55 protein-coding genes (1 of these 55 only partly in view) are annotated in these 56,839 nt (G+C 64.0%); 30 read left to right on the top strand and 25 right to left on the bottom strand.

Annotation, left to right across the window (positions count from 1 at the left end; genetic code table 11):
- Both C8J98_RS12575 and C8J98_RS12570 read left to right on the top strand, forming a co-directional pair.
- A protein-coding gene (locus C8J98_RS12575) for a YDG domain-containing protein (protein ID WP_158272696.1) crosses the window boundary here: on the top strand, positions 1–2,253 show its 3' end. 6,798 nt of this gene lie to the left of the window's left edge; the window shows 2,253 of its 9,051 coding nt (coding positions 6,799–9,051); its start codon lies off the left edge, out of view; the stop codon is at positions 2,251–2,253.
- Between the two features lie 54 nt (positions 2,254–2,307).
- Positions 2,308–3,987: a ShlB/FhaC/HecB family hemolysin secretion/activation protein gene (locus C8J98_RS12570; RefSeq protein ID WP_233260220.1), complete on the top strand. Its 1,680-nt coding sequence runs from the start codon at positions 2,308–2,310 to the stop codon at positions 3,985–3,987.
- Between the two features lie 143 nt (positions 3,988–4,130).
- Here C8J98_RS12570 and C8J98_RS12565 read toward each other — a convergent pair whose 3' ends face one another.
- A complete protein-coding gene (locus C8J98_RS12565; protein WP_107913540.1) occupies positions 4,131–5,681 on the bottom strand; it encodes a DHA2 family efflux MFS transporter permease subunit in 1,551 nt (516 codons plus the stop codon).
- 93 nt (positions 5,682–5,774) lie between these two features.
- On the opposite strand from C8J98_RS12565, the gene C8J98_RS22055 reads away from it, so the two are divergent.
- Together C8J98_RS22055 and C8J98_RS12560 are read left to right on the top strand one after the other, a co-directional pair.
- Positions 5,775–5,924, top strand: coding sequence for a hypothetical protein (locus C8J98_RS22055; RefSeq protein ID WP_158272695.1), 150 nt, complete (start codon positions 5,775–5,777; stop codon positions 5,922–5,924).
- Between the two features lie 28 nt (positions 5,925–5,952).
- Positions 5,953–6,429: a VOC family protein gene (locus tag C8J98_RS12560; protein ID WP_107913539.1), complete on the top strand. Its 477-nt coding sequence runs from the start codon at positions 5,953–5,955 to the stop codon at positions 6,427–6,429.
- 10 nt (positions 6,430–6,439) lie between these two features.
- Here C8J98_RS12560 and C8J98_RS12555 read toward each other — a convergent pair whose 3' ends face one another.
- Positions 6,440–7,318 carry an NmrA family NAD(P)-binding protein gene (locus C8J98_RS12555; protein ID WP_107913538.1) on the bottom strand — a complete coding sequence of 293 codons (879 nt, stop codon included), beginning with the start codon at positions 7,316–7,318 and terminating at the stop codon, positions 6,440–6,442.
- A gap of 101 nt (positions 7,319–7,419) precedes the next feature.
- On the opposite strand from C8J98_RS12555, the gene C8J98_RS12550 reads away from it, so the two are divergent.
- The 3 genes from C8J98_RS12550 to C8J98_RS12540 all read left to right on the top strand — a co-directional run bounded on the left by C8J98_RS12550 (position 7,420) and on the right by C8J98_RS12540 (position 10,642).
- A complete protein-coding gene (locus tag C8J98_RS12550) occupies positions 7,420–8,301 on the top strand; it encodes a LysR family transcriptional regulator (protein ID WP_107913537.1) in 882 nt (293 codons plus the stop codon).
- 42 nt (positions 8,302–8,343) lie between these two features.
- Positions 8,344–9,099: a DUF4339 domain-containing protein gene (locus C8J98_RS12545; RefSeq protein ID WP_107913536.1), complete on the top strand. Its 756-nt coding sequence runs from the start codon at positions 8,344–8,346 to the stop codon at positions 9,097–9,099.
- Positions 9,100–9,166: 67 nt separating this feature from the next.
- Positions 9,167–10,642, top strand: a complete 1,476-nt coding sequence (locus C8J98_RS12540) for an alpha-L-fucosidase (protein ID WP_199229904.1) — start codon at positions 9,167–9,169, stop codon at positions 10,640–10,642.
- A 208-nt stretch (positions 10,643–10,850) separates the two neighbouring features.
- Here the strand turns inward: C8J98_RS12540 and C8J98_RS12535 are convergent, their stop codons facing one another.
- The gene (locus C8J98_RS12535) at positions 10,851–11,675 is read right to left on the bottom strand and encodes an oxidoreductase (protein WP_107913535.1); all 825 of its coding nucleotides are present in this window, start codon (positions 11,673–11,675) and stop codon (positions 10,851–10,853) included.
- A 108-nt stretch (positions 11,676–11,783) separates the two neighbouring features.
- On the opposite strand from C8J98_RS12535, the gene C8J98_RS12530 reads away from it, so the two are divergent.
- The 4 genes from C8J98_RS12530 (at position 11,784) to C8J98_RS12515 (ending at position 15,430) form a co-directional block, all read left to right on the top strand.
- Positions 11,784–12,707, top strand: coding sequence for a LysR family transcriptional regulator (locus C8J98_RS12530; RefSeq protein ID WP_107913534.1), 924 nt, complete (start codon positions 11,784–11,786; stop codon positions 12,705–12,707).
- 28 nt (positions 12,708–12,735) lie between these two features.
- Positions 12,736–13,002, top strand: a complete 267-nt coding sequence (locus C8J98_RS12525) for a DksA/TraR family C4-type zinc finger protein (protein WP_107913533.1) — start codon at positions 12,736–12,738, stop codon at positions 13,000–13,002.
- Between the two features lie 48 nt (positions 13,003–13,050).
- On the top strand, positions 13,051–13,659 hold the full coding sequence (locus C8J98_RS12520) for a histidine phosphatase family protein (RefSeq protein ID WP_107913532.1): 609 nt from the start codon (positions 13,051–13,053) through the stop codon (positions 13,657–13,659).
- A gap of 199 nt (positions 13,660–13,858) precedes the next feature.
- On the top strand, positions 13,859–15,430 hold the full coding sequence (locus C8J98_RS12515; protein ID WP_107913531.1) for a methyl-accepting chemotaxis protein: 1,572 nt from the start codon (positions 13,859–13,861) through the stop codon (positions 15,428–15,430).
- 7 nt (positions 15,431–15,437) lie between these two features.
- Here C8J98_RS12515 and C8J98_RS12510 read toward each other — a convergent pair whose 3' ends face one another.
- From C8J98_RS12510 to C8J98_RS12500, 3 genes are read right to left on the bottom strand one after another with little or no spacing between them, the layout of a single operon-like run.
- Positions 15,438–16,055: a PAS domain-containing protein gene (locus C8J98_RS12510; protein ID WP_158272694.1), complete on the bottom strand. Its 618-nt coding sequence runs from the start codon at positions 16,053–16,055 to the stop codon at positions 15,438–15,440.
- A gap of 53 nt (positions 16,056–16,108) precedes the next feature.
- Positions 16,109–16,816, bottom strand: coding sequence for a DUF899 family protein (locus tag C8J98_RS12505; RefSeq protein WP_107913529.1), 708 nt, complete (start codon positions 16,814–16,816; stop codon positions 16,109–16,111).
- A 15-nt stretch (positions 16,817–16,831) separates the two neighbouring features.
- On the bottom strand, positions 16,832–17,491 hold the full coding sequence (locus C8J98_RS12500) for a glutathione S-transferase family protein (RefSeq protein WP_107913528.1): 660 nt from the start codon (positions 17,489–17,491) through the stop codon (positions 16,832–16,834).
- Positions 17,492–17,623: 132 nt separating this feature from the next.
- Between C8J98_RS12500 and C8J98_RS12495 the strand changes: the two genes are divergently transcribed.
- Both C8J98_RS12495 and C8J98_RS12490 read left to right on the top strand, forming a co-directional pair.
- Positions 17,624–18,838 (top strand): NAD(P)/FAD-dependent oxidoreductase, encoded by a 1,215-nt coding sequence (locus tag C8J98_RS12495; RefSeq protein WP_158272693.1) that lies wholly within the window; start codon positions 17,624–17,626, stop codon positions 18,836–18,838.
- A 77-nt stretch (positions 18,839–18,915) separates the two neighbouring features.
- On the top strand, positions 18,916–19,953 hold the full coding sequence (locus C8J98_RS12490) for a L,D-transpeptidase (protein WP_233260218.1): 1,038 nt from the start codon (positions 18,916–18,918) through the stop codon (positions 19,951–19,953).
- A gap of 20 nt (positions 19,954–19,973) precedes the next feature.
- On the opposite strand, the gene C8J98_RS12485 is transcribed toward C8J98_RS12490, so the two are convergent.
- The 6 genes from C8J98_RS12485 to C8J98_RS12460 form a co-directional block, all read right to left on the bottom strand.
- Complete coding sequence (locus tag C8J98_RS12485; protein ID WP_107913526.1) at positions 19,974–20,876, bottom strand: LysR family transcriptional regulator; 903 nt, start codon at positions 20,874–20,876, stop codon at positions 19,974–19,976.
- A gap of 112 nt (positions 20,877–20,988) precedes the next feature.
- Positions 20,989–21,756: a hypothetical protein gene (locus C8J98_RS12480; protein ID WP_158272692.1), complete on the bottom strand. Its 768-nt coding sequence runs from the start codon at positions 21,754–21,756 to the stop codon at positions 20,989–20,991.
- Positions 21,757–21,869: 113 nt separating this feature from the next.
- Positions 21,870–22,328: a hypothetical protein gene (locus C8J98_RS12475; RefSeq protein ID WP_107913524.1), complete on the bottom strand. Its 459-nt coding sequence runs from the start codon at positions 22,326–22,328 to the stop codon at positions 21,870–21,872.
- Between the two features lie 75 nt (positions 22,329–22,403).
- Positions 22,404–23,882, bottom strand: a complete 1,479-nt coding sequence (locus C8J98_RS12470) for an efflux transporter outer membrane subunit (RefSeq protein ID WP_107913523.1) — start codon at positions 23,880–23,882, stop codon at positions 22,404–22,406.
- Positions 23,879–27,079 (bottom strand): multidrug efflux RND transporter permease subunit, encoded by a 3,201-nt coding sequence (locus C8J98_RS12465; protein ID WP_107913522.1) that lies wholly within the window; start codon positions 27,077–27,079, stop codon positions 23,879–23,881. The genes C8J98_RS12470 and C8J98_RS12465 overlap by 4 nt, the downstream gene beginning before the upstream one ends.
- On the bottom strand, positions 27,079–28,209 hold the full coding sequence (locus tag C8J98_RS12460; RefSeq protein WP_107913521.1) for an efflux RND transporter periplasmic adaptor subunit: 1,131 nt from the start codon (positions 28,207–28,209) through the stop codon (positions 27,079–27,081). Before C8J98_RS12460 ends, C8J98_RS12465 begins: the two co-directional genes overlap by 1 nt.
- A 248-nt stretch (positions 28,210–28,457) precedes the next feature.
- Between C8J98_RS12460 and C8J98_RS12455 the strand changes: the two genes are divergently transcribed.
- From C8J98_RS12455 to C8J98_RS12450, 3 genes are all read left to right on the top strand, one after another.
- Positions 28,458–30,644 (top strand): toll/interleukin-1 receptor domain-containing protein, encoded by a 2,187-nt coding sequence (locus tag C8J98_RS12455; RefSeq protein ID WP_233260217.1) that lies wholly within the window; start codon positions 28,458–28,460, stop codon positions 30,642–30,644.
- A gap of 42 nt (positions 30,645–30,686) precedes the next feature.
- Positions 30,687–30,836 (top strand): hypothetical protein, encoded by a 150-nt coding sequence (locus tag C8J98_RS22050; RefSeq protein WP_158272691.1) that lies wholly within the window; start codon positions 30,687–30,689, stop codon positions 30,834–30,836.
- A gap of 106 nt (positions 30,837–30,942) precedes the next feature.
- Positions 30,943–32,628, top strand: a complete 1,686-nt coding sequence (locus tag C8J98_RS12450) for a DUF4231 domain-containing protein (RefSeq protein WP_107913520.1) — start codon at positions 30,943–30,945, stop codon at positions 32,626–32,628.
- Between the two features lie 6 nt (positions 32,629–32,634).
- Here C8J98_RS12450 and C8J98_RS12445 read toward each other — a convergent pair whose 3' ends face one another.
- Genes C8J98_RS12445 through C8J98_RS12430 form a run of 4 tightly spaced genes read right to left on the bottom strand, consistent with a single transcriptional unit; the run spans position 32,635 to position 35,865 of the window.
- Entirely contained in the window at positions 32,635–34,407 is a 1,773-nt protein-coding gene (locus C8J98_RS12445; RefSeq protein WP_233260235.1) for a GGDEF domain-containing protein, read from the bottom strand.
- 2 nt (positions 34,408–34,409) lie between these two features.
- Entirely contained in the window at positions 34,410–34,712 is a 303-nt protein-coding gene (locus C8J98_RS12440; RefSeq protein ID WP_199229903.1) for a hypothetical protein, read from the bottom strand.
- 46 nt (positions 34,713–34,758) lie between these two features.
- Positions 34,759–34,980: a hypothetical protein gene (locus tag C8J98_RS12435; RefSeq protein ID WP_107913519.1), complete on the bottom strand. Its 222-nt coding sequence runs from the start codon at positions 34,978–34,980 to the stop codon at positions 34,759–34,761.
- 48 nt (positions 34,981–35,028) lie between these two features.
- Positions 35,029–35,865 (bottom strand): SAM-dependent methyltransferase, encoded by an 837-nt coding sequence (locus tag C8J98_RS12430; RefSeq protein WP_107913717.1) that lies wholly within the window; start codon positions 35,863–35,865, stop codon positions 35,029–35,031.
- Between the two features lie 202 nt (positions 35,866–36,067).
- On the opposite strand from C8J98_RS12430, the gene C8J98_RS12425 reads away from it, so the two are divergent.
- A complete protein-coding gene (locus tag C8J98_RS12425) occupies positions 36,068–36,955 on the top strand; it encodes a LysR family transcriptional regulator (RefSeq protein WP_107913716.1) in 888 nt (295 codons plus the stop codon).
- Between the two features lie 22 nt (positions 36,956–36,977).
- Here the strand turns inward: C8J98_RS12425 and C8J98_RS12420 are convergent, their stop codons facing one another.
- On the bottom strand, positions 36,978–37,610 hold the full coding sequence (locus tag C8J98_RS12420; protein WP_107913518.1) for a PQQ-binding-like beta-propeller repeat protein: 633 nt from the start codon (positions 37,608–37,610) through the stop codon (positions 36,978–36,980).
- A gap of 9 nt (positions 37,611–37,619) precedes the next feature.
- A complete protein-coding gene (locus C8J98_RS12415; protein WP_107913517.1) occupies positions 37,620–38,840 on the bottom strand; it encodes a helix-turn-helix domain-containing protein in 1,221 nt (406 codons plus the stop codon).
- Between the two features lie 81 nt (positions 38,841–38,921).
- Between C8J98_RS12415 and C8J98_RS12410 the strand changes: the two genes are divergently transcribed.
- Positions 38,922–39,707, top strand: a complete 786-nt coding sequence (locus C8J98_RS12410; RefSeq protein WP_107913516.1) for a DUF899 domain-containing protein — start codon at positions 38,922–38,924, stop codon at positions 39,705–39,707.
- A gap of 5 nt (positions 39,708–39,712) precedes the next feature.
- Here the strand turns inward: C8J98_RS12410 and C8J98_RS12405 are convergent, their stop codons facing one another.
- Complete coding sequence (locus tag C8J98_RS12405) at positions 39,713–40,477, bottom strand: SDR family oxidoreductase (protein WP_107913515.1); 765 nt, start codon at positions 40,475–40,477, stop codon at positions 39,713–39,715.
- Positions 40,478–40,763: 286 nt separating this feature from the next.
- Here C8J98_RS12405 and C8J98_RS12400 point away from each other — a divergent pair, with 286 nt between their 5' ends.
- Positions 40,764–41,300, top strand: coding sequence for a hypothetical protein (locus C8J98_RS12400; protein WP_107913514.1), 537 nt, complete (start codon positions 40,764–40,766; stop codon positions 41,298–41,300).
- Positions 41,297–41,695 (top strand): hypothetical protein, encoded by a 399-nt coding sequence (locus tag C8J98_RS12395; RefSeq protein WP_107913513.1) that lies wholly within the window; start codon positions 41,297–41,299, stop codon positions 41,693–41,695. The genes C8J98_RS12400 and C8J98_RS12395 overlap by 4 nt, the downstream gene beginning before the upstream one ends.
- Positions 41,696–41,717: 22 nt before the next feature.
- Here the strand turns inward: C8J98_RS12395 and C8J98_RS12390 are convergent, their stop codons facing one another.
- Positions 41,718–42,329: an ABATE domain-containing protein gene (locus tag C8J98_RS12390; RefSeq protein WP_107913512.1), complete on the bottom strand. Its 612-nt coding sequence runs from the start codon at positions 42,327–42,329 to the stop codon at positions 41,718–41,720.
- 134 nt (positions 42,330–42,463) lie between these two features.
- Between C8J98_RS12390 and C8J98_RS12385 the strand changes: the two genes are divergently transcribed.
- The 4 genes from C8J98_RS12385 (at position 42,464) to C8J98_RS12370 (ending at position 46,206) form a co-directional block, all read left to right on the top strand.
- Entirely contained in the window at positions 42,464–43,180 is a 717-nt protein-coding gene (locus C8J98_RS12385) for an alpha/beta hydrolase (protein ID WP_107913511.1), read from the top strand.
- A complete protein-coding gene (locus tag C8J98_RS12380) occupies positions 43,165–43,935 on the top strand; it encodes an SDR family oxidoreductase (RefSeq protein WP_107913510.1) in 771 nt (256 codons plus the stop codon). The genes C8J98_RS12385 and C8J98_RS12380 overlap by 16 nt, the downstream gene beginning before the upstream one ends.
- Positions 43,936–44,028: 93 nt before the next feature.
- Entirely contained in the window at positions 44,029–44,694 is a 666-nt protein-coding gene (locus C8J98_RS12375) for a hypothetical protein (RefSeq protein WP_146171634.1), read from the top strand.
- Between the two features lie 114 nt (positions 44,695–44,808).
- Positions 44,809–46,206: a DUF1254 domain-containing protein gene (locus tag C8J98_RS12370; protein ID WP_233260216.1), complete on the top strand. Its 1,398-nt coding sequence runs from the start codon at positions 44,809–44,811 to the stop codon at positions 46,204–46,206.
- 8 nt (positions 46,207–46,214) lie between these two features.
- Here the strand turns inward: C8J98_RS12370 and C8J98_RS12365 are convergent, their stop codons facing one another.
- Positions 46,215–47,336 carry an NAD(P)/FAD-dependent oxidoreductase gene (locus C8J98_RS12365; protein WP_107913508.1) on the bottom strand — a complete coding sequence of 374 codons (1,122 nt, stop codon included), beginning with the start codon at positions 47,334–47,336 and terminating at the stop codon, positions 46,215–46,217.
- Between the two features lie 128 nt (positions 47,337–47,464).
- Here C8J98_RS12365 and C8J98_RS12360 point away from each other — a divergent pair, with 128 nt between their 5' ends.
- Both C8J98_RS12360 and C8J98_RS12355 read left to right on the top strand, forming a co-directional pair.
- Positions 47,465–48,370 (top strand): LysR family transcriptional regulator, encoded by a 906-nt coding sequence (locus C8J98_RS12360; protein WP_107913507.1) that lies wholly within the window; start codon positions 47,465–47,467, stop codon positions 48,368–48,370.
- A gap of 157 nt (positions 48,371–48,527) precedes the next feature.
- Positions 48,528–49,277, top strand: coding sequence for a glucose 1-dehydrogenase (locus tag C8J98_RS12355; protein WP_107913506.1), 750 nt, complete (start codon positions 48,528–48,530; stop codon positions 49,275–49,277).
- Here the strand turns inward: C8J98_RS12355 and arr are convergent, their stop codons facing one another.
- Both arr and C8J98_RS12345 read right to left on the bottom strand, forming a co-directional pair.
- Positions 49,278–49,676: an NAD(+)--rifampin ADP-ribosyltransferase gene (arr, locus tag C8J98_RS12350; RefSeq protein WP_107913505.1), complete on the bottom strand. Its 399-nt coding sequence runs from the start codon at positions 49,674–49,676 to the stop codon at positions 49,278–49,280. It lies immediately after the preceding gene.
- A 166-nt stretch (positions 49,677–49,842) separates the two neighbouring features.
- A complete protein-coding gene (locus tag C8J98_RS12345) occupies positions 49,843–50,343 on the bottom strand; it encodes a DoxX family protein (protein ID WP_107913504.1) in 501 nt (166 codons plus the stop codon).
- Positions 50,344–50,510: 167 nt separating this feature from the next.
- Between C8J98_RS12345 and C8J98_RS12340 the strand changes: the two genes are divergently transcribed.
- Positions 50,511–52,850, top strand: a complete 2,340-nt coding sequence (locus C8J98_RS12340; RefSeq protein ID WP_107913503.1) for an arylsulfatase — start codon at positions 50,511–50,513, stop codon at positions 52,848–52,850.
- Between the two features lie 7 nt (positions 52,851–52,857).
- On the opposite strand, the gene C8J98_RS12335 is transcribed toward C8J98_RS12340, so the two are convergent.
- Positions 52,858–54,381, bottom strand: coding sequence for an FAD-dependent monooxygenase (locus C8J98_RS12335; protein WP_107913502.1), 1,524 nt, complete (start codon positions 54,379–54,381; stop codon positions 52,858–52,860).
- A 72-nt stretch (positions 54,382–54,453) separates the two neighbouring features.
- On the opposite strand from C8J98_RS12335, the gene C8J98_RS12330 reads away from it, so the two are divergent.
- The 3 genes from C8J98_RS12330 to C8J98_RS12320 all read left to right on the top strand — a co-directional run bounded on the left by C8J98_RS12330 (position 54,454) and on the right by C8J98_RS12320 (position 56,073).
- Positions 54,454–55,092, top strand: a complete 639-nt coding sequence (locus C8J98_RS12330; protein ID WP_233260215.1) for a TetR/AcrR family transcriptional regulator — start codon at positions 54,454–54,456, stop codon at positions 55,090–55,092.
- Between the two features lie 118 nt (positions 55,093–55,210).
- The gene (locus C8J98_RS12325) at positions 55,211–55,417 is read left to right on the top strand and encodes a YciI family protein (RefSeq protein WP_107913500.1); all 207 of its coding nucleotides are present in this window, start codon (positions 55,211–55,213) and stop codon (positions 55,415–55,417) included.
- Positions 55,418–55,419: 2 nt separating this feature from the next.
- On the top strand, positions 55,420–56,073 hold the full coding sequence (locus tag C8J98_RS12320; protein ID WP_107913499.1) for a glutathione S-transferase family protein: 654 nt from the start codon (positions 55,420–55,422) through the stop codon (positions 56,071–56,073).
- Positions 56,074–56,100: 27 nt separating this feature from the next.
- Here the strand turns inward: C8J98_RS12320 and C8J98_RS12315 are convergent, their stop codons facing one another.
- Positions 56,101–56,388: a hypothetical protein gene (locus C8J98_RS12315; RefSeq protein WP_107913498.1), complete on the bottom strand. Its 288-nt coding sequence runs from the start codon at positions 56,386–56,388 to the stop codon at positions 56,101–56,103.
- Positions 56,389–56,839 lie beyond the last annotated feature (451 nt).

Raw genomic sequence — 56,839 nt, 5'->3', positions numbered from 1 at the left:
ATCAGCGGAAGCATTCTCGCGGATGACCGTGTCTACGACCAGACCACGGGGGTGGTGACTCACGGTAGCCTCATCGGCGTCCTGGCAGGCGACAACCTGGTCTACACGTCCACCACGGGCAGCTTCGGCGACAAGAACGTCGACAGCAACAAGACGGTGACGGTGTCCGGTGTCGTGGGCGGCACCGACCTGAACAACTACATCGTGACGAGCAACACGGCGACCACGGCATCCATCACGCCGGCAACCATCGTGGTGACGACGACGGCCCCCAACAAGGTTTACGACGGCAACACCTCCGCCTCCGCGACACTCTCGGCGGCGGGAATCATCACCGGCGACGACGTGACGTTCACGGGTGGACCCTCGGACTTCTCCGATGCCAATGCCGCTACCGGCAAGACGGTCACGACCGTCGGCATCGCCGGCGCGGGCCTGGATGCCCGTAACTATGTGTGGAACACGACGGCGACGACCTTCGCCAACATCACACCCTACGTCATCAGCCTCCATGGAAGCCGCGAGTACGACGGCTCCGCGACCATCGCTGCGTCCGTCTTCGCCAGTGACTCCCAGGTGGCCGGTCTCAATGGCGACACGCTCACGCTGAGCGGCGCGGGTTCGGTCAGCGACAGGAATGTCGGTACGGCGAAGACGCTCACGTCACTTGGTACGCTCGGTCTCCAGGGCAACGGCACTACGCTGAGCAGTAACTACACGCTGGTCGGTGGCACCGACGACGCGACAATCACGCCGAAGCAGATCGTCGTGGACGCCACCGGTTCGAACAAGGTCTACGACGGCACCACGGTCGCTGCGGCAGGGCTGGGTTCGACCGGTGTGGTGGGGCTCGACCAGATCGTGTTCACTGGTGCCGATGCCAATTACAGCGACAAGAACGTCGCGAATGGCAAGACGATCACGGTCGATGGCATCACCGCCTCGGGTGCGGATGCCGGCAACTATCAGTTCAACCAGACGGCCTTCACAACGGGCAACATCACGCCGCTCGGCATCGCCGGCAACATCATCGCCGGCAGCAAGACCTATGACGGCACTACCACGGCGCAGACCAGCGGCACCCTCGCCGGCGTGCTTGCCGGCGACCAGCTCGGCGTGAGCACCAGCGGCAACTTCGCCGACAAGAACGCGGGCAACGGCAAGACGGTCAACGTCGCTGGCGTGCTCACCGGGGCGGACGCAGGTAACTACACCCTGACGACCAACGCGACCACGGCGGCCGACGTCTACAAGGTCGTGCTGAATCTTGACGGCACCCGTGTCTATGACGCCAGTACGGTCGCGTCTGCTGGTATGTTCGGCAGCGCGGGCGTCATCGCGGGCGTGGCGGGCGAGAGTCTGATCCTCAGCGGCCAGGGCGTGCTTGCCAGCAAGATCGTCGCGACCGATCGTCCGCTGGCGGGTCTCGGCTCGCTGGCACTGAATGACGATGGCGCCGGCCTTGCGGCGAACTACACCCTCGTCGGCGGCAATCACATCGCCACGGTGACGCCGTTGGGCATCAACGCCGGTATTTCGGCTGACGATAAGGTCTACGACGGCAACACCGGAGCGATCACGCACGGCGTTCTGACGGGCGTACTCGGTGGCGACCAGGTCACTCTCGCGACCAACGGCACATTCGTCGACAAGAACGCGGCCAACGGCAAGACGGTCAACGTCGACGGTACGATTGCCGGCGGCGATGCAGGCAACTATACGCTCACGTTCAATCCGACCACGACAGCGAGCATCACGAAGCGCCCGGTCGTCGTTGATGCGCAGGGTATCGACAAGTTCTTCGACGGCAATGCATCGGATCGCGCGACGCTTTCCAGCAGCGGCATCCTTCCGGGCGACGTGATCGCCTTTGGCGCCGCGAGTGCGCTGTTCGGCGACCCGGCGGTCGGTCGCGCCAAGCCGGTCTCGGTCACTGGCATCTACGCGATGGGCGCCGACGCGGGTAACTACGCGTTCAACGCATCGGCGGAGACGACCGCCAGCATCAACCAGAGCGCGTCGCAGGGCGCCTCAGCCATCGTACTCGCGCAGATCGACGGCGTCCTCGGCCCGGACCTCATCGCAACGCCTTACGGCGCGGCCTCGAATGTCACCGTCGGCCCGTTCTCCGGTAATCACAAGAAGACCCGTCAGCCGATCGAAAAGAACGTGCAGCGCGCGGACTTCGTCCCGGGCCTGTCGTTGCAGGTCGTCGACGGTGGCGTGCGGCTCCCGGCGGACGCGATGCAGTAAAGGCATCGCACCGCCCCGCATGACTTCATTCACTCTCTTTGTATCGGTTTCCTGATGACCATGGCTAATCTTCCCAAGCGCGCCGCGAACCTCCTTGGCGCATGCATTCTCCTGGCGCTCGCTTCCACGGCCGTGGCGCAGGTGCGTCCACCGCAGAGCGGCGACCTTCTCCGCCAGGTGCCTGTCGCTCCCCAGCCGCAGAAGTCCAACGACACCGGCCTCAAGGTCGTGCCGAAGGCGGCGGCCGACCAGGGTGACAGTGCGCCGTTCCACGTCACGACGATCGAGATCACCGGGGCGACGCTGATTCCTGTCGCGCGGTTACATGCGCTTGTTGCATCGGGCGAAGGCAAGGACATCACCCTGCGCCAGCTCAACGAACTGGCCAACCGCATCACCGCGGAATACCGCGCAAACGGTTATCCGCTCACGCTGGCCTATGTGCCGGCGCAGACGCTCAGTGGTGGCACGGTCCGTATCGCGGTGCAGGAAGCTCGCCTGGGCAAGGTCGTGCTGGAAAACCACAGCGCCACGCACGATGGTCCCCTGAAGGCGACGCTGGACCCGCTCACCAGCGGCGCTCCGATCAGCGCCCACGGCTTCGATCGCAGCCTGCTTCTGCTCGGCGACATTCCGGGTGTGATGGAAACCTCGGCGCTTCGCCCGGGTGACGAACCGGGTACGTCCGACCTCGCCGTGCGCACCGACGACCGTCCGCGCTATACCGGTATGGTCGCACTCGATGACTACGGCAACCAGTACACCGGACGCGCGCGCCTGACCGGCACTTTCAACGTCAACGGTTTGTTACACCAGGGCGACCTGCTCGACGCGACCGCGCTCTCGGCGGGCTCGAACATGAACTACGGCCGCCTCGGCTATCGTTACCTGGTGAACGGCGAAGGCACCGTGGTCGGCGCCTCCGTTTCGTCACTCGACTACAGGCTCAAGGGCGACCTGCGCGTGCTCGATGCACACGGCACGGCGCAGGTCGCCAGCCTGTTCGTCAGCCATCCGTTCATTCGTTCCACCGATGGCAACCTGTACGGCCAGCTCGGCTACGACCGTCGTCATCTGAACGATTCGATCGATATCGTCGGCATCCGTACGCTGCGTCACACGTATGGCTGGACCGCCACATTAGCCGGTGACCAGCGCGACGCACACGGCGTGACCAACTTCAACATCGCCGCCACGTACGGCCTTCTCGGCTTCAACGATGCGTTCGCCGAGTTCGTCGACGCGATCAGCACGCAGACCAAGGGTCATTACCTGAAGTACACCTTCTCGGTGGCCCGCCTGCAGCAGCTCTCCGAGAACAATGCCGTTTACCTGGGTTTCCAGGGCCAGTGGGCGAACAAGAACCTCGACACCGCCGAACAGTTCTACCTGGGCGGCGCCAACAACGTGCGCGGGTACGACACTGGCGTGCTGGCGGGCACGCAGGGCCAGATGGTCAACCTCGAGTTCCGTCGCACGCTGCATATGGGCTTGCCGGGCAGCTGGACGGCGCTGGCATTCGCCGACGCCGGCCACGTGACCATTTACAAGGACCGCTTCGCACCGGGCACGAACAGCGCGCATATGCAGGACATCGGCCTGGGCATGCGCTGGCAGGGCGACGACCAGTGGTCGCTCAGCGCGGACGTGTCGCACCCGGTGGGTGCGCGTCCATCCCTCGCTGGCGAAACACATGATATGCGCGCGTGGGTGCAGGTCCAGAAAGGCTTCTGATCGGTCTGTGACCCTTCTGTGGGAGCCGATTCATCGGCGATCCCGCGGCAGCGGGCCAGGTTGCCGTTAGCACCCAATCGCCGATGAATCGGCTCCCACAGTACGGCACCTGACCTTGGTTCCAGATGTTTGTGGGAGCCGCTTCAGCGGCGATCGGCCTTCACCGAAGGCCGGATCATCAGGCCGGCTGCGATGGCGGAAAGAACAGCCAACCCGGCCGAAAGCCACATCACCTGCCGAAACCCCGCGACGAACGCCGCATCGATCGCATGACGCGCGGCTTCGTTCGTCACCTGGATGCCTGCGAGCTTCGCCCTCTGCGCCATCACGCTTTGCACGACGTCCGCCGGAACGCCCGAAGCCAGCCCCGCCTGCAGCGCCGTATCGAAACCCTGCGTCAGCACGATGCCGAACACGGCGACCGCGAGCAGGCCAGCCACGCGCGACACCGCGTTGTTGACACCCGATGCCGTCCCAGCCAGCGCCGGATTGAGCGCGTTCATCACCGTCGTCGTCAGCGGTGCGATGGTGATGCTCATGCCGAGGCCGAGCACGCATGCGGCCGGGAAGAAGGTGGTCCAGTACGAGCCGCCGGCGCCGGGTAACGCATACAGTGCGAAGCCGGCGCCGGCGATGGTCGGCCCGACGACCAGCGGCAGGCGCGCGCCGACGACGTCGACGAGCCGCCCTGTCCATCGAGACAGCAGGAACATGATGACGATGAAAGGCAGGAACGAAGCACCCGCGGCCGTCGCGCCGTAACCGTGCACCTGGATCAGGTTCAGCGGGATAAAGAACATGCTGCCGCCCAGTGATGCATAAAGCAGCAGGGTGAGCAGGTTAGCCCCGGCGAAATCGCGGTCGCGGAAGAGGCCTAGCGGCAGCATGGGTGCGCGGATGCGCATCTCTACGACGACGAAGACCGCCAGCGCGACAATGCCGATGATCGTCGAAGCGATCACGCCAGGCGAGAACCAGCCTTGCAACGGCGCCTCGATGAACGCATAGACGACGCCTGCCAGCCCGATCGTCGCAACTACCGCGCCGACGATGTCGATCTTCCCGGCTTCCATGCCCTTGCTTTCCGGCACGCGCCAGAAGCAGATGGCGACCAGCCCGACGCCCAGCGGCAGATTCACCAGGAATGCCCAGTGCCATGATATGTGCTCGACGAGAAAACCGCCGAGCACAGGGCCTATCGCCGCCGTGATGCCGCTGAAAGCGGACCATGTGCCGATGGCGGCACCGCGCCGTTCCTTCGGATAGGCCGAACTGATCAACGACAGGCTGCCCGGAACGAGTAGCGCAGCACCGAGACCCTGCAGTCCGCGCATGCCGATCAACCATGAAACGGTGGGCGATGCGGCGCAGCCCAGCGAGGCAAGCGTGAAGACCACGGCGCCGATGACGAAAACGCGGCGCCGGCCGTAGTGGTCGCCGAGCACCCCGCCCACCAGCAGCAACGCGGAGAGCAGCAAGGCATAGCTCTCCATGACCCACTGCGCGTCAGCCGTCGTTGCGTTCATGGCCCGCTGGATGGCCGGAAGGGCGACGTTGACGATGGTGCCGTCGACGAAGGCCATGCCCGAGCCCACCACGGCGGCAACCAGGGTCCAGCGCCGCGCGGCTTCGCTGCAGGCGACCGCTTCATCGCCGGTGAGGTGGTCGCAGGGAGAGGTGCCGGGCTGGGTCATCGCCACAGCCTAGCGCGACGGCGACCGGACTGCCTTGGACGTGACGTTGACGTCAAAGGTGGTTTGCTCGGCGTTCGCGACGCGGAGCCCCTCATGAAAGAGCCCGACACGTACGACGAACCCACGACCGGGTCCGGCGATCCCAGCCATGGCGACGGCCCCAAGCCGGTCGAACCGGTCAACACGGGCTCCGGCGACCCTCAGCACAAGCTTGTCGATCCGGCCGTTCCACGTTCGACGTAGACATGAAATCCCAACGAAGGAGGTCACCATGTCAGGCCGTTTCCAGCGAATCACGCCCTTCCTCTGGTTCGATACCCAGGCCGAAGAGGCCGCGAACTACTACGTCTCGATCTTTCCGAACTCGCGGATCACAAGCATCACCCGTTACACCAAAGAGTCGGCAGAGGCTTCCGGTCGCCCACTGGACTCGGTGATGACCGCCGCCTTCGAGCTCGACGGACAGCAGGTCACCGCCCTCAATGGCGGCCCGATCTTCAAGTTCAACGAAGCGCTGTCGCTGGTCGTCCGCTGCCATGACCAGGCCGAGATCGACCGTTATTGGGAGAAGCTTTCCGCCGGTGGCGATCCGAACGCCCAGGCCTGCGGCTGGCTCAAGGACAAGTACGGCCTGTCCTGGCAGATCGTGCCGGCCGACATCGAGGAGCTGGTGCAAAACCCCGGCTCGGTCGCCGCCCTCATGCAGATGAAGAAGATCGACATCGCGGCAATGAAGGCAGCAGCCTGAGTCGTTCGCGTTATGCCTGCTTCCAGGCGGTCGCGGTCTCGCGTGCGAAGTCGCGGTAGTTGCGCGGTGCGCGGCCGAGCAGCGAGGTCATGATGTCCGTCGCGGACGACTTGGCCAGCATGCCTTCGGACTGGAAGCGGGCGAGCATCAGGCGCAGGTCGTAAGCCACCCAGGACGGTGCGTTCCGCGCGATCGCCGCCTCGGCGGCGTCGAGGTCGTCGCCGCCATAGGCGACAGGTCTGCCAAGCGTCTCGCTCCAGATGCGCGCGGCCGATTCTCCGGTGATCGCGTCCGGCCCCGCCAGTTCGATCACCTCACGCGGCAGCGCACCGGAAGCGCGCTCGCGGCGCAGTAGCGCCGCCGCTGCGATCTCCGCGATATCGCGAGTGTCCACCATCGACACACCGACGTTGCCGAGCGCCATCGGGTAGACCCCCGCCTGGGTGAGCGGCATCTGCAGGCTCGCGTCGTTCTGCATGAAATACGACGGACGCAGCACGGTCACCGGCAGGTCGAACTGCTCGATGGCGCGTTCGATCGTGTACTTCGCGGAGAAATGCGGCACGTCCGCGAAACGGTCACCGTTGAGCACCGACAGATACACGATGCGACGGATGCCGGCATCACGAGCCAGGCCGAGCGTGGCCAGTCCCTGAGTCAGCTCATCCGGGGTGACGGCATTGAGCAGGAAGAGGGTGTCGACACCCTCGAGGGCGGCGCGCACCGAGGGAACGTCGGTAAGATCGCCGGCAACGGCGCGGACGCCCTTGGGTGCCTTCAGCTTGTCGGGACTACGTGCGAGCGCGCGCACATCGGCGCCGGCTTCGGCCAGTCGCGCGATCACGGCGGAACCGATGTTGCCCGTGGCGCCAGTAACGAGAATGCTCATGACGAACTCCTTGCGTGGGTAGATGAGAGACAAGATGGTCGTTCCACACCAGGGACGAAAGACGCATACTTGGGACATCTCGTCTCATAGGCGGAACACCTATGGATCTGCTCGCCCTCGCCGACTTCGATGTCGTGGCCCTTCACGGTGGATTCGGGGCGGCGAACCGCGCCACGGGGCGGCCGAAGGCCACCCTGTCGCGCCGCGTGCGTGAGCTCGAGGACGACCTGGGCGTCCGCCTTATCGAGCGTGGCGCCAGACCGTTCCGCCTGACGGAGGAGGGGGCCACGCTGCACGCCGAGGCGCACGTCATGCTTGGCCGTATCGAGGACGTCGCCGAGGGCCTGGTCGCCCGTGCAGGGGCACCACGCGGTGCGTTGCGCGTCAGCGCGCCAGTACTCTTCGCCCATCGCGGTCTCGGACGCCTTGCAGCCCGGTTTGCGATGAACTACCCGGCAGTGCGGCTGGAAGTGGTCGTGGACGATCGCTTTGTCGATCCGCTGAAGGAGGGTTTCGATGTTGTCATCCGTGCGAACCCCGCGGCCTCGACCGAACTGGCCGGGCGTTGCTTCCTCCGCGATCGCCTCGTCGTCGCGGCCGCGCCCTCGTTGGCGGAGCCCGGGGAAGGTGAATCCGTTCCCGCCATCGTGCTCGGAGACGCCCAGCTCGCGGCGTGGCGACTGACCGCCCAAGGGCAGACGACGACGATGCTTCCCCGCGAGGTGGTTCGCCTTTCGTCCATGGCGCTGATCTACGACGCGGTCCGCGAAGGCATCGGCGCCGCCATGATGCCGGCCTCGCTCATTCGCGACGACATTGCCAGCGGAGCACTGAAGTTATGGGGTGAGGTGGATGGTCGCTCCATCGAAGTATGGGCGTTGTATCCGCCGCAACGGCACGTGGCGGGCAAGGTCTCCGCGTTTGTCGGCATGCTCGTCGACCACTTCCAGGACGCGTCGCCCGCATTCTTCGACTCTGTATGATGGCCGCGCGGTGATCCACCACGTGGTAGCAGGGGCGAGACATTGGACGATCTACAGATATGGCTTGGCCTGAACGGCCAGCGCTTCGGACCATATACGCTGGCGACCGTGCAGCGCTGGCATCAGCAGGGCGTGCTCGATAGCGGAAGCCTCTGCTGGCGCGAAGGCATGGCCGAATGGGTGCCGCTGGATACGTTCCTGCGTGAGAACGGTGCCGCCGTTACCTTCAACGAGCCGCCTTCCTTCGAGGTTCCGCCGCCGGGACTCACGCCGCGTGCCTCGGTCGCCGTCACCCCGCGTGATGACGTGCCTGTCGCGCCGTCGCTCCACTGGGGCTGGGTCGCCGTGCTCAGCGTGCTTACGCTGGGTATCTTCGCCATCGTCTGGATGTTCGTGCAGTCGGTGTGGGTGAAGAAGATCGATCCACGCAGCGGCGCGACGACTTACTTCATCATCGGCCTGGCCTGCGGCATCGTCGGCGGTTTCTTCGGCGCTACCTCGGTCATGAACTACGGCTTGCAGGTGGTCGACATCGTGCTGGTCTACATGGGCTACTTCTCGATGTCGTCGTCGCTGAAGCGCTTCGGCATCGAACGTGGGCTGCCCATGGAAATCGGTGGGGTGACGCTGTTCTTCTTCACCACCTGGTACCTCCAAGGCCAGTTGACGCGCATCGCCACATGGCAGCGCACCGGTGTGATTGAAGACGCGCCGAAAGGCATCTTCTGGGTGATCTATGCGGTGTTGATGGTGTTGCTGCTGCTCCTTGTCGTCGTCGCGGTGCAGCTGTTCAACTGACGCTATGGTTTGACAGCCGCGACGATGCCAGCGAAAGTCGGTCGTCATCCCATGTGGAGTGCGGCCGTTGAACCGACGTGAATTCGCCAGGACGCTGGCCATCGCCAGTGTGATCGGAAGTGGAACGTGGTCCGCGGGGCGGGCCAGGGCAGCCGTGCCGACGACGATGACACCCGCGGCGACGGGCAAGCATGTCGCCGTGGATCCGCCACGGCTGCAGGCGCTGCAGCAAGCCTTCCTCGACCTTCGCTTCGGCATGTTCATTCACTTGAATATGGCCACCTTCGAAGAACGCGAATGGGGCGATCCCATGCTTTCTCCGAAGCTGTTCGACCCGAAGCATCTGGACACGGACCAGTGGGCCCGGGCGGCGAAGTCCGCCAACATGGGTTACGCGTGCTTAACCACCAAGCATCATGACGGCTTCTGTCTGTGGCCTACGAAGACGGGCAGCGCGAACATCATGCAGTCGTCGTATCCGCACGACGTGGTGCGACGTTACGTGGATTCGTTCCGCAAGGCGGGCCTCAAGGTTTGCCTGTATTTCTCTGTCCTCGATCTTCGCGCCGATATCCGCGCGCGCACGGTCACGCCGGAGAAGATTGCGCTGATCAAGGCGCAGCTCACCGAGATTCTTACCCAGTACGGTCCGCTTACCGCGTTGATCCTCGATGGCTGGAACGCCTCGTGGTCGCGCATTTCCTACGCCGAGCTGCCCTACCGCGAAATCTACGATCTGGTGAAGACGCTACAGCCCGACTGCCTGGTGACCGACCACAACGCCGGTAGCTACCCGGGCACGGCGCTCTACTACACCGACATCAAACAGTACGAGCAGCACGCCGGGCAGAAGATTCCGCCAAACAGCCCCGTGCCCTCGCAGTCCGGCACCACGCTGCAGAGCGACTGGTTCTGGAAGAAGGCCTATCCGACCTCGGAACTGGCTTCAGCCAAAACCATCGTCGATGAGTGGCTGGTGCCGTTCAACCAGAACCACTGCAACCTGATCCTCAACGTGGCGCCCAACCGCGACGGTCGCTTCGACGACAACGCCGTCGCCCGCCTCGCCGAGATCGGTAAGCTGTGGAAGAACACTGGCCCTGCGCCGGAGATCGGTCGCTCGGTCACCATCACCACGCCCGACCTCGCCGCTGGCAAGCCCGCCTGGGCCAGCGCAAGCGATGAAGCCGTCGGCCCCGACCAGGCATTCGACGACAACTTCCGCAGCTACTGGCTGGCCGATCGCGGCAAGACCGAGGCCTGGATCGAGGTGCGCTTCGAGCAGCCGGTGTCGTTCAACACGCTGTCGATCGTCGAGGCGCTGGGCGCGGAAGAGTATGGCAACACCAGTCGCATCGCGAGCTACAGCGTCGAGGTGGAGCGCGATGGCGCGTGGGTAGCGCTGGTAAGTGGCGACCAGCCCGCCCACTACCAGTTCCACGAGGTGCCACGAACGACAGCGAGCCGTGTGCGGTTGAACGTGACCGGGAAACAGCCGGGCATCACGGAGTTCGGTATCTACGACGAACCCCGCGCCGGCTGAGGCCGGCATCGCCGCTGAAGCGGCTCCCACAAGAGCCAGCAGACCGACGCAGCTCCCGTGTGGGAGCCGATTCATCGGCGATGCTCTCGCTCCCTGTGGGAGCCGATTCATCGGCGATGCTCTTGCTCCCTGTGGGAGCCGATTCATCGGCGATGCTCTTGCTCCGTGTGGGAGCCGATTCATCGGCGATGGCTGTTGGCGACAAACTTCAAAAATCCGTCGACAACGCCAACTCACGCCACTGCGCCAGCTCCTCAGTCACAAAACGATTCTTCGCCTCGATGCGCGCCACGGTATCGCTGCCCAGCGGCAGTCGCACCGGCGGATGTTCGGCATCGGCCAGCACCATCAGTGCCCTGGCCAACATGGCGGGATTACCCGGCTGCGCGTGGTTTACATCGGTGGCCAGACGGCGCATGGCGCCCACGGTCTCATCGTAATCCTCGATCACATTCGCCGAACGATGCAGCGAGCGTTCGTCGAGGAAGTCGGTACGGAAGAAGCCCGGCTCGACGACGGTCGCGTGAATTCCCAGCGGCTTCAGTTCCATGGCCATGGCTTCCGTAATCCCCTCGATGGCGAACTTGGTCGAGCCGTAAACGCCCCAGCCCTGGTACGCGCTGTAGCCGCCGATCGACGAGATGTTCATCACATGGCCCGAGCGCTGGCGGCGCATGTGTGGCAGCACGGCGCGGGTCACGGCGAGCACGCCGAAGACGTTGGTCCGGTACTGGTTGACGATCTCGTCGGCGCTGGCTTCCTCGACGGCCGAAAGCAGGCCATAGCCGGCGTTGTTGACCAGCACGTCGATGCGGCCGAAGCGGCGGACGGCCTCGGCGGCGGCAGCGTGTGCCTGCTGCTCGTCGGTGACATCCAGCGGCAGGGCGAGCAGGCGGGGCTGGTCGGCATAACGCGCGATCAGCTCGGACGGATCACGCGTGGTGGCGACCACGTTATCGCCGCGGGAAAGGGCTTCTTCGACGATGAGGGCGCCAAAACCACGGCCGGCGCCGGTAATGAACCAGGTACGCATGATGAATTCTCCTGACGGGTTGGGTAACTGCGTGGGAGAAGTCTGGACCGCGACCTTTCATGTGATAATCCTAAAAGAATCACATGGGTTTGTGAGGAGCATTCAGCAATGCGGGGCATCAAGCCGGCGGACCTCATGAGCTTCCTCGCCGTGGCGCGGCAGCTGAGCTTCAGCCGCGCCGCCACGGATCTCGGCGTAACGCCCTCCGCCCTGAGCCACACCATTCGCGGCGTTGAAGAGCGCCTTGGCGTGAGGTTGCTCAACCGCACGACACGCAGCGTGGCCCTTACCGAAGCGGGTGAGCGTCTCGTGGGCAGGATTAGCCCCGCGTTCCGTGACATCGACGACGCGCTGGACGACCTCAACGCCTCGCAGGGTCGTGTCGCCGGCAAGCTGCGCATAAGCGTCGGTCTCATTGCCGCGCGACTCGCGGTCATGCCGCTTGTCACACGTTTCATCGCGGCGCACCCGGATGTCGAAGTGGAGATCGTCAGTGACGATGCGCTGATCGACGTGGTGGCCGAAGGCTTCGACGTGGGCGTGCGTTTTGGCGAACGCATCGAGGGCGACATGATCGCCGTGCCGCTTGTGCCGCGTATGCGCTCGGCCGTGGTCGCCACGCCCGAGGTGTTCGTGAAGTTCGGCAAACCGATCGTGCCCCAGGACCTGCGTGGCCTGCCATGCATTCGCCAGCGCTTTCCCAGTGGCGCGATGTACCACTGGGATTTCGAGCGCGGCGGCATCGAGCTGGAAATCCACGTCGACGGCCCGTTGATCCTGCGTGAGATGAGCCTGTGCGTGCAGGCAGCACTGGATGGTGCCGGTCTCGCGTTCGTGTTCGAGAAATCCGTGGAAGGCGACGTCGCGACGGGACGGCTGGTCCGAGTCCTCGAGGATTGGTGCCAGTACCACCCGGGTCTGTTTCTCTACTACCCGGGCAGGCGCCAGCCGCCTGTCGTGTTGAAAGCCTTCGTCGATTTCGTGCGTGCCCATCCGCCCTTTGAAACCAAAGACTTGCCACCATATAGGTAGCTTGAGGCAAGCCGCCGGGAGGTGACCCATGGCAACCGGATGGGCGGGCGATACCGCCGTGCAGGACCAGATAGACGCGACCATCGAGGACGCGGTGAAACGCGCGCGCAGCCATATGCCGAAGGGGCCCAGCCTTGAGCGCTGCGAGGAATGTGACAAACCCATTCCCGAGGCGCGCCGCAAGGCCGTCCCCGGTGTGCGGCTGTGCGTGGCCTGCCAGGAGCAGGCCGATCATGACGAAGCCAGCTTCAGCGGTTACAACCGTCGCGGCAGCAAGGACAGCCAGTTGCGATGAAAGCTTTAAACTAGCCGACTCCCCACCCCTGCACGGACGATCCACGCGATGCTCGAACACCTGATCCTCGCCCGTCACGGCGAGACGGAATGGAACATCGCGGGTCGCGCGCAGGGGCGTGCCGATAGTCCGCTCACCGCCGCTGGTATCGAGCAGGCGCGCGCACTGGGCCGCATGCTCGCCGCGCGGGGCGTCGAACACATCGTGTCGTCGACGCTCGGCCGTGCCCTGCACACCGCTGAGGTAGTGGCGGAAATCATCGGCTGCGAAGTCAGTGTCGACGAACGTTTCGTCGAGCGCGCCTTCGGCGAACTCGAAGGGCGGATCGTCGCCGAAGCCCTTACTGAGAATCCCGAATGGGCGGCCGTCGTCCGCGGCCACGATCCACTCGCCGCCGCGGCGGGCAGCGAATCGCTGCACGGCGTCGCACAACGCGCGCTGCCGGCCCTCGATGCCGTCCGCGCCCTGCCGTATCGCAGCGTCGCCGTGATCACCCATGGCCATTGCCTGACAGCCCTGCTTGGCGCCCTTCGCGACGGCGGCGACTACGCCAGTTATCGCCACGGCAACTGCGCGTATACGCCGCTCACCATCGCAGGCGGCGCCTATGTGGTCGACCGCTGGAACCTCGACAGCCAGGTGCTCGTCGAAGCCTGATCCCACTTGCTGCGTCGGCCAAACGCGTGGCCAAGAACACGGGCACCGGCCTGCATAGGGTGACGTATGAAGCGCAGCCTTCGGTTGTCGTGTAACCGCATATTCAAGCGACTGAAATAAAAGCATAATCTGCTGAAAATAAAGCTAAAGTTGCCGATTCGGCGGCCGACAGGAAGGCATCCCCGCCCCCGAGTACGTCATGCCATTCCCCCGAATCCCGTTGCCCGTGTTGACCCTTCGCGCCCGTCTGTTGCTGCGCATGGGCGGCACCATCTTTCTTCTTCTTGCGCTATGGATTGTCGGCGGCACCCAGCTGCGTACCGCTGACCAGCGACTGCAAAACGTGGTCGACGAGACACTCGCGCCCGTTGCCGATGTCGGCCGTATCCAGAACGACTACAACGACCTGCTCGACGCGCTTGTGCACGCGACACTGACCCGTCTTCCGTCCTCGGTCGACGACGCGGTCACCGCCATCGGCAGCGACCGCCACGACATCGACAAACAGTGGAAATCACTCACCGCCAGCGGCCTGGGTAAGGCGCAGAGCAAGCTGGTCGCCCTGGCCGCCGAGCACCGCAAGGCGGCGGACAAAGCCGTCGACGACGTGATCGAGTTGCTCAAGGCCGAGCAGTACGACATCGCTCAGTTGCAGCTTTCGAACGATGTGCAATCGGCCGTGGTGCCGTTGAAGAGCGATTTCTCCAACCTCTTCGCACTGGCACTGGATGCCGGCAAGGCCGAGGCCGAAGCGCAGCACGCGGACATCCGCCACGGCGGGATCACCTCGGCCATCCTGCTCGGACTCGCCTTGCTCGTCGCCAGCGTGGTGGACCTCGCGATCATCCGCTCGCTGGGCCGCCGCCTGCACCGGGCCTCCGAAGTTGCCGCCGCCATTGCGCGCGGCACGCTGGGCTCCCGCATCGACGTGGGCCGTAACGATGAAATCGGTGCACTGCTTTCGTCACTGGCAGCCATGGATGCCCAGCTCGGCAACGTCGTCGTGCAGGTGCGCGATCGCGCCGACCATGTGGCGAAAGCCGCCAGCGGCATCGAGCACGGCAACGACGCGTTGAACGAGCGCACGCGCACCCAGTCCGGGCACCTGCGCTCCACTTCTGCATCGATGGACGACATGGCCAGCGCCGTCGCCGGTGGACTCAGTCACGCGAGTGCCGCGCATAGCGCCGTAGCGCAGACGCGCTCCATGACCGACGAAGGCCACCGCGTGGCGATGGACGCCATCGGCAATATGCGCGAGATCCGTCGCAGTACCGAACGCATGACCGAGGTGCTCGACGTGGTCGACCAGTTCGCCTTCCAGACCAACCTCCTTGCACTCAACGCAGCCGTCGAAGCCGCGCGCGCCGGGGAGCATGGTCGCGGCTTCGCGGTGGTCGCCTCGGAGGTTCGTGACCTTGCCAAGCGCTGCGCCACTGCGGCGCGTGACATCCGTAGCTTGATCGCCGACAGCGACGAAGCCGTGCAGGCTGGCGTGGATTCCGTCGACCGCGCGGGTGCCGTGCTTGCCGGCATCGGCGAACGTGTGAACGAGTTGTCCGGCCTGGTCGGCTCGGTGATGGATGCGACTCGGAGCCAGAATGACGGCATCGCCCGCGTTAATGGTGCCATCCACGGCATCGACGAAACCACGCGAGAGAACGCGGTACTCGTGGAGCAGGCCGCCGCAGCCAGCCGCGCGATGCGCGAGAGCGCGGAGATCCTGCGACAGGAAGTGGCTTACTTCGTTCTGGAGGAGGAGGCCGCGTGAGCCTTCGCTAAGTCGCCTCGCGCACTGCCTTGAGTGTCTTGTACAAGGTGGCTCGCGACAGGCCGAGTAATTGTGCGATGTACGTCGCCGCGTGGCGTACATCGAACAGGCCACGTTCCTCAAGCAGGGTGATGAGAGCTTCGCGATCGACGATGCCCATGGCCGCAAGTGTGGTCCCGCGGTTCCCCAGGAACTGACCGGCGATATCGTTGACCTCCTCTCGCCAGTCGTTGCGGAAAAGCGCGGCTGGCCTTGGTGCGGATTCGGCGAAACGCAGGAAGTCCTTCGACAGGGAATGCATGGCTTCGAACATGCTCACGTCCACATTGATACAGAGCAGGCCGATGGGCTTGCGACGGCCATCGCGCAACACGGCCGTAATCGACTTCAGAGAACGGCCGTCCGCGTTCGTCTTGGGGTAGGGGCCGATGACCGCATCGTCGAGCGAGACGAGATCGTCCAGCTCGGCCAGCGAATTATCGCCCGCCTTTCGTGGCGACATACGATTGGCGATATGACGGATCGTGCCGCTGCCGAGGTCGTGGATCACCACCTCGGCATGGGGCTTGAACACCGTGGCTATCGCGTCGGCGACGGGGATGTAGGGAGCTAGGGAGTCGACCATTCGGCGATGATCGCGGGCGAGATACGGATTGTCCAGAATGGACTTCCTGTTTTTCAGCCCGGGTAGTCGAGGCTCGGATACCATTTTGGCCTCCGGCCTTCAGGCGTAGCATCCAGCACGGTCCACAGCGGCATAGGATCGGGCGCGCCACGGGGATCCTGCCCGGCATCAGCGGACTCGCCGCCCATCTCACCCGCCCAGAACAGACGGATCGTGCCGTCACGCCGCGTGAAAACGTTGAACGCCGGGATGTCGCTGCCGTCATCGGCGATGGCGTGGTAATCACGGCTGAAGTTGCCGTTGAGGTCTGAATAGAGCTTGAGGTGTTGCCAGCCACGCTCTTTCTTGAACGCCAGCAGCTTCGCAAGGGGTGAGCGCGCCACCACGGCCAGCGCAAAATTCTGTTCCATATCGCGTGCTTCGCCGTCCCACGAACTCAGCAGCGAGGTACACATCGGGCACGGACGCTCGCGCTCGGGCCCGAACATATAGCTGTAGACGACGAGCGTCTGCTTGTCGCCGAACAGGCCGGCGAGATCGACGGGACCGTTCACACCTTCGAACCGGTAATCGCCACGCACTTCACCACCGGGTGGCAGCGCACGGCGCTGGGCAGCGACACGTTCGATGTGTCGCCGCAGTTCGATCTCTTCGGCCAGGAGCGCGTTGCGAGCACTGCGGTACTCGGCACTCTCGTTCGGCATGCGGACAGTGTTGCGGCTCGCCAGTTCGCTGGCGGCAGTGAGCAGTTGGCTGTTCATACGGATTCTCCGGGATCAGTCGCGGTCGGGCGCGCCGAGAGGAAACAACGGGCGGTACGGACGGGCCTCGTCGACAGCGCGGGCGAATGAGGGGCGCCCGAGAAGGCGCCGACGGTAGGCGTGCACATGCGTGAATGCTTCGGGGATCGGGTGCGTCCAGTCGGCGTAGAACAGGAACGGGGCCGCGCCGCAGTCCGCCAGGCTGAAGCGCTCGCCGGCCGCCCATTCGCGGTTGACCATCACCTTGTCCAGCCACGCATAGGCCGTGTCGAGCATTTGCCGGCAATCGGTCACGCCGCAGGGATCGCGCTGGCCGCCGGGGCGCAGGATGTCGAAGACGATCCGTTGCTGCGGCGTCGAGATGTAGTTGTCGAAGAAGCGGTCCATGGTACGGACCTCGAGTGCGGCCTTGCGGTCTTCGGGCAGCATCGGCGCCGGACCGGGGTGGTAGAGGTCCAGGTATTCGATGATGGTGCTCGCCTCGGTGATGGTCCGCTTGCCGTCAACCAGGATGGGAAAGCGCCGCAGTGGCCAAAGATCGGCGAACTCCGCGTAAATTTCTGGTTGCTCCGGCGAAAGCATCTTCCATTCGAACGGCGTGCCATTCTCGTAAATGGCGACGAGGGCTTTCTGGCAGTACGACGAGAACGGGTGGGCGTAGAGTTTCAACGGCATCGCATGCACCTCGATCGGGGACGTGAAGACGGGGTTCTTCTTCACGTCGAACGGGAAGCGGGCATTTCGACACGCGGCAGGCGTCGCCGCTGGATCGGTCTTGCTATCCTCCTGCGAAACGGAGGATCACGGATGAAGGTCGCCATCGTAGGCTACGGAACGGCAGGGCAGGCAAGTGCCATCCTGCTTGCCGCGCAGGGACACGAAGTCACGGTTTTCGAGAAAAGCCCGTCGCTGGGGCCGGTCGGCGCAGGTTTCCTGCTGCAACCCACCGGGATCGCCGTGCTCGACCGGATGGGTCTTGCCGAGAGCGCCATGGCCCTGGGCCAGCGGATCGACGAGCTTCATGGCGCCACGCCGCGTGGTCGCCCGGTCATGGCCATGCGCTACCGCGACCGGCGCGCCGATTGTTTTGGCCTGGGCATGACCCGTGGCGCGCTATTCGAGTTGTTGCGCGGGGCGCATCACGAGGCTGCCCAGGTGCGCACCGGCGTGTACATCGCCGGTTATGACGCCGCCACGCGTTCGGTGGTCGATCATGAGGGCACACCACATGGTCCGTTCGACCTGACCATTGCCGCCGATGGCGCGCACTCGGTACTGCGCTCGCGCTGCGAGAACCAGGTCAGCCGGGAGAAGCTTTACCCGTGGGGCGCGGTGTGGTGCCTGTTGCGTATCGACGACTGGGCGACGCCGACGCATCTTCTGCAACGGTATGCGGGCACCCGCGCCATGGTCGGCATGCTGCCGGTCGGCACGCGTCCGGGCCACGAGGGCCGCTGGCTGACGTTCTATTTCAGTCTGCCGGGCGACGAGGTCGATGTCTTCGACGACCTTGCCGTCGCCGCAATGAAGACCACCGTGGCCGGTATCTGGCCCGAGCTCGCTCCGCATATCGCGCATCTCGAACACTCCGAACAGCTCAACCGTGCCCGCTATCGCGACGTGGTGCTGCGCCGGCCGCACCACGACCGTCTCGTCGTCATCGGCGACGCCGCGCACGCCATGAGCCCGCAGCTGGGGCAGGGCGTGAACATGGCGTTGCTCGACGCCGCGGCACTGGCCGACGCGTTGCGCGAACATGACGATCTCGACCACGCACTCGATGCCTATCGACGCCAGCGCCATGGCCACGTGCGCATCTACCAGCGCATGAGCCGCTGGCTGACACCCCTGTTCCAGTCGGACCGTACCGTGCTCGGCTGGTTTCGTGACGTGTTCTTCGGCCCGCTGGGCAAGACGCCCGGCGCGCGTGGGCCGATGTTGAGCATTCTTACCGGGGAGGCGGGCCATCGGCGCACGCCGCGCGGCGAGGATGTGCAAGCGGAGGAGCTCCCCGCTCCGTAGGATGCGCAAAAACCATACTCGCGCGTGCGGCCGTACTCGGTTTACGCTCAGTGCGAAGGGGAACATCGGAGATCCGGATGAAACGCGTTGTCGCTGCCGTCGTACTGTTCGTATCGCTTTCCACGGCGTCGTTCGCCGCCAATCCCGTTCCGGTGTGGGGGGCGAAGCAATCCAGTCCCTCCGACACCCGGCCGGGCGATCTCAAGCCGGGCCAGTGGATCTGGGGCGGCCGCGGCGCCTCGCCCGGCCCGATGGCAGTGATCGTAAGCATCACCGAGCAGCGCGCCTACGCGTACCGCAACGGCATCCTCATCGGGGTGACCACGGTGAGCACGGGCAAGAAGGGCCATGAAACGCCCACCGGTGTGTTCACCATCCTGCAGAAGGACAAGGACCACCACTCCAAGAAGTACGACGACGCCCCCATGCCCTACCAGGAGCGCCTGACCTGGGACGGCGTAGCGCTTCACGCGGGTGGTCTGCCCGGGTATCCGGAATCGCACGGCTGCGTGCACATGCCCACCGAGTTCGCACGCCTGCTGTTCGACGCGACCAACATGGGCATGACCGTGGTCGTCGCCGAGCAGGGCACGGCGCCGGTGACGGTCGTGCATCCCAGCGCGGTCATCCCGATCGATCCGCACAACGGTAGCGACCTGCCGCTGGCGCCGCTGGCCGACGGCGTGCCGTATCGCTGGAACCCGGACGCCTCGCCCACCGGTCCCATCTCGATGGTACTCAGCGTTGCCGATAGTCGAGTCATCGTCTTCCGCAACGGCATCGAAATCGGCCGCAGCCGCGTCGAGGTGAAAGATCCGCTGGTTGGCACGCACGCCTTCATCGTCGCCTCCGGCTACATGCCCGACGCGCCGCAGCGCGCCGGCCTGCAGATGCCCAACTGGATCACCATCGGTATTCCCGGCCATGGCGACGAAGCCGGCAAGGTCGTGGACGAAGCGCTGGTTGATCGCGTCTCCGTGCCGCGCGAGTTCATGGAGAAGATCGTTCCCCTGCTGGCGCCGGGTTCCGTGCTGCTGGCCACCGACGAAAGCGTGCAGCCGGAGACCACGGGCGGCAAGGTACAGGTGATCGATTCGAATCCGCCGGGTGTCTGAGTCGGCGGACCGCTGCGCGGTCAGTGATCGAAGCCGCTCTCGCCAATGGATTCGACCAGATACGTCACGAGTGAAGCGATGCGTGCGGAGATCGCTGTATTGCGGTAGTAAACGGCATTGATCGGCTGGCGGAACTCGACGGTGTGTTTCGCCAACACCTGCACCAGCCGGCCCGTATCGCGATCATCGCGTGTCATGAAATCGGAGAGACAGACGACGCCGTTGCCCTCGATCGCCAGTTGCCGGAGGGTCTCTCCGCTTGAGGCACTGATCGTCGGCTTGATGTGCACGGGCTGTTTCTTCTCGTCGAGCAGGGGCCAGTCGTTGAGCGTGTCGGGCTCGGTGAAGCCGAGCAGCGAGTGCTTCGACAATTCCGACACCTTGCGCGGCATGCCGCGCGCCTCCAGGTACGCGGGACTGGCCAGGCAACGAATGCGACTGCTGCCGATCGGTCGCGCATGCAGGGTGGAGTCCTTGAGCCTGCCGATGCGTAACGCCACATCCGTTCGCCGTTCAAGCAGGTCGATGTAACCCTCGCTGCTGTGCAGCTCCAGGTCCACGTCGGGAAAGCGCTCGCGGTAGCCGGCGATGAGAGGCACCACCACGTGCAGCATGAAAGGCGACGCGGCGTCGACCCGTAGACGGCCTGCCGGGCTGCTGCGTCGCGTGGCCATCTGCTCTTCGGCATTTTCCACCGCGGCGACGATATCGCGCGCGCGTTCGAGGAATGCTTCACCTTCGTCCGTCAGCTCGATACGTCGCGTGATACGACGGAGCAGGGTGGTTTTCAGTTTCTCTTCCAGGCGGCCGAGCGTGCGACTCGCCGCCGACACCGTCTGGTCCAGCTGCTGCGCCGCCTTGGTGATCGAACCGGTATCGACGACGGCGATGAAGTTCTGGATCTCGTCGAGGGTGATGTTCATCGTTGACTTCAGCGCGAATGTATTCCGCTTATACGCGGCTTTCTGCGCAAAGGTAAAGCATCGCCGCTGAAGCGGCTCCCACAGCGACGGGTGCTGGCAAGTGTCAATCCTTTCACGGCAACGCAAGTTCCGTGGCTGCCTGCAGCAAGGGTTCGCCGGATACGCGCAACACGCCGGTATACGGCGCCTCCAGCTCCATGATCAGGAAGATCGAGCCGGAGAAAGCCAGGGCGGCGCAGAACAACACGAGACGAACCGACGCGTTGTGCATGGCGAACGTCCCCATGCCGATGAAGATCAGCACGATCCATGCGGTCACGACGATAAGCAGGAAGGTGGGCTCCGACGATCGCTCGTGCTCCGAGGTCAGGATGCGCTCCTTGCCGAGATCGGACGTGATCTCGAGCGCGCGCCACTGGAACCAGCGCTTGCCTTCGGTATCCGGGTGCAGCGCGAGGATCGATGCCTGCAGCTCGGTGATCAGGCTGAGGCTGGTATGCGGAAGGCGGAACACCACCTTTTGCATCTCTCCATTGGGAGCGACGCGCTCGGTGGCGTGAGCCAGGAAGGCACGAACGTCCGTGCGAATCCGGGCGGTCTCAGGGCCGTAGCCGGAGAGTGCGCGGTCGAGCAGGAGGATCGATGTGGAAACGCCGACGATGTCGTCATTGGCGCGGTCGAAGGTAGCGCGTGCCGAGGTGACCATGAAGCCGAGCACCAGCGCGGCCAGCGTAGCCATCATGCTGATGCCGAACTGCGCGGATTTCTGCGCCTCGTAGACGAGGTGTTCCTCCGGCATGCGCCGGGAGATCCAACCGCCCACGAACAGGCTGCCGCAGGCCAGCACGAGCACGCCAAGCGAAACGACGATCGCATACATCGGTGGCATTCCCCTTGAGGCATCGACGGTATGCCGCGCGCCCTATGGTGGCCGACGTCCGCCCGCATGCCTTCTCGAATACCACGGTTTTTTCGGAAACGAAAGCCGGCTCGTCAGGCGCCGGTGGCCGCCGCGTGTCCGGCGGCATGTTCCGGTGCGGAGCGCACGCTCAGCGTGTACCAGTGCTCCTTGCCCTTGGCGTCGTGATACTTGCGTAGCACCGGCTCGAGGTCGTTCTCCTCGCACCAGGTGACGAAAGGTTTCCACGCGGCGTTATATGGGTGCGTCGGATTGCGGATGTCGTAATCCGGCGCCCAGCGGAATGTCTGCAGGATCAACGCGACCGTGGTGTTCTGGCCCGCGCCAAGCTGGATCGGTTTCACCTCCGTACCGGCGAGGATCCGGGTGGTGAACTGGGTCTTCGCCGTATCGAGAAACTCCTGTACCAGGCGAAGATCCTTCTCGGCGGATGGCCCCTGCTGATTCGCCTGTTGTTCGAGGTCGCGCAGGCAATCGGCCTTCGCACACTTCTCGGTGATTCGAAGCATCGCACCCAACGTCGTTGCAGCCATGGTCGCGGTCTCCCTTAAGCGGATGCGTTCATTATAAGACGGACGTCATTGGAGTAGCCGGAATGCCGCGTCGCATCAATCCGTCGCGGGCGATGCGGTTGCCGCCGGCGCATCGCCCCAGCCACCGCCAAGCGCACGAATCAGGTTCACCGTGGAGGTGGCCTGGATGCCGCGCAATCGCACGGCGGTGAGCCGCGCGTCGAGCACCACGCGCTCCGTATCGATAACATTGAGATAGGCCACCGAACCGTCCTCGTATTGCGTCTTCGACAACTCGGCTGCGCGCGTCGAGGCGGCCACTTCGTCACCCTGCACACGTGTCTGGTTCTCGAGAATACGCAGGTTGGCGAGGTTGTCTTCCACCTCCTGGAAGGCCACCAGGACCTGTTGACGGTATTTGGCGACATTCTCCTCGTATCGCGCCCTGGCGTTGGCCAGATTGCCCTTGCGCACGCCACCGTCGAAAATCGGCAGGTTGGCGGCCGTGCCGACCAGCGGACCAAGAAGGAAGCTGCGGCTCGACCACTTGAACAGGTCGCTGAAGGCGGACGACTCGTAACCACCCGTACCGGTGAGCACGATGGAAGGAAAGTACGCCGCTCGGGCGACACCGATGCGCGCGTTCTCCGCGGCCATGGCCCGCTCGGCGGCGGCGATGTCGGGCCGGCGCTCCAGCAGCGAAGACGGCATGCCCGGTGGAATATGGATCACCACCGGTTCGAGCGGCCGCGGCGCCACCGATAACTCGGACGGCGCCTTGCCGAGCAGAACCGCCAGCGCATGCTCGGACGCCGCGCGCTGCCGTTCCACGGTCATCGCGTCGGACTTAGCCGAGGCCAGCTCGGCCTTCGCCTGGGCAAGTTCCAGATCGCTTACTTCGCCAGCCTCCGCGCGGTGTTGCACGAAGGTCAGTGCCTCGGTGCGCAACTCGACGGCGCGATGATAAACCGCCAGCTCGGCGTCGAGCTCACGAAGGTTGAAATAGTTCTGCGCGACATCAGCTTGCAGAGCCAGTTGTACGGAACGGAACAGGGCCTCGCTCTGCTGCGTATCCGCATGCGCCGCGTGCACCGAGGAAGCGACGCGACCGAACAGGTCCACCTCGTAGGAGATATTGGCCTGGGCCCGCCACACCGTCTGTGCGTCCGGGCGGGGGCTATCGGCGGGCACGCCGAGCGAGTCAGGCGCGTTCTGCTGGCGCGATGGGCCAAACCCGGCAGAGAGGCTGGGGAAGCGCGCCGCACCGGTCACGCCCTCGATGGCGCGCGCCTCCTGCACGCGCGCGGCGGCGGCGGCGAGGTTCTGGTTGGCGGCCAGCGCCTGGCCTTCGAGGTCATCCAGCTGACTGTCGTTGAACACCTTCCACCACTCGCCGCGTGCGGCGTTCTCGGCGGGCACGGCGGTCTGCCATGTGCCCGCCTCGGCGGCGCTGAGCGTCTCCTTGAACGCAGGCGATGGCGCCGCCGGCGGTACGCTGTACTTCGGCGCGAGGGAGCAGCTGCTCAGGCCGACCAGCAACAGGCCCCAGCTGGCGATTGCAGGCACGGATTTCATGTCGGACTCCCCGGGCCGGCGTCTTCGATGCCGATGACGCGCCCGTTCTTGCCGTGTTTGTCTTCCAGAAGATGGCCGCCCGAGAGACGGCGGAGGATCACGTAGAAGACCGGTGTCAGCATCAGGCCGAACAGCGTGACACCGAGCATGCCGAAGAACACGGCGATGCCCATGGCGTGGCGCATCTCCGAACCCGCGCCGGAGGAAAGCACCAGCGGCAACACGCCCATGATGAAGGCGATCGAGGTCATCAGGATCGGGCGCAGACGCAGGCGGCTCGCTTCAATCGCGGCATCGACGATGGAGCGCCCCTGTATCTCCAGCTCGCGGGCGAACTCGACGATCAGGATCGCGTTCTTCGACGCCAGGCCCACCAGCACCATCAGGCCGACCTGGGTGAAGATGTTGTTATCGCCCCTGTCCAGCCACACCCCGATAAGTGCGCACAGAAGACTCATCGGTACGATCAGGATCACGGCCAACGGCAACGTCAGGCTCTCGTACAGTGCGGCCAGCGTCAGGTAGACGAGCAACAGGCTCACCGGGAAGACCAGCAGCGAGGCGTTGCCCGCGATGATCTGCTGGTAGGTGAGGTCGGTCCACTCGAGCTTGAACCCACGCGGCAGCGTTTCGGCAGCCACGCGTTCCACGGCAGCCTGTGCCTGGCCGGAGGAATAACCCGGCGCGGGGCCGCCATTGATATCGGCGGCCGTGTAGCCGTTGTAGCGCACGACGGATTCCGGACCGAAGGTGGTCGAGACCTTGACCAGCGACGCCAGGGGAATCATCTGTCCGTCGACGTTGCGCGTCTTCAGCAGGCCTATATCGTCGGGATGCGCGCGGAACGGCGCGTCCGCTTGCACGCGCACCTGGAACACGCGGCCGAAACGGTTGAAGTCATTGACGTACTGCGAGCCGAGGAACACCTGCATCGTATTGAAGACATCGGTGACCGCCACGCCGAGCTGCTTGGCGTTGTCACGGTCCAGGTCCACCTGCAGCTGGGGCACGTCGATCTGGTAGTTGGAGAAGGTAGGGCCGAGCTCAGGTGCCTTCGCCGCCTTCGTAAGGAAAGCCTTCACCGCGTCGTTAAGCGCCGTGTAGCCCTGCGCCCCGCGATCCTCGATCTGGAACTTGAAGCCGCCCAGCGTGCCAAGACCGAGCACGGGCGGCGGTGGGAACACGGCGATATACGCACCCTTGATAGCGGCGTACTTCTGGTTCAACGCCATCGCAATGGCACCCGCCGACTCGCCGGCCCCGTGGCGATCGGCGAACGGTTTCAGCGCCAGGAACATCACGACCGAACTGGACGAGTTCACGAAGCCATTGATCGACAGCCCCGGATGCTGCACCGCATGGGCCACGCCCGGTTGCTTCATGCCGATCTCGCCCATCTCGCGGGTAATCGCCTCGGAACGGTCCAGTGAGGCGCCATTGGGCAACTGGGCGATGGCAATGATGTATTCCTTGTCCTGCGCGGGCACGAAGCCGCCCGGCACGATCCGGCCCATCATCACGGCGCCGGCAAGCAGCACGACATAGAGAATGAGCATGCCGCCCTTGTGTGCAATGACCCGCGTGACGCCGTGACCGTAACCTTCCGAGGCGCGGTGGAAGACCTTGTTGAACACGCGAAAAAAGCCGCCCAGCCCGCGGTCCATCACCCGGGCCAGCCAGTCTTTCGGCTCGTCATGTCCCTTAAGCAGAAGCGCGGCCAAGGCCGGCGATAGGGTGAGCGAGTTGAAAGCGGAGATCACCGTGGAGATGGCGATGGTCATGGCGAACTGCTTGTAGAACTGCCCGGTAAGGCCGGACATGAAAGCCAGCGGCACGAACACGGCGACGAGCGTCAGCGCGATGGCAATGATGGGTCCGCTCACCTCGCTCATGGCCTGGTAAGTGGCCTCACGCGCGGACAGTCCGGATTCGATGTTTCGTTCCACGTTCTCCACGACCACGATGGCATCATCCACGACGATGCCGATGGCGAGCACCATGCCGAACAGGGAGAGCGCGTTGATGGAATAGCCGAGTAACAACAGTATCGAGAACGTGCCGATGATCGACACGGGCACCGCGAGCAACGGGATGAGCGACGCGCGCCAGGTCTGCAGGAACAGGATCACCACCAGCACCACCAGGCAGATCGCCTCGATCAGCGTGTGGATCACGGCCTCGATGCTGGAGCGGACAAAGGTGGTCGGATCGTAGACGATGCTGTACTCGACGCCCGGCGGCATGTCCTTCTGCAAGTCCTTCATCGCCGCGCGCACATCCTCCGACAGTTGCAGCGAGTTCGCGCCCGGCAGCTGGAAGATCCACATCGCCACGGCCTGCTTGTTGTCGAGCAGGGCGCGGGAGCCGAACTCTGCCGCGCCCAGTTCCACGCGAGCCACATCGCGGACGTGGGTCAACGCACCGTTGGTGCTTTTGAGCACAATGTCGCCAAACTCCCGTTCGGTCTGCAGACGACCCTTGGCGTTGATACTCAGCTGCAGGGGTACCGCTCCGCTCATGGGCGAACCACCGATGACGCCGGCGGCCACCTGCACGTTCTGCTCCCGGATGGCGGCGACGACATCGGATGCCGTGAGATTGCGTTCCGCCAGCTTCTTCGGGTCCAGCCATATGCGCATGGCATAGTCGCCCGATCCCTTGAGCACCACCTGGCCGATCCCGTTGAGACGCTCGAGGCGCTCCTTCACATTGATCAGGGCGTAGTTGCGCAGGTAGGTCTGGTCGTAGCGGGCGTCGGGCGAAATCAGGTGCACCACCAGGGTCAATGTCGGCGACGACTTGATGGTGGTGACGCCGAGCAGTTGCACATCGGGCGGCAGCCGCGGGAGTGCCTGCGACACGCGGTTCTGCACCAGCTGCTGGGCCTTGTCCGGATCGATGCCCAGGCGAAAGGTGACCGTGAGCGCCATGTTGCCGTCGCTGCTGGCCTGGGACTGCATGTACAGCATGCCTTCCACGCCATTGATCTGCTCTTCCAGCGGTGCGGCCACGGTGTCCGCGATGACCTTCGGATTGGCGCCCGGATACGACGCGTAGACCACCACCGACGGCGGCACCACTTCCGGATACTCGGAGATCGGCAGCTGGAACATGGCGATCACACCGGCCAGCAGGATCAGCGTCGAGAGCACCCCGGCAAAGATGGGCCGGTCGATGAAGAAGCGGGAAATATTCATCAGGGGCTACTCGCCACGGCTTCCTCGCCCGCCATGGGGACGACCTTCGCGTGTACCGGGTCGCCCGGATGCACACGCTGCAGGCCGTTGACCACGATCTTCTCACCGGGCTTGAGGCCCGAATCCACCACGCGCAGGCCGTCCACCATCAATCCGGGCACGATCTCGCGGTATTGAGCGTGATCCTTGTCGTCAACCACCAGAACGAACTTCTTCGCCTGGTCCGTGGATATCGCGCGGTCGTCGATCAGGATGGCCGGATGCGCCGTGCCTCCGCCCACCGCCACGCGGGCGAACATGCCCGGCAGCAGCACGCCGTCGGCGTTGTCGAAGGCGGCACGGACGCGGATCGTCCCGGTGGCGCTGTTGAGCTGGTTGTCCACCGAGGCGATCTTGCCCGTGCGCGAGAACGACGTCTCGTTGGCCAGGCCGAGCCGCACCGCCACATCGTGGTTGGCCGCCTGGCTCAGGTACTTCAGGTAGGTCTGCTCGTCCGCGTCGAAGCCGGCATAGATGGGATTGACGGAAACCAGGGTGGTCAGGGGCGGTGAACTGAAGCCGGCCGCGACGATGTTGCCGACCGTCTGCTCCGCGCGCGACATGCGCCCGTCGACCGGCGCGACGATCTTTGTGTAGCCCAGGTTGACCCGTGAATCCTCGAGCGCGGCGTCGGCCGCCTTGACCTCCGCCGTGGCCACGAGAGCGGCGTTGGAGCGGTCGTCGAAATCACGCCGGGAGATCGCATTGCCCTGCAGGAGCTTCTGCGCGCGTTGGGAATCGGCGGAAGTGAACTTCTCATGGGCGCGGGCGGCCGCAAGCTGCGCGGAGGCGCGGTCGACTGCCGCTATATAGGTGCGAGGGTCGATCAGGAAGAGCGGATCGCCCTTCTTCACCATCTGCCCGTCCTTGAAATAGACGGCCATGATGGTGCCCGGCACCTGGGCGCGGATGTCCACATGGTCGATGGCTTGCAGCCTTCCGGAGTAGCTCTGCCAGTCCGTGACCGACTTGTTGACCACCACGGCTACGTCGACCTCGGCCGGTCCGGCGGCGGGTGCAGCGCCGTGGTTGCCGCAGGCGACCAGGACCAGGGCGCAGGCCACCGGAAATATGTAGCTTCTGCCAGGCATATGGATTTTCCCCAACTCCGCGCCGTTGCGAAGGTGCAACGACAACCTGAGTGTCATCTGCCCGTTGGAGGGCTTCTAGCAGCCCTCGGTCGGTTTTTGCAGGAGGGTGCTGCGTGAAGACGCTGTGGAAGCAGCGATAACGCCTGGGTGTGCAAATGACGTGAAAATGTGCGCTGCGTCACATTTCGGTGCTAGCGTGTCGCTTCGGGCCGCCCGGGGAGGCTACCCACGACCTGCGGGGTGCACGCGTGTCGAGCGAAGGTTCCATCGGGCCGGGTTATCGGTACCGCGCCTTCATCAGCTACAGCCACCAGGACAAAGCCTGGGCGGCGTGGTTGCATCGCGCCCTGGAAACCTACGTCATCCCGAAGCGCCTCGTGGGCAAGTCCACAGCCATGGGCGTCATTCCCGCCAGGCTGGCGCCGGTCTTTCGTGATCGCGACGAACTTGCCAGCGCCGACGACCTCGGTCGCACCGTCAACGCGGCCCTTGCGCAATCCGAATGCCTGCTGGTGATCTGTTCGCCGCAAGCTGCGGTGTCGCGGTGGGTCAATGAGGAAGTGCTCTCGTTCAAGCGGCTCGGTCGGGATGAACGGATCTTCTGTCTTATCGTCGCCGGCGAGCCGAACGTCAGTCGGGTCGATGGGCGCGAAGCGGAGGAGTGTTTCGTTCCGGCACTGCGCTATCGCCTGGGCGGCGAGGCCATCGAGCCCATCGCCGCCGACGTGAGGCTCGGCAGTGACGGCAAGCTCATTGCGAAGATCAAACTGCTCGCCGGTATTCTCGACGTCGCATTCGATGACCTGAAGCAACGCGATCTGCACCGGCGCATGCGGCGCGCGATGGCGCTCGCCGTCGTCGCCCTGTGCATCATGACGGTGACGACCGGCCTGGCGATCAGCGCTTTCATCTCTCGCCACGCCGCCGAGCGGCGGCAGAAGGAGGCCGAGGACCTGGTCAGCTTCATGCTCGGCGACCTCAACGACAAGCTGGCCCAGGTGTCGCGGCTGGACATCATGGAAGCGGTGGACGACCAGGCCATGAAGTACTTCCAGGCCCAGCCGATGGACGAAGTCACCGACCGGGCGCTGGCGCAGCGTGCCTCGGCGCTGGAGAAGATCGGCAGCGTGCGCCTGGACCAGGGTCAGCTAGCCGCCGCCATGACCTCGTATCAAGCGGCCAATGCCGTGGCAAAACGGCTGGCCGACGCGGCACCGGCCAATATCGAGCGGCAACTGGCGTTCGCGGAAGTCGGTGCCTTCATCGGCATGACCCAGTGGCGACAGGGCAAACTCGACGACGCGCAGCGGAGCTTCGCCGGCGCACAGACCACGCTGCAACGGGCCGCCGTGCTTGCGCCGGGCAACACGCAGCTTGCCTTCCAGCGTGCCACGCTGGACAACAACATCGGCCATGTCATGGAGGCCCGCGGCGAGCTGGATCAGGCGGCTGCGCAGTACCGGCACATGCTCGCCCAGATGCAGGACCTGGTCATCGGCCAACCGCACAACGCGGACTGGGTCGAGTACCTCGGTTCGGCATACAACAACCTCGGCAAGCTGGCCTTGATGCGCGGCGACCTCGCGGAGGCCGTTGCCCGGTACGGTGCGGATGAGCGGATCCAGTCCGGCCTGTCGGCGGCCGAGCCGAAGAACATGAGCCGGCGCGACAACCTGCTCACCGTACACGCCATCCTTGGACGGACGCAGGCGCTCACAGGTGACACGACGGCCGGCATGGATCGACTCCAGCGTGCCGTCGACATGGCGACGCAACTCGGCGTGCTGGATCCGAGCAACACCGATTTCCAGGAACACGCGGCCCTGTATGCGACACAGCTGAGCCGCTTGCGTCGCCTGAGTGGCGACCTCCCGTCCGCCACGGCGCTTACGGACAAAGCGCTCTCGATCTTCACCGGACTGGCGCGGCACGATCCCGACAACGCGGCCTGGCAGCGTGAGTACGCCGAAGCCCTGGTGGAGCAGGCGGCGCAGCTACGCGAAGCCGGACGGCAGGACGAAGCGCGTGAGCGCGTCACGGCTGCGCTGCACGCGCTCGCGCCGCTGATGGTCCAGCTACCTGACGATCGCTCCACCCTGCTCGCGGGCACGGCGGCACGACTGTCACTGGCCACCGTCACGACCGACGAGCAGGCAGCCCGACAACTCCGCAGCGAAGCGCTGGACAGCGTGCAGACGGCCAGGAGCGGGCAGGGCGATCCCCGCCTGCAGGCGCTGCGTGTCGAGGCGCTGCTGGCATTGCAACGCAAGCCGGATGCGACGGCGGTCATCCAGCGCCTCTGGGCAAGCGGCTATCGCGACCCGGGGTTGTTGCGCGTGTTGCGGAGGGAGCATATCGACTACCCGGTAAACCAGGCATTCCAGCATGAACTGCTCGTGGCCACGGGCGGCGGGCCACCGCAAGAGCGGGAGTAACCAAGCCGTCCCTCATCACCATCCACCCAGTGGGAGAACATCATGTCCAAGCTCGGCAATCAACAAGACCGCGATGAACCGGACGATCCCCTCGACGAAGAAACCGAGAACTCGCGTGAACGCGAGGCTGACGAAGAGCGCGGTGGTGGCCCGTCGAGGGTGACCACGAACCCGGGCATCAAGAACACCTGAGCCTATGAGGCAGCGCACCGATCCAGGCGGCAGGGACCCGATCGGTTCCATCGGTGGTGGCCGGCAACGGCCGCTGCCTGGGATTCCCATGGCCGGGCAAGCTGCCATGACCCCACTGGTCGTCGGCGTTACCAGCCATCGGGATATTCCCGTTGACGAAGTAGAGCCCCTCCGCGAGAGCGTGCGCGCATTCTTTGCCCAGCTTCGCGAGGCATTTCCCGAGCTGCCGCTGGTGGTGCTTTCGGCCCTCGCCGAAGGCGGCGACCAGTTGATCGCGGAAGAAGCACTGGCCGCCGGCGCACGCCTGATAGCGCCCCTGCCGTTGCCGCGAGCGCTGTACGTCGACGACTTCGCGACACCTGCCGTGCGCGCGAACTTCGAAGCATTATGCAGTCGTGCCGAAGTGGTTCTGCTTCCGCGGCTGATGGAACAGCCCCACCATGTGATCGGTGCGCATGGTGCGGCGCGCGACCGCCAGTACGCGAAGGCTGGCGTCTACATCGCCAGTCATTGCCACGTGTTGCTGAGCATATGGGACGGCAATGGAGCGGCCGGACTCGGCGGAACAGCACAGATCGTGCACTACCATCTCACCGGCGCGCCACCGGGCCTGGTCCTGCGACACCCTCATTCGCGACACATACTCACCGGCAGCGATGAGAGCCTGCTGTATCACATCGTCTGTTCGCGCGAGGGCGACGGCCCGGCACCGGGCCTCCAGGCGATGCAATCAGGCTGGCGAAGCGCAGAAGACATGGCGTTCCACGCGACGTTGCCAGACGACTTCCGCCTGATGTTCTCGCGCATGGCCGAGTTCAACAACGAATGCGCGCGTCACGCGGAAGCCATCGATGAAGCTCCGCGCGAGATGGCCGGGCCACCGTCGGGTGCAACCGCGGAGATCGACCGGCTGTTTCATGCCGCCGACTGGCTGGCCGTGCATTTCCGCCGCCGCGTGATCATGGCGATGCGCCTGACGTACACGCTGGCCGGCCTGATGGGTATCGCGTTCACCTTCTATGCGCATCTGCCGGGCAGCAACTTCCTGATCTACCTGTTCCTGGTGATGTTCGCCACGGGCGGAATCGTCGCCACACTCGCGCATCGTCGTGGCTGGCATCGCAAATACCTCGATTACCGCGCCCTCGCCGAAGGCTTGCGTATCCAGTCCTGCTGGCGCCGTGCCGGTATCGTCGCCAGCGCGGACCACGAGTTCGCACACGATAACTTCCTGCAGAAGCAGAACATCGAACTGGGCTGGATACGCAACGTCATGCGCGCGGCCAGCCTCTATCCGTCGACGCATCCCGAAGCGCCGACCACGGCCGCGCTCGCGGAGGTCATCGCCGAGTGGGTGGGTGAATCGGGCAAGTCGGGCCAGCTCAATTACTACGAGCGCAAGAGCGCCGAACGTAGCGGCGTGCACCACATCACCGAAACCATCGGGCGTGTGAGCCTGTGGGGTGGCGTCACCATCAGCGTCTTCCTGGCCGCCTTCGCCCTGAAGCTCGATGAGGAAGCCAAGGTGACCCTGGTCACCCTCATGGCCGTGCTATCGATCATCGCGGCGGTGCGCGAGGCGTACTCCTACCGCAAGGCGGACCGGGAATTGATCCGGCAGTACCGCTTCATGCAACGCATCTTCGCCAGCGCGCGAACGGCCCTGGATGGCACGCAGGATCCCGCCCAACAGCGGGCCATTCTTCTGTCACTGGGCGATGCCGCCCTGACGGAGCACGCGGAATGGACATTGATGCAACGCGAGCGGCAGGTGGAGCACAGCAAGCTCTAGCACGACTCAAGCCGCGGTGAGCGTGTCGTTCTCGGCATCGGTGACAACACGATTGCGGCCGGCGCGCTTGGCCCGGTACAGCGCCGTGTCTGCCTCGCGGCACAGACGCGCCAGAACGTATCCGCACCTGTCGGTGGAGGCGACGCCGACGCTGACCGAGAGCGGGACGATACGGCCGTCGTCCGTGACCGGACTCGCTTCGATCGCGACGCGCAGGCGTTGGGCTGTCGCTACCGCCTGGCTGCTCGAGCAACCGGCGAGGAGGATGCCGAACTCTTCGCCGCCCAGGCGGCCGAACAGGTCGCTCGGGCGCAGGTGCTCCTGGAGAACGGCCACGGTGTACTGGAGCACGATGTCACCCATGGCATGGCCATGCGTGTCGTTGACCTGCTTGAAGTGGTCGAGGTCGATGGAGATGAGGCAGGCGCTGCCAACCTTCTTCTCCTGAACACGCAGCATCCGCTCGGCCCCGCTCATGAAATGCTGGTGATTCAGGATGCCGGTCAGGCCGTCCAGCGAGGACATCCTCTTGAAGCGAAGTTGCGAACGCTTCACCCGGAACAACAGCAGTCCGATGGATGCCAGGACCACCAGGAGCAGTGCGATGTAGAGCCGGCCCGTAGCCACCGTGTTCGCGTCGAGCGCCTGTTGCAAACGGAGGATGCGGTTCTGTCTGCTCAGGCCCTCCGTTGCGAGAGTCTGCACCATCTGATGTTGCTGACTTACCTGATAGGCCAGGCTTCTGACGCCGACATCATTGAGATAGCCCTTGTCCTGAGCCACAAAGTGTTCGTAGTACGACAGAGCGGTGACGGCATTTCCCTTGCGCTTCTCTACCCGGTAGAGAATTTCATAGGCCTCCCTGAGCCAATCGCTGATGTCGTTGGGACCGTTCATGGCCACAAGAGCCAGGGCCGCCTTCTTCGCCTCGCTGTCATTTCCCAGCTTTTCATAGGCCTGGGCACGCTGTAGCTGCGCGGACAACTCGTTGGGAAAATAGTGGTTGATGCGAATGCTCGGCTCGATGCGATCCAGCAGAGCCATGGCCTTCTGGGGTTGTCCTTCTTCGAGTAAGAGGGTTCCCATGAGGAGCAGGGCACTGTCGGTGGTCACCTTCTCCCGCCCAGCGGCGCAGGTATCGACAGCCAACCGCAACTCAGGGCTCGACGATTTCAGGCGCTTTCCGCTGAAGAGCGCGGCCGCCTTGTACCAGACGGCCCGGCATGCGGTTTCGCCCGGGGGGACCGCGTTCTCGGCCATGTCGGCGTATTTGAAGGCGAGGTCGGGTTGGCCCGCAAAATTCATCATCTGGGACAGATTGGTAAGCAGCGTGGCTCGCGCTAACGGATCGGTCACCGTGGGAAGCGTCGTCGCCAGGCGATTAGCCAGCGCGAACGCCTCCTCATAGCGGCGATTGAACGCCAGGTTGCTGAGAAGGAGCGCCGATGCCTTTGTAACAAGGGTGGTGTCGCCGGAATGCTTGATGATGTCGTCGAACTGGACCTCCGACTTCGAGTACTCGCCCTCGAACATCGCTTCCCATGCGTCGAGGTAACGCAGGCGCCATTGATCGGCAGTGGTCAGGCTGCTCGATTCAGAATGGATCTGATGCAGGCGCTGGACAAACTGTGGATGGTCCTTTGTACGCAGGCTTTCGGTGTCGTCCAGGAATCGGGTGTGGTCGATGTCTGCGTTCGCGAGAGAGGGCTGCACAAGCCAGCAAAGGGCCAGGACCGCGATAGCGGTCCTGGCCCGGATGCGGCTTGGCAGCCCCGCCATCACTATTTGGTCGATGATTCGGTGGACGACTTCCCGTCATCCGTCGCCGGAGGCGCGTCCGACTTGTCGGTCTCGCGATTGGGCTCATTTTCCTCATAGCCCGGGCTCTGAGTGGCCTGGGGCACGTCATTGATCTTATTGCCCAGCTCCACGGCAAGCAGCGAACGGTCGCCGGAGGCTACCGCCGCCGTGAGGGCCTCGGAGGCCTTTGCCTGCTGGAGAACGCGTGCAAGCTCTTCGGACGAAGCGTGGCGTAGCGACGCGTCGCGGCCAATGGCCTCGAGTAGTTCAATCGTGTGTGACATGTAGTCCCCTGTTTGTTGTGGCTATGAAAACGCGATTACGAAGATCTCAGGATGTGGTCCCGAAGAAATACTGTGAGACCTGCGGTACGTGCATGACGGTGTACCCCAGCTCTGCAAAGAGCTCTGAGCTGTCGCCGGAAGCGGCAGCGGAAGTGAGTGCCGGCGAAGCGTGCTCTCGTTCGAGGAATGCGCTTAGTTCGTTCGGCGTCGCATGGCGCAGCGAGGCGTCGCTACCGATCGCTTCCAGCATATCGATGGTATCCAGCATGTGCTTACCCTTCCTGTGGTTGTGGGCGCGATAGAGGGATGATCTGGCTTACGCCAGCGATGCTTCCTTTTCCAGCTTGTCGAGCGCGGCCAGCCGCTCGCGAATCGCCATGTTTGCCTTCAGCGGTGCGGCTGGCGGCAAGACCACCGTCTCTTCGGTGGGCACGTCGACATGGGGCAGGTCGCGCAGGGCGATACGGCGGATGCGCGGCTGCTGGATGGGTAATGTGGCCGCGCGGTAGAGGATGATCTCGTGATCCAGCGGGTAGTCCTGGCTCAGCACGTCGACCAGGACCTGGCGATATGCGCCGCCAGTCGTGAAACGGGCCAGCGAACGATCGCCGACGAGGCCGACCTGCCACAGCACCAGATAGGCGCTGGGATCGACGCGACGTTCGTAAAACAGCAACTGACCGGCTTCGTAGTGCTGGCAGCCGACGGTTCCCGGGTCGATACCCAGATCGGCATACAAGCAGTCCTCGGCCGAAACACCCGGTTCCATATGTGCCTGGAAGCCCTCGGCGCGCGCGACCTCGATGACCTTGTGCGGCGACCAGGCAAAGATTCCAGGGTGACCGTAGAACACGCCACACACGCGCTTGCCCGCCCGGACCTCGGTCATCATCAGGTCGACCCATTCCTCGTAGGTCTTCCGGCGCGACTTACCTTCCTGGTAGTACGGTTGCAGGCTGCGCACGTCCGGATGCATGCGTTCCAGCCACTGCTCGACGATGTTGTCCGAGAGGCCGGCAAAGATGACATCGGCCTGTTCTATGTGGCTGCGGGCCAGCGGGGTGAGGTGGGAACCCAGGGTCATGCCCATGCCGACGACGGCAAGGCTGCCTTGGTTCGTATCTTTCCTGGGAGCCACGAGCGGTGTATTCATCGTGTGATAGTAGGCGATGTCCCGCGACAGAAGCACGCTCGTCCGCAGCTACCTCTTCTTCCTAGGAAAGAGCGGTCTGGCGGTGCAGGAAGGCGGTTGCCGAAATTGCGTCTCCTGCCCCGACGGGCCCTATACCGAACTGGCATAGCTGGCACGTCCCCGCTAGCATCCATGCTGGCTGCGCATGAATGCCGGGGGCACCTTGAAGGACATCCTCACGTTCCGGCTCTACACCCGCGTCGCCCGGCTCGGCAGCTTTTCCGCGGCCGCCCGTGAGAGCGGACTGGCCCAGTCGCAGGTGTCGCGCATGGTGGCCGAGCTGGAGGCCAGCCTCGGCGCGCGCCTGCTGTCGCGCACCACCCGCGCCGTGGTCCCCACCGAGGCCGGCCTGGAGTTTCTTGCGCGCATGGAGCCGATCCTTGCGGCCATCGAGGATGCCGAGAACAGTGTGCGCGAGACGGGTGAGTTGCGTGGCGTGCTCCGCGTGGGCATGCCGTCCACGCTGGCCATCCGGGTGGTCATACCGCGGCTGTCCATCTTCACGGAGCGCCATCCGATGCTCCAGGTGGAGCTGCTTCTCGACGACAAGCGTCAGGACATGGTCCGCGAGGCGGTAGATGTCGGCATTCGCGTGGGGCCCCTCCCCGACTCCGGTGGCACCGCCCGACTGATCGGGACAATGCATCGCGTCATCGTCGCCTCACCGACCTACCTGGCGCGCTGCGGAACGCCGGGCCGTCCCGAGGATATTCCGGGCCATCGCATCGTTCGCGGGCCGGCCGGCATGCACGTCAGCTCGTGGCACTTCGAGCGCGATAGCGAGTCGATCTCGGTCGACGTGGAACCGAATCTATCGACCAACGATACCGAAGGTGCGCTCGCTGCGGCCGTGGGCGGCCTTGGCATTACCTCGACGACCTCATGGGCGTGTCGCCGGGACTTCGATAGCGGAGCACTCACCCAGCTTCTTCCCGAATGGAGGATGGCGGACCTGCCTGTCCATGCGTATTTTCCCTTGGGGCGCGCCACCCGCATGGCGGCGCGCACCTTCGTTGACTTCATCGCTGCCGAGCTGGAGGGCGATGCGTAGCGTCGACTCGTGACCTTCGAGGTTACCGCGCGCGCCTCACTGCCCTGACCTTGCCACTGTCACCACCACCACAGAAGAACCGATCCTTCCCGTCGGATTCGAGTCCGGATACGCCGGCACCCGTCGGCATGGCCAGGCTCTCGATCACCTCGCCGGATTGAGGATCGATATGGCGCAGTTCGCTGGCGTCATCTTCCCAGGTGGCGTGCCATAGCTCGCCATCGACCCAGGTGACGCCCGTGACGAAGCGGTTGGAGTCGATGCTGCGAAGGATCCGGCCCGTCTCGGGGTCGATCTGATGGATCTTCCGGTTCCGGTATTCGCCCACCCACAACGTTCCTTCGGCCCATGCCATGCCGGAGTCGCCACCGTTGCCGGGCGCCGGGATGATGGCCAGCACCTGCCCCGTCTTCGGATCGACCTTCTGGATGCGATCCTCGGCAAGCTGGAACAGGTGTGTGCCGTCGAAGGCTGTGCCCGCGTGGGCGGCCACGTCGATCGACCGCACGATCTCACCGCTTTCCGGGTCGAGGGCTCGCAACTGGCCTCCGGAAGCGAGCCATACGTGCTCGCCATCGAACGTCACGCCAGCCACCTTGTCGACACCCGGGAAGGGACCGTACTCGCGTAAAACCTGAGCTGCTTTTGTTTTCATGGCCTCATCCTAATCACCGGGCAGCGGGGTGGTGAGTAACAACGTCGTCGCGAATCCGGGGAGAGCCGGCGCTATCCATCGGCGCGCCCGCCCGCCGCCGAACGACTGCACTTTTCCCGCTGCGGAAAGTGACTCCAGACCGCGTTGCACGCTGCGTTGGCTGGCGCCGAGAGCCAGCGCGAGAGCGGAGCTCGACCAGGCCTCACCATCGGCCAGAAAGGCGAGCAGGGTGGCGTGGACCTCGTCGATGGGACGGGCGAGCACCACCACCTCGTCCGTGTCGCGCGGGATCAGCACGAAGCCGCATTTGGTCGCCTGTACATCGGCCAGTGGTCGCAACAGGTCGCGCAGTCGCCCCATTTCGACGCGTAGCCGTGCGCGATGCGACTCGTCGGGATGCTTCGTGCGAAACACACCGGCAATCAGTGTTTCCCTGGACACATCGGCCGGCCACGCTTGCGCCATGGCCCGTACGAGGGCGAACAAGACAGGGCGAGTCGCGAACGATGCGACGGTGCCTGCATGTCGCGCGACGTTGCGGCACGCGTCCACGATGAGGGCACGAGACACCAGTAGCGCTTCGACGTCATCGAGACGAAGCGACAGCTCCTTGTCTCGCGCAAGCAGACGTGCCACCGGCGAATCGAGGGTGATCGACGCACTCTCGACTTCAGCGATGAGAGCAGGAATACCGGCCGCTCGCGCAGCGTCGCGTGCGTGCGAAAGCGCGGCGCGCGCATCACTCGCCCGCACGCGATGCATGGCAATGCCCGCTGCGACCAGTTGGCAAGCCGCCATCAAGGCGGGTGGCAGGGACGCAACATCGAGCGTGGCGAGAGCGCCATCCGCTTCGTCGACGCGTCCGATCAGCAGCGCTCGCCGGCTCTCCAGGTAGCGCGCATGCGCGGCATTGACGCGGTCGCCGCGCGCTTCGAGCGTGACTCGTGCAACATCGAGTGCCTTTGTCGGCCAGCCGAGGTTGCGGGAGGCAAGGGCGATCTCCGCTTCGGCCACGATGCATCGGGCGCGGGCGACAGGCTCTTTCGCTCCGAAGGCGCGCGCAGCTCGCCGTACAAGCGCGGATGCCCGGGCAAAGTCGCCGAGCTGCGCCATGGCGATACCGCGCAAGGCCAGGGCAGGCGCATCGTCGCGCAAGGCGACCCGGTTCAAGGCGCCAAGGGGATCGCCCCCGGCGAGCGCACGCGCCGCGGCCGTGATCAGCGAGTCCATCGGAATCCCGCCACGCTTGTCACTCCCCATCCCGAACGAGTCGGACCTACTCTAGCGCACGACCCCGAGGAGACCGCAGCGATGACCAGCCATACCGTTGGAACCCATGAAACGTGGCTAAAGGCGCGGCTGGCATTGCTGGAAGAGGAGAAGGCGCTGACCCGGCGCAGTGATGCCGTCGCAAGGCAGCGGCAGGCGCTACCGTGGGTACCGGTGGAGAAGGCCTATCGCTTCGACACCGACGAGGGCACGCGCTCCCTGACTGACCTGTTTGCCGGCCGCTCCCAGCTTCTCGTCTATCACTTCATGTTCGGGCCCGACTATGCCGCCGGTTGCCCCTCATGCTCGGCGATAGCGGATGGCTTCAACGGCATCGCCGTCCATCTGGCCAACCACGATGTGTCTCTGGTTGCCGTGTCGCGGGCACCGTTGGCAAAGCTCCAGGCGTACAGGAAGCGCATGGGCTGGACCTTCCCGTGGGCCTCGTCCGGCGGTGACGATTTCAACTTCGACTTCAACGTGGCGGTGACCGAAGCGCAGCAGCGTAACGGCGATATCGAATACAACTACCAGCGTGGCACGCATCCGATGGACGCCACGACGGTTCCGGAGCCGGTCGCCCAATTCGCGGCCACCTGCGGAACCGACGCTGCCACGTATACGTGCGACCGACCTGGCCTGAGCACGTTTGTGTTCGAAGATGGCGTGGTTTACCACGCGTACTCGACGTACGCGCGCGGATTGGATGGGGTGTGGGGCATGTATCAGTGGCTAGACCGCGCACCCAACGGTCGCAATGAGACCGGGGCGTGGTGGCAGCGCCACGACGAATACCGTGAGCCGCGTTCCCGCTCGTGCTGCGGTTAGGACGGCTACCAGCCGACGCGCGCATACTCCGACTGGTCGAGCCATTCCTGGAAGCAGCGCGCGCCCAGGCGTGCGTCCGCTCGCGGCAGCAGGACGCGTTCACTCAGCACCGCGCCGAAGTACGGCGCATCCGCATCGAGGATCACCTCACAAGGTGCCTCGATATCGAGAAGGAACCGTTGCACGATCTCGAACAGACGCTCGCGGTTGGGACCGGCCACCTGGATCGATCCGTTGACAGCTGGCGACACCGCCGCATGGGCGATGACCGCTGCGACATCGTCTGACGCGACAGGCTGGATGAAGGCCGAAGACAGTCGTACGGTCTGGTCGCGAATGGCCGAGCTGACGATGTCGACCAGGAACTCATAGAACTGGGTCGCCTGGACGACGGTAAATGGAATGCCCGAGCGCTGGATGAGTTCTTCCTGCAGTGCCTTGCCGCGCAGGTAGTGACTGTCGTCGATCAGGCCGGTCCCGACCACCGAGAGCGAAACGTGGTGGCCCACACCCGCCTCGGCCTCCGCCATCAGGAGGTTCTCGATGGCGACCTTGAAGAACTCGAACGCGGAAATGTCATTGAACGAAGACGCGTTGCTGACATCGACGACGACGTCTACGCCGCTCAATGCCTGCGCCAGCCCCTTGCCGGTCGTCAGGTCGACACCTGTCGAGCGCGAGACGGCAGTGGTCACGTGTCCCGCTGAGCGCAGCCGCGCGACAACGTTCCTGCCGACCAGGCCGTAACCACCGACAACCAGGATGTTCATATCTACCTCGCTCAGCGTGCCAGTCGATGCTACGTGCGCCGTCGCGCGGCCAGTAGGTCCTGCGGCTGCACCGGACTGGTTCCATAGAGGCACCAATCGATTCTCTTATGGCTGGCAAGTTCTTACGAATCGGCACGTCGCTTGCGAATTGACCCAGGCGTCGGCAAGCTCCGCCCATGGACGCGTCTGGGCAGCACGGCGCAACGGGGGAGGGAGAGATGTCGGCATTGAACGTGATCATGAAAGCGCAGCAGGATCTGCGGGGATCGGCCTCAGGGGAAAGGGCGTGACGGCAAGACAGATCGTTGCAGTCGGTTTGAGGTTGTTCGCCCTCTGGCTGTGCCTGGCGGCATTCCAGCTTTTCTGGACGGCGCAGGCATTGAAGAGGATGACCGCTGAGTGGGGGAATCCGTCCTTGCTGGGCCTGTCTCTTGTCGCGCTGTTCGTGGCGATGGCCGCGGTCGTCTGGGTCATGAGTGGCCCGCTTTCACGGTGGCTTGTCTCCGGCCTCGGAAAGATGGAGAACGTGACGCCTTCGACTGCCGACCTGCTGGCCGTTGGCTGCATGCTCATGGGCTTGTGGTGGCTAAAGGAAGCACTCCTTCCCCTGATCAGGCTCTGGATCAACGCCGTGGCGTTTGCCTCGGAGAGCGGCGAGTCCGCCTTCAGATGGCTCGGAAGTGGTGGAAAGCTAAGCGTCGCGATCAATATCCTGCAGATCGTTCTCGCTGGATTCTTTGTGCGCTGCGCCTACCCGATCGCTCGCTGGCTGCTTCGCCAGGAGCGCACGTCCCGGAACTCCGAACAGGCGGTCGAACGGTGAAAGATTTCGCGCAATACGCTTTCCTGGCAGTTCTTTTCCTCATTGCGGGCGCCTCATACGCCACCGACGCGCCGACGACATCGGACCAACCGGCCAAACCCAAGCTCTCCTGCACCAGCGGTCCATTGAAGAAGACCTATGGCGGGAGCGAATGGCTCCTCTACGCATGCGACGATTCCCGATCACTCGTCGTTGTCACGCAGGAGGGTAATCCGGCGGCGCCGTTCTACTTCATTTTTTTAGTGACGCCGGACGGCGGCATGAAGTTGAATGGCGAGGGAAACGGTGATCGACACGCGTCGGATCTGGCATTCGCGGAGTTGAAGGTACTAACGACTAGTGACGTGTCGGTTCTGGTGACCCAGGCTCAGGACGCCGGTCGAAGCGAACACTGAGCCGGCTTCAGCAACCGTCTTATCAGGTCACCCGCGCTCGCTGTCGATGAGCGAGTTGCTTGGCCCGATTGCCGCACGCCGACATGCTGCACCAGCGGCGCACGTGGCCCCGCGTGTGATCGGCAAACAACAGGGTGCATGTGGGGCCTTCGCAGGCTTTTACGTACGAGAAGTCTTCTTCGGACACCAGCTTCGCCATCGCCTCGCCGACGGGAAGCAGTAGCGATTCCGGCGACGTCCAGCGGCGCACCCTTTCAAAGCCTATAACGCCCGACTCCCGGGCGACGACGCGTCCGAAGCCTTCATCCCGGGCGAGCAGCGCATTGAGTCGATCCAGCTGATGAAGGCTTGCGGCGGTCAGTGCCTGGCCCTTGTTCGCGAGGACAAAGCCCCGGAACCACTCGCGCAGATCACGAGCCTGTCCTGCCAGAGCATCGAGTTCGCCTGGCATCGCGCCGCCTCGCATGGCTGCCAGTACGTCGGACGGCACCAGACCAGCCTGTTCAAGCCAGTCAAGCAATCCTTCACCGTTGTCGATCCAGTCGACAGTGGCGTTCACGGGCGTGGCTATGGAGTTGAGGAAATCCAGGCCGGTGGCATCGGCAATAAACATCGCGGGGGTCGGTGCTGACATGGGATCTCTCGATTGGCGAGGTCAAGGTAACCGTCTTAATTGGCGTTGACAAGTTACATAGACAAGAATAACCTTTCTACGTCACTCAATATGGTTACATCATCATCGTCTCGCAAGGCACCGGAGGAACTCCCATGTCCAGGCAAAACACCCAGGTCGTTCTCGTTCCCGGCGCGTGGGCCGATGGCTCAAGCTGGGCCAAGGTCATCGCCCTTTTGAGCAACGCAAGCATCGAGGCGGTTTCAGCGCCTGTTCCGCTGACGAGCCTCTCGGACGACGTGAGCGCAGTTGAGCGCAGTCTCGAGCGCGTCGACGGCCCTGTTGTCCTCGTGGGGCACGCGTATGCCGGCGCCGTGATCGGTTCCGTAAGCAGTCCCAAGGTAAAGGCCCTTGTCTACGTCGCCGCTCTCGCGCCCGATGAAGGTGAAACCGTAGCGGACGTGTTCTATCGCAACGAACCGCACCCGCTGGCGCCGAAGCTCGCGCCGGATAGCCACGGCTTGATCTGGTTGCCGGACGAGGCATTCGCGTCGGCATTCGCGCAGAACGCATCGCAGGAAGACCAGGCACTGTCATCGGCGACCCAGCGCCCGATCTCGCCCGCCTGCATCACGGCACCTGTCGGTCGCCCCCTGTGGAAGGACATCCCGACCTGGTATCTGCTCGCCGAGCAGGACCGCATGATCATCGAGCCCATCCAGCGCTTCATGGCCGAACGCATGGGCGCCCACGTGCGGGCATTGCCCGTCGATCACACGCCCAGCCTCACGGCGCCGGAGGCAGTCGTGGCGCTGATCCTCGAGGCGCTGCGTGAAGTGATACCCGGAGAGATCCCATGTCAAAGTCCGTAGCGATCGTCACGGGAGCCAGCCAGGGTATCGGTCGCTCTACGGCGCTTCGTCTCGCGCGAGATTTTTCTGCCGTCGTGCTCGTCGCCCGCAATAGGGAAAAGCTCGAGGCAACGGCAGAAACCATTCGCCAATCGGGCGCAGCGGCCCTCGTCGTCGACATCGATCTGGGCGAGAAGGCATCGGCAAGAACGGTCGTCGAGCGGACGCTGGCAACCTTTGGCCGCATCGACGCACTCCTGAATATCGCCGGCGCTGTTCCGCAGATCGATCTGTTCGAGATGACCGATGAGCAATGGGATGCCGGTATGGCGCTCAAGCTTCACGGGGCCCGTCGCCTCACGATCGAAGCGTGGCCGGCGCTGAAGGAGAGCGGAGGCTCTGTCGTACTGATATCCGGCAACTCGGCAGTAACGCCGAAGGCCCCGTACGCGGCAGTCGCCACCATAAATGCCGCTATTGTCGCCCTCGCCAAGGCATTCTCGGATCGCGGCATTGCTGACGGTGTCCAGGTCAACAGCGTGTTGCCGGGTGCCGTGATGACCGGTCGGCGTCGCTCCTATCTGGAGCACTGGGCGCCGCTGCACGGGATGACGGTGGAAGAGGCGACGGAGCAGTTTCCGCGCGAAGCCGGGATCGGTCGCTATGGCGAGCCGGAAGAGATCGCCGAGCTGATGGCCTTCCTGGTCTCACCCGTGGCGAAGTGGATGACGGGGTCGACTATCCGTATGGATGGCGGTGAAGTTAAGGCGACATGACCACTTCGGCCGCTTTCATCTCCTGACACCGGGATGACGGTAGAGTGGGCGCTAGCGCTCCGGCAAGCCAGGCGAAGGTGTCCGATGGACTTCATGCGCATTCTGCAATCGCTCGAAGAGTTTCTCTACGAGATCATGGGTTGGCTGATCTTCTATCCACGCGCCCTGTGGAGAACACTTCGACATCCCGTGGCCGTTGCGGTCTACACAGGCGAACAGCTGAAACAGGAGCGCGACAAGCAGTTCACCGAGATGGTAAGCCCGCCGTTGATGCTGATCCTGACCATCGTGCTGGCGCATATCATCGAGCTGGGGACGCGCCACCGTACGATGACGATCGATACGGTCCTCGGTAAGGAACTCTTCTCCTCCGAGCAGGCGACAATCGCGACACGCAGCGTTGTTTTCTGTCTCTTCGGGCTGTTCGGTGCGATGAGCATGCTGAGGCATCAGCGTCAGCCGACAAACCGCGATTCGCTACGCAAGCCTTTCTACATCCACTGCTATCTGCTGGCGCCATTCGCACTTGGCCTGGCGTTCGCGTCGACCATCATGAGCTTCGCCCACGGAGACTGGATCCTGGCAGGCGCTGCCCCGCTGCTGCTCAGCTGCCTTTGGTATGCGTGGGCGCAGACGGCAATCTACACACGGATCCTGAAGATGTCATGGTGGCGCGCTGCTGTCAGAGCGTCAGTAGCCAATCTGCTGGCGACGGGGGTGATCATCGGGCTGTACCTGGTGGTGGCTGGCGTCAAATGAACGCTGCTCGCTGTTGCACTACGCAAATCTACCTAGGCGGCGCACGTAGTTCATCGCTTGTCCCTGGGTCGACGTGTCTCGAAGCTGAGACGAACTGTCGCCCAGGAGAATCTCGTGTCGAACGCCACATTTGGAAGCGTCGCGGTCCTGGTCGCGACGATGGCGCTGGGGGCATCGGACGCGCGCGCCGGGGTTTCCGAAGCCGAGGCGCGTGTCATCGCACGCGATGCCTATGTCTACGGCCTGCCGATGGTCGACACTTACCGCGTGATGTACGCCTATAGCGTCGACAAGGGCAATCCGCAGTACAAGGGGCCGTTCAATTCGGTGCTCAACATCGCACGCGTCTTCACGCCGGACGACACGGCCTTCGTAACGCCGAACTCGGACACGCCCTATACGTTTGCCGGTCTCGATCTGCGCAGCGAACCGGTGGTTATCACCGTGCCGAAGATGGAGGCCAATCGCTACTTCGTGTTCCAGTTGATGGATCTGTACACGTTCAACTTTGCGTATATCGGCTCGCGTACCACCGGCAACGACGGCGGCAATTACCTCATCACCGGACCCGGCTGGAAGGGCGAAGCACCCAAGGGCATCAGCAAGGTCATCCCTTCGGAGACCAGCTTGTTGAGCGTTGTCGGACGCACCCAGTTGTTCAACCCCGCCGATCTCGACAACGTTAAGAAGATCCAGGCGGGCTACAAGGTGCAGCCGCTGTCGACCTTCGAAGGCACGCCTGCGCCACCGGCCGCGCCCGCGGTCGATTGGGTCAAGCCCATCCCGCCAACCGAAGAGCGGACCTCGTTGGCGTTTTTCAACGAACTCGCGTTCCTGCTCCAGTTCGCCCAGCCCCCACACGCTAGCGAAGCGGTCTTGCGCGAGCGCTTCGCCGAGATCGGCATCGAGCCGGGCAAGCCCTTCAATGCATCCACCCTCTCTCCTGAGCTTAAGGAGGCGCTCGAGCAAGGCATGCTCGACGGCCAGAAACAGATCGACGAGAAGCGCGCTTCGCTGCACGGAAGAACGGACGAGCTTTTTGGTGACCGCGCCTTCCTGAAGAACGACTATGTCACGCGCGCTACGGGTACGCAGGTAGGTATCGGCGCGAACTCCCGCGACGAAGCGCTCTATCCCATTCTCGATCACGATGCCCAGGGCGAGCCCCTGGACGGCAGCAAACACAAGTACACCCTTCACTTTGCGAAGGGCGAGCAACCACCGGTCAACGCATTCTGGTCGATCACCATGTACGACCTGCCGAAACAGTTGCTGGTGAAGAACCCGATCGACCGTTACCTGATCAATTCACCGATGCTGCCGCAGATGAAGACAGATACCGACGGCGGCGTGACCATCTATATCCAGTCGGACTCCCCCGGGAAGGACAAGGAAGCGAACTGGCTTCCAGCGCCCAAGGGGCCCTTCGTGACGTTCATGCGCTACTACTGGCCGAAACCGGCGCTGCTCGCTGGCCAATGGAAGACACCAGCGATACAGCGCACGGACTAGTACATCGACTACGGCTTAAGCGCCGAGTAAGTGGCCCGATAACTGCGCGGGACGATGAACGGCATGATCAGGCGACGAAGGCCGTAGGGAAGGCGCGCCGCCTTCGATAGACGATCGGTTGCGGCTTGCACATGTGCGACCCGCACCTGGCGGGCCTGTTCGAAACGGCGGCCGATGGTCGTGACCTCATCGGTTCCGGCGACGATGCTGGCGAGCACGAGGGCATCCTCCATGGCCAATGCAGCGCCCTCGGCCCACACCGGTGCGGTGGCATGCGCCGCATCGCCGACAAGAACGACTCGACCCTCACTCCATTGGGCCAGTCGCACTTCCTCGATCGGCGAGTGGTAGAGCGATTCGGGGTGAGCGAGCGCCCAGGAGAGCGCTTTACGGGCGCGCTCAGGGAAATCACGGAACACCTGGTCCAGATGCTTCAGGTCGTCGAAGGCGACATCGGGCGAGTCCAGGGCAACCCAGCCGTAGACCGTCGCATCGTCGACGGGAAGCAGCAGGATCATGCCGCGCTTGCCGGTCCACAAGGTCCAGCCATCGACACCGGGATTGGGCGCCATGAAACGCCAGCTGGCGGAAGCGAGGCGGGCGGCGGAGGTCTGCGACGTGGCCATGACCGCCTGTCGCACGGTGGAACGGACGCCGTCCGCGCCCACCAGCAGGGTTGCGGACAACGCTTCGCCGTTGTCCAGGCGAATATGGGCGGCGGCAGCATCCTGATGAACAGCCGCGATGGAGCGATCTGCCCTGTGAGCGGATGCATCCAGGCCGGCGCCGAGCATCGCCATGAGATCGGAACGGCGGACCGCGCGTGGACGCATGGCCTCACCCCAGAACGCATCCTCGTCGATGGTTGCGAGGAGTCGGTCGTCCTGCGCGCGGTACTCGCGCTTGCGCACCGGGTGGCCCAGGCGTTCGATCTCGCCGGCCAGGCCGAGCTGTGCGAGCGCGGCGATGGCGTTCCCGGGAAGATTGATGGCGAGACCGCCATCGGCCGCCACCGGCCTGCGCTCGACGACCAGAGAGTCGATGCCTTGTTGTTTCAGGGCGCGCCAGGTTGCCAGGCCCGCGATGCCGCCGCCGGCGATAACGATGCGCTGCGAATCTTCAGATGCCATGGAACCCGATCCTCGATAGACAATCCCCGATTATGCGCCCGCCGTGACTCGTCGACGGCAGGACAGCGCTAGTGGCGTATAACGAGCGTTCCGCCAACACGCGCACCCCGATAGACCAGGAGCTCCGGATGGACCGGATCGAAGCGATGCAGTTGTACGTACTGGTCGTCACCACGAAAAGCTTTTCCAAGGCGGCACGCTCCGCTGGTGTGAGCCAGTCGACGGTCAGCAAGCAGATGTCACAACTCGAGAAGAGGCTAGGGGTGCAGCTTCTTCGTCGGACGCCCCGTGGCTTCAACCTCTCGGACGCGGGGCGGGCCTTCTATGATGCTTCGGTCCGCCTTATTGCCGACCTCGAGGAGGCCGAGCAGAGCGTCGCGGCGGGCCAGGAAACACCGGTGGGTCGCATTCGTGTTGCGATATCGCCGGCTTTCGGGCGCATCTACATTCTTCCCCATCTCGCCGAGTTCTTTGCCCGATATCCAGGAGTATGCGTTGAGTTCGATATCTCCGAGCGTTTCGCCAACCTGATCGAGAACGTGGTGGACGTGGCCATTCGTATCGGCAACCTGGTTGACTCGACACTCATTGCGAAACGCATCGGGGCGATCGAATTCGCCACCGTCGCCACCCCGGCGTTCTTTCAGGCGCATGGAACGCCTGAACACCCGACCGATCTTGCCGGCATGCCCGCAGTTGTATTCACCTTTCAAGGCGCGCCCCGTCCCTGGACATTCCGTGATGAGGGCAAGGAGCTTGCGATCGTTCCCGCCCCACGGGTCCTGAGCAACGACGCGGAATACATACGCGCGGCCGTGATGGAGGGGCTTGGCGTCGCCCACAACGCCAGCTGGCTATTCCATGACCAGATAAGCGCCGGCACGCTGACGCAGGTCCTGCATCAGTTCGAGCCCGGAACCTTGCCCATCAATGCCCTGCACGCCAGTAGCAAACGCCTGCCTTCGAGGGTCCAGGTCTTCGTGGACTTCGTGGCGGAAAAGCTGGCGGAGCATCCACACCTGCGCGTGCGGTGAGGGAAGGACCAGTGACCGGGTGTGACGCCGGCGAATAGTTACTAGTCGATAACTTCCACTGTTCAACCCCATGGGACGTCCACACCTTTGTGGGGCGCATCTACGTGCGACCACGCTGGCAACCAGCGCGGACCTCAACGTCCTGTGGAGAATTGACATGTCTTACCTTAAAAATAAGGTCGCCGTGATTACCGGTGGCAGCAGCGGCATTGGCCTGGCCATCGCGCAGCGCTATGTTGCCGAAGGCGCCTTCGTTTACATCACCGGTCGTCGCCAGGCGGAGCTGGACAAGGCGGTGGCGCTGATCGGCAGCAACGCCAACGCCGTCCAGGGCGACGTCTCGAAACTCGAAGATCTGGATCGGCTGTACGCCCAGGTGAAGAAAGAGAAGGGTCGCGTCGACGTCCTCGTTGCCAACTCCGGCATCGTCGACCCGAAAACCATCGATGATTCGGACGAGGCACACTACGACAAGACCTTCGATATCAACACCAAGGGTCTGTACTTCACCGTGCAGAAGGCGCTTCCGTTGATGGGTCGGGGTGGTTCCATCGTCCTCGTCGCCTCGGTCGCTTCGACCAAGGCGATCCCAGGATACGGTACCTACAGCGCGACCAAGGCGGCCATCCGCTCCTTCTCCCGCACCTGGACACTGGAGCTCAAGGAGCGCGGTATCCGTGTCAATACCTTGAGTCCGGGTCCGATCGACACGCCGATCATGGATAGCCAGGCCACTACCAAGGAGGGTGCCGACCAGATCCGCGCATCGTTCGCGGCGGTTATCCCGCTTGGCCGCATGGGGCGTTCGGAGGAAGTGGCTGCCGCCGCCCTGTTCCTGGGCTCCGAAGAAAGCAGCTTCATCGCAGGCATCGACCTCGCCGTCGATGGTGGCATGGCTCAGGTCTGATTATTCGATCGCCTCGACGCCCATCTGCCTGAGCTCCTCAACGCGATCCTGCATTGCCTTGAGCGTCTCGGGCGGATGGGCCGTCCAGTTAAGAACTTCGCCGGTCACTCGAAACGGATCGCGAGAGCGATAGGACTTCGTGATATTGCCGGGGTACTTCTTGTCCGTCAGATTCGGATCGTCTTCGATGGGACCGGTCGGTTCGACGACATAGATCCTGCCACCCCCCGTGCCGATGGCCAGCTCAGCTCCCCAGATGGCTGCATCCATGGTGGCGGTCAGGTAAACGAACGCCGCCTCTTTCCTTCTTCCGAAGTTGGACGCATAGCCCGGCACGATCAGATCACCTGCTTCCAGGTCGGCTTTCGTGCCGTGGTAGTACGTCTGTGATTCAGTCATCTCGTTACTCCCGCTTCATGAGGCGTCGAAGGAGTGGCGATGCTGAACTACGCACCAGGGCTTTCCGCAAGCCCCCCTGCGTTGTATAAATTAATAACGGGAAGGCGCGCTGCGCCTGATACAGCGACATGGGAACGGGCGCGCGCCCCAGGTGGGGGGCATGATCTCAGTTTCGAAGCCGTTCCTTCTCGCGTCGCGAAACCCAATAGCTGTCCAGCGCCAACGGGCCGGCCCCACCAAAACACAGGGCCAGCAGGCCTGCCGCATACAGCAAGTCAGTCTCATAGCCAGGCTGGCCGAAATGCGCGCCCGCCGCGTCGTAAGAAAGCAGCTTGATTGAGCTGAATCCGTTCGGCAGATGCACCGTCAGTGTCGCGACAAGCAGCACGGCGAGCATGGGTAGCGCCGCCAGGGGAACGAAGGCGCCCAACACGATCAACAGGCCACCCACGACCTCGATCGCTATCGTGGCCCACCCCAGAAGGTCCGCGAAGGGCAGTCCCATCGCATGCAGAATCGCTATGAAGGCGTCTGGCCCGCGAGCGAGCTTCGCATACCCGTGCTGCATGAAGCCAAGGCCGACCATTAACCGCAGAGGCACGGCGTACCAGCCGGACGGTACGGGCAGCGGCGCGACCGCGAATCGGGAGAGAAATGATGTCTTCATAAGGGCTAGTTCGCCGCGGCGATTCGGTTGGTTACAGGCCTACGAATTTCTACGCAAGTCGCCCTGCATAACTACGGTGGCGCAGCAAACGCACTCGTCTCACCTTTGACTGACACACGTTCCCCAACCGTGCGATCCCGTGGCAAGGGATGGCCGAGGACCCAGGCATGGTCACGACGAAGAAGACAACCGCTGAATCTCCCTCTCCCGCCGGCACACCTGACGTGCTACCACGGCCGGACTTCCGCTTTCCGGGCGAGGTAGGGCGCACCTACCTGGACTCGGATCCGGCGCAGTTCCCCAAGCCGGTGTCAGCACCGGCGGGGGCACCGAACGTCCTTCTGGTGCTGATTGACGATGCCGGCTTCGGCCAGTTCAGCACCTTTGGTGGCGGGGTTCCCTCGCCGACCATGGACAAGCTGGCCGCCGAGGGTTTGCGCTTCAACCGCTTTCACACCACCGCACTATGCAGCCCCACCCGGGCGGCGCTGATCACGGGCCGCAATCACCATTCCACGTCATTCGCGGGCATCACCGAACTGGCGACGGGATACGACGGGTATACCTGCATCCTCCCGCGCAGCTGCGGCACGATCGGCGAAGTGCTCCGGCAGAACGGTTATATGACGGCGTGGATCGGCAAGAACCACAATACGCCCACGTGGGAGACCAGCGCCGTAGGACCCTTCGACCGCTGGGCGAATGGGCTCGGGTTCGATTACTTCTACGGGTTCAATGGTGGCGACATGAACCACTGGAACCCCATCCTCTACCAGAATCGCGACCTCGTTCCCGCATCCACCGATCCGGACTACCACCTGACCGTGGACCTGGCGGACAAGGCGATCGCCTGGGTACGGCAGGCGAGCAGCATCGCGCCGGATCGCCCCTATTTCCTCTACGTCGCGACCGGCGCGACGCACGCGCCGCATCACACGCCGAAGGAATGGCTCGAGAAGTTCAAGGGCCAGTTCGACAACGGCTGGGACAGCTACCGCGAGCAGACGCTAGAGCGGCAGAAGAAGCTCGGTGTCGTGCCGAAGGACACGAAGCTGACCGTGCGCTCGAAGGGCCTTCCCGCATGGGATTCGCTCAACGCCGATCAGAAGCGTCTCTATGCCCGGATGATGGAAGTGTTCGCCGCCTACGGCGCGCATTGCGACCACGAACTGGGACGTGTGGTGGATGCCTGCAAGGCGCTTCCCAACGCCGACAACACCATCATCGTCTATATCGCGGGCGACAACGGTTCCAGTGCCGAGGGTGGCATCGAGGGCTCACTGTGCGAAAACCTGTTCTTCAATGGTTTCTCGGAAAAGTGGGAAGACAACATCAAGGTCATCGACGAGCTCGGCGGGCCCAAGCACTTCAACCACTTCCCGTCCGCCTGGGCGCATGCGATGAACGCGCCTTTCCAGTGGACCAAGCAGGTCGCCAGCCATTTCGGTGGCACGCGCAATCCCATGATCATCTCCTGGCCGGCAAAGATCCGCGACAAGGGCGGACTGCGCGACCAGTTCCTGCACACGATCGACATCGTGCCGACGCTCTACGAGCTGTGTGGCATCACCGCACCCAGTGAACTCAACGGCATCCAGCAGAAGCCGATCGAAGGCCGCAGCTTCGCCACGGTGTTCGACGACGCCGGTGCGACGGCGACGCGAACGACCCAGTATTTCGAGTTGGGTGGCAACCGCGGTCTCTACCACGACGGCTGGATGGCTTCGTCGCCGTCTTTCATTCCGTGGGATCCGAACCGGCAGGAATGGGATCCCGACAAAGCCGTGTGGGAGCTCTACAACGTCGACGAAGACTTCTCGCAGGCGAACAACCTTGCCGATCGATATCCCGACAGACTCAGGGCACTGCAGGACCTGTGGTGGGTCGAGGCATCTAAATACAGCGTCCTGCCGCTCGACTGGCGCGGCAGCATCCGCATGAACGCCGAGCTCATGGGGCGCCCGAGCCCGATGGGCCATCGCAACGAAATTACCTACTACCCGGGCACCATCGGACTTCCCGACGGTTCATCGCCACGCATGTGCAATCGTTCCTGGACGATTACCGCGGAGATCGACGTGCCCGCGAACGACGCCAACGGCATGATCGTCACCCACGGTGGTCTCGAGGGTGGCTACGGCCTGTACCTGCGCGACGGCAAGCCCACCTTCGTCTACAACTTCCTCAGCATCGAACGCACGACGTTCGCAGCCGAGACGCCGCTGCCCGCAGGCAAGGCCACGTTGGTGGTCGACTTCCGCTACGACGGCGGTGGCATGGGCAAGGGCGGCGAGTTCACGGTGAAGGCGAATGGCACGAAGATCGCCGGCGGCCGCGTCGAGCGCACCATCCCCATCCAGTTTTCGTTAGGCGAGGGACTGGATGTCGGCACCGATGTCGGCTCGCCTATCGACTTCACCTATACGCTTCCCTTCAGTTACACCGGGACGATCGACAAGGTGACCATCGTCCTGGGTGATATGGAGATAGGCAAGGCGCCGGCGTAATGCAGGCTCAAGGCTCGCCGAACCATCGCGCCAGACGCGGAACGAGATCGGCGGGGTCTGGGTCACCCTCAACGGCCCAGGCCACGATTCCATCGGGCCGCACGAGGAGGGCGCTCAGGCCCAGTCGGTCCTTCGCGTCGCCAGCAACGTAGGCGACGCGCTTCGCCCAGCGACTTGCCGTGGCTTCGAGCGGTGCGCGCGCGTCGAAGTCCAGCAGCACGGCTTTGCCTGTTCTCAGGTGCTCACCGAGCCGCGTTCCATCGGCGAGCTCGACATCGGGAGCACTGCGACCCGCGAGCGGATGTGCCTCGCCAAGGTCATGACGAAGAGACACGCCCCACACGCGCTCGGCGAAATACGTCGCGCCGTCACGCGTGTCGATCAGGTCACGGATGATGGCCTCGAGCGCACGTGAACTTCGGCTTGGCCGCATCAGCGCCACCTGTGCACGCGACCAGTCCAGCACCTTCGCTCCCACCGGATGCCGCTCGCTCGTGTAGGTATCCAGCAAGCCGTCCGGCGCATCGCCGCGGATCGTCCCGGCCAGCTTCCATCCAAGATTCATCGCGTCGCCGAGGCCGAGATTCAGGCCCTGGCCACCCAGCGGGGAATGGATGTGCGCGGCATCGCCGGCGAGCAGTACCCGGCCGTTGCGGTAGGCAGTCGCCTGATGGGCGCGATCGGTCCATGTCGTGGCAACGCGGAGTGCCGTCAGCGTGACATCCGTGCACGAGATGCGACGAAGCACCGCCTGCACGTGCTCGCGCGTGATTGGTTGGGTACGGTGAAAGGCGCCGCCGTCGAACTCGACCATGGCGACGGTTCCGGGTTTTCCATAGGTGTACATGCCTGTGGGTGTGTAGTGACGGCCGGGCTGAAGCGCATTCGGTTCGGCGATATCGACGTCGACGGAATAGCCGGTGAATTCGGGGTCGGTGCCGATGAAGGCAAAACCGCCGGCTTTGCGCACGGTGCTGCGGCCGCCATCGCAACCGACGAGCCAGCGTCCGCGAAACACTTCGCCGCCTGCACGGACGAGCACGGTCTCATCCGACTGCTCAAGACCTTCGACACCAAAGCCGCGTCTGATGTCGGCTCCCATCGCGTTAGCGCGCGCCTCCAGCGTCAGCTCCAGCGACTCCATATCGACCATCATGCTTGTGCCGGCGGGACCAGGCACACGCCACGGCCAGTTCGAACGATCGATCCTGTCCTCGTAGAACTGGATGCCGGCAAAGTGGCCGCCCGGCCGTCGGGGCTGGTCCATCCAATGGGCCGCACCTGCGGCGCCAGGACCGGAGCCATCTTTCGAGGGCTGCAGCGCCGCGATGTCGTCCAGCATGCCTCGCCGGTAGAACGCCTCGATCGAGGGCGCGGAGAGCCCACGCATCCCGAAGGGCAGGCGCTTCAGCGGTGAGCGCGGGTCCTCCTGCGGCTCAAGCACCAGCACCGACAGGCCGGCGAGTCGCAATTCACAGGCCAGAAACAGACCGACCGGGCCCGCACCGGCCACCACGACGTCGTAGATCAAGGGATATCCTCAGGCAGGCGTCAGGTGCCACCGACGCAGTAAAAAGGTACACTGAGTGTAAGTTTCTACAGGGTGAGCAGCCTGATGTCAAAACCGGTGGGGCTTCGGGACCAGAAAAAGGCGGAGACGCGCCAGACCATTTCGCATGTCGCCACACGTCTGTTCATCGAGCGCGGGTTCGAGAACGTCTCGGTGGACGAGGTCGCGCGTGAGGCGGGGGTCGCCAGGAAAACGGTGTTCAACTACTTCCTCAGGAAGGAAGACTTGTTCTTCGATCGCGAGGAGGAGCTGCGCTCTTTGGTGCGCGCCGCCATCGCGGATCGCGGGGAGCAGTCACCCGTCCGTGCGTTCCAGGCCTTGATGAGAACATTGCTGAAAACGGGGCACCCGATCTTCCGAATGTCCGACCGGCCGATCCAGTTCTGGCGCACCGTGGTGGAGAGTCCCGCGCTCACGACGTACGCGCGAGAGCTTCAGGTGACACTCGCCAACGACCTTGGCGAGATGCTGGCCGATGCCGTGGACAGGCCTCGCGCCGATCCTGATGCGCGCCTCGCTGCATCGATGCTCATGTCAGCGTTGGTGGTGGCGTATGGCGACGCACTCCGTGCGTTTCGCGTGCACCAAGACCCCGTTGAGGCGTTCGTGCGCGTGATGGAACACGGTTTTGCAGGCGCCGATGCCGCGGTCGCCGGAACGCCTTATGTTTGAGATCACCTAAGCGCCCGGAAAATACTTTTGGCGGACCTGTCGATTTCCCGCCCGCCCGTTCGACGGTGTAGTAAGGCAACAGAAACCCGTCGACCCGAAGACCGCCACAGGAGACGTCATGACGCAGTATCTGGTCGCTATCCACCACCGCGATGGTGCCGTGTTCGTTACCGACGGGCCCTACCTCGAAGCCCGGGAGCACGTGGGTGGTTTCTGGATACTCGAGGTCGCCGACCTGGATGAGGCATTGGCGTGGGGCCGCAAAGCCGTCGTCGCCTGTCGGGCGCCGGTTGAAGTCCGTCCGTTTCATCATTGGGAAGCTTAGCGATGACCATCACCATCACAGCCTTTGAGAAGTCGCCCGATGGCGGCAAGGGACTCGCACGCGACACGCGTGTTCGTTGGGCGCTGGAAGAAGTGGGCCAGCCCTACGAGGTTCTCCCTCTTCCTTTCCCCGCGCTGAAGGAATCCACGCATCTGTGTCGCAATCCCTTCGGCCAGATTCCAACCTATGAAGAGGGGGACCTCTGCCTCTTCGAAAGCGGTGCGATTGTTTTCCATCTCGCCGAGCGCCATCCGGGTCTGTTGCCGGAAGATGCGAATGCCCGGTCGAGAGCGATCATGTGGATGTTTGCCGCGCTCAACTCCGTGGAACCGGCGATCCTCGAAATTGTTACCGTCAAGTTTGTAGAGGGTGACAAGCCTTGGACCAAGGAGCGCATGCCGTTGGTCTTCGATCGTATCCGCCATAGGTTTCGCCAGCTTTCTCCCCGCCTTGACGCTGCCGAATGGCTCGACGGTGAGTTCAGCGCCGGCGACCTGTTAATGGTGTCGGTTCTGTTGAGGTCGAGGCCCTCGGGCATCCTGGACGAGTTTCCAAATCTCGCCGCCTATGTCGCTCGTGGCGAAGCGCGGCCTGCGTATCAACGGGCCTTCGCTGCACAGCTGGCGCAGGCCATGGGGAAGCATGCCGCTGTCTGAAGCGTCCGCAGGCGCCGTGGATGAAGGTCAGGGAGCGTCGCTTGCTGTCACTTGCTCCCAACACATCCGCACGTGGGCCTGCGCCGTGCACTGCACACCCATCAGGACCAGTGCCCCGATCGCCTCAAGGCCGAGCGCCATACGTTGGCAGTCGACGTTGTCTGCTTCGTGGATGAGATCGGCCAAGAGTCCCGTAAGGCCACGCGCGTACTGAAGCCACTCGGTAGCGGCACTCATCAACCCGTGTGCCGACGCTCCGGGATCGGCGTGGTAGGTGACTTGCTCATCGGGCTTGCGATGGGTCGATGCAGTCATTGCGTGCTCTCCTTGTTTCTCGCCGCCACTGACCCAGGTGCGGCACGCCATGCACAGCACGACATGCCGCGGATCAAACGGACTCGCGGGTTCACCGGCGGCCCGTGACTGGGCCCCGGATGGTTTGTGTTGATGAAGTGTGTTGCGGAAGGCAGCCCTGATCTCGGGTCGCACGGCTACGTGCCGCGTTGCTCGGCCGAGAAAAAACTCAGGTAGCGGCTACTGCCGCCGCTCTTCAACCGTGTCTGCGACGTGGGCAGACGGCTCGGTAACCGGTGGGTGTGCCGCCTTGGGGATTCGGCGGGCGAGCGGGTGCCGTATGATCGGTGTCAGCCATATCAACTCTCTTTTAGTTGGTTGTGGTTAGCGGGTCAGGGGTGTTTGCTGCACCTCTGGCTCGCGCTTCTTCACCGCATGAAGCGATGGTTGCCTGCGGGGCGTTTGTGTCGAC

It is taken from the genome of Luteibacter sp. OK325 (assembly GCF_003050935.1).
Lineage (GTDB): Bacteria > Pseudomonadota > Gammaproteobacteria > Xanthomonadales > Rhodanobacteraceae > Luteibacter.
The sequence above is the reverse complement of the archived record's forward strand: the minus strand, read 5'-3'. Positions and strand labels throughout refer to the sequence as shown.

Coding starts and splice junctions, on each gene's coding strand:
- C8J98_RS12510 (WP_158272694.1), bottom strand. CDS start 16,055: ATGGTCGACTCCCTAGCTCCCTACATCCCCGTCGCCGACGCGATAGCC.
- C8J98_RS12555 (WP_107913538.1), bottom strand. CDS start 7,318: ATGAGCATTCTCGTTACTGGCGCCACGGGCAACATCGGTTCCGCCGTG.
- C8J98_RS12505 (WP_107913529.1), bottom strand. CDS start 16,816: ATGAACAGCCAACTGCTCACTGCCGCCAGCGAACTGGCGAGCCGCAAC.
- C8J98_RS12325 (WP_107913500.1), top strand. CDS start 55,211: ATGACGCAGTATCTGGTCGCTATCCACCACCGCGATGGTGCCGTGTTC.
- C8J98_RS12385 (WP_107913511.1), top strand. CDS start 42,464: ATGTCCAGGCAAAACACCCAGGTCGTTCTCGTTCCCGGCGCGTGGGCC.
- C8J98_RS22055 (WP_158272695.1), top strand. CDS start 5,775: ATGAAAGAGCCCGACACGTACGACGAACCCACGACCGGGTCCGGCGAT.
- C8J98_RS12515 (WP_107913531.1), top strand. CDS start 13,859: ATGCCATTCCCCCGAATCCCGTTGCCCGTGTTGACCCTTCGCGCCCGT.
- C8J98_RS12440 (WP_199229903.1), bottom strand. CDS start 34,712: ATGTCACACACGATTGAACTACTCGAGGCCATTGGCCGCGACGCGTCG.
- C8J98_RS12500 (WP_107913528.1), bottom strand. CDS start 17,491: ATGCCGTTGAAACTCTACGCCCACCCGTTCTCGTCGTACTGCCAGAAA.
- C8J98_RS12495 (WP_158272693.1), top strand. CDS start 17,624: ATGAAGGTCGCCATCGTAGGCTACGGAACGGCAGGGCAGGCAAGTGCC.
- C8J98_RS12485 (WP_107913526.1), bottom strand. CDS start 20,876: ATGAACATCACCCTCGACGAGATCCAGAACTTCATCGCCGTCGTCGAT.
- C8J98_RS12315 (WP_107913498.1), bottom strand. CDS start 56,388: ATGACTGCATCGACCCATCGCAAGCCCGATGAGCAAGTCACCTACCAC.
- C8J98_RS12490 (WP_233260218.1), top strand. CDS start 18,916: ATGAAACGCGTTGTCGCTGCCGTCGTACTGTTCGTATCGCTTTCCACG.
- C8J98_RS12410 (WP_107913516.1), top strand. CDS start 38,922: ATGACCAGCCATACCGTTGGAACCCATGAAACGTGGCTAAAGGCGCGG.
- C8J98_RS12415 (WP_107913517.1), bottom strand. CDS start 38,840: ATGGACTCGCTGATCACGGCCGCGGCGCGTGCGCTCGCCGGGGGCGAT.
- C8J98_RS12365 (WP_107913508.1), bottom strand. CDS start 47,336: ATGGCATCTGAAGATTCGCAGCGCATCGTTATCGCCGGCGGCGGCATC.
- C8J98_RS12405 (WP_107913515.1), bottom strand. CDS start 40,477: ATGAACATCCTGGTTGTCGGTGGTTACGGCCTGGTCGGCAGGAACGTT.
- C8J98_RS12430 (WP_107913717.1), bottom strand. CDS start 35,865: ATGAATACACCGCTCGTGGCTCCCAGGAAAGATACGAACCAAGGCAGC.
- C8J98_RS12475 (WP_107913524.1), bottom strand. CDS start 22,328: ATGGCTGCAACGACGTTGGGTGCGATGCTTCGAATCACCGAGAAGTGT.
- C8J98_RS12480 (WP_158272692.1), bottom strand. CDS start 21,756: ATGTATGCGATCGTCGTTTCGCTTGGCGTGCTCGTGCTGGCCTGCGGC.
- C8J98_RS22050 (WP_158272691.1), top strand. CDS start 30,687: ATGTCCAAGCTCGGCAATCAACAAGACCGCGATGAACCGGACGATCCC.
- C8J98_RS12445 (WP_233260235.1), bottom strand. CDS start 34,407: ATGGCGGGGCTGCCAAGCCGCATCCGGGCCAGGACCGCTATCGCGGTC.
- C8J98_RS12360 (WP_107913507.1), top strand. CDS start 47,465: ATGGACCGGATCGAAGCGATGCAGTTGTACGTACTGGTCGTCACCACG.
- C8J98_RS12460 (WP_107913521.1), bottom strand. CDS start 28,209: ATGCCTGGCAGAAGCTACATATTTCCGGTGGCCTGCGCCCTGGTCCTG.
- C8J98_RS12550 (WP_107913537.1), top strand. CDS start 7,420: ATGGATCTGCTCGCCCTCGCCGACTTCGATGTCGTGGCCCTTCACGGT.
- C8J98_RS12375 (WP_146171634.1), top strand. CDS start 44,029: ATGCGCATTCTGCAATCGCTCGAAGAGTTTCTCTACGAGATCATGGGT.
- C8J98_RS12450 (WP_107913520.1), top strand. CDS start 30,943: ATGACCCCACTGGTCGTCGGCGTTACCAGCCATCGGGATATTCCCGTT.
- C8J98_RS12525 (WP_107913533.1), top strand. CDS start 12,736: ATGGCAACCGGATGGGCGGGCGATACCGCCGTGCAGGACCAGATAGAC.
- C8J98_RS12390 (WP_107913512.1), bottom strand. CDS start 42,329: ATGTCAGCACCGACCCCCGCGATGTTTATTGCCGATGCCACCGGCCTG.
- C8J98_RS12355 (WP_107913506.1), top strand. CDS start 48,528: ATGTCTTACCTTAAAAATAAGGTCGCCGTGATTACCGGTGGCAGCAGC.
- C8J98_RS12470 (WP_107913523.1), bottom strand. CDS start 23,882: ATGAAATCCGTGCCTGCAATCGCCAGCTGGGGCCTGTTGCTGGTCGGC.
- C8J98_RS12530 (WP_107913534.1), top strand. CDS start 11,784: ATGCGGGGCATCAAGCCGGCGGACCTCATGAGCTTCCTCGCCGTGGCG.
- C8J98_RS12345 (WP_107913504.1), bottom strand. CDS start 50,343: ATGAAGACATCATTTCTCTCCCGATTCGCGGTCGCGCCGCTGCCCGTA.
- C8J98_RS12435 (WP_107913519.1), bottom strand. CDS start 34,980: ATGCTGGATACCATCGATATGCTGGAAGCGATCGGTAGCGACGCCTCG.
- C8J98_RS12520 (WP_107913532.1), top strand. CDS start 13,051: ATGCTCGAACACCTGATCCTCGCCCGTCACGGCGAGACGGAATGGAAC.
- C8J98_RS12380 (WP_107913510.1), top strand. CDS start 43,165: ATGTCAAAGTCCGTAGCGATCGTCACGGGAGCCAGCCAGGGTATCGGT.
- C8J98_RS12570 (WP_233260220.1), top strand. CDS start 2,308: ATGACCATGGCTAATCTTCCCAAGCGCGCCGCGAACCTCCTTGGCGCA.
- C8J98_RS12320 (WP_107913499.1), top strand. CDS start 55,420: ATGACCATCACCATCACAGCCTTTGAGAAGTCGCCCGATGGCGGCAAG.
- C8J98_RS12560 (WP_107913539.1), top strand. CDS start 5,953: ATGTCAGGCCGTTTCCAGCGAATCACGCCCTTCCTCTGGTTCGATACC.
- C8J98_RS12535 (WP_107913535.1), bottom strand. CDS start 11,675: ATGCGTACCTGGTTCATTACCGGCGCCGGCCGTGGTTTTGGCGCCCTC.
- C8J98_RS12465 (WP_107913522.1), bottom strand. CDS start 27,079: ATGAATATTTCCCGCTTCTTCATCGACCGGCCCATCTTTGCCGGGGTG.
- C8J98_RS12340 (WP_107913503.1), top strand. CDS start 50,511: ATGGTCACGACGAAGAAGACAACCGCTGAATCTCCCTCTCCCGCCGGC.
- C8J98_RS12565 (WP_107913540.1), bottom strand. CDS start 5,681: ATGACCCAGCCCGGCACCTCTCCCTGCGACCACCTCACCGGCGATGAA.
- C8J98_RS12420 (WP_107913518.1), bottom strand. CDS start 37,610: ATGAAAACAAAAGCAGCTCAGGTTTTACGCGAGTACGGTCCCTTCCCG.
- arr (WP_107913505.1), bottom strand. CDS start 49,676: ATGACTGAATCACAGACGTACTACCACGGCACGAAAGCCGACCTGGAA.